The organism is Dysosmobacter segnis (assembly GCF_014297285.1).
GTDB lineage: Bacteria > Bacillota > Clostridia > Oscillospirales > Oscillospiraceae > Oscillibacter > Oscillibacter segnis.
On sequence record NZ_JACOQI010000011.1, the window covers coordinates 1 to 55917 of the forward strand.

The following is a 55917-nucleotide window of genomic DNA, read 5'->3' on the forward strand; positions in this document are numbered from 1 at the left end:
CGAACAGGCTGCCCATGGTGATTTGTGTTAACCAGGTCATATCATCACCCTTTCATTTGATCGCCGCGGCGATGGTTCGGGTGGTGTTGACGGCAGCCTGCGCCGTATAAACGGCGCTCATAATATTGGCCTTTGTTGTGGTGTCCAAGCCGAAGCTGCCGGCGATGCGCGGCACTTCGCCAGCGGAGAGCATGAGCCCCACGCCCATCAGCGCGTGGTCCTTGAACACCATGAGTCCCGCAATGAGGATGGTGGACTGGAGGAAGGCGGTCAGGCACAAGCCGATGACCTGCCGCATCCAGCCCATAAAGCCATCCAGATAGCCGCGCGGGACGCTGAACATATAAAGGCTGCCCACGGCAATTTGAATCAGCAAAATGCCCCCGCGTTTGAGGTTGGCGAAAAACACCTTGATGACCGCGTAACCCATGAGGATCACGCAAAAAAGGAGCATAATGGGGCTGGTGATGATGCCGAGACCGAAGTGGGAACTGTTCACCACATCTGCAAGTGTCTGTATCTCGCTGAGTTCGGTGATGATGTCCTGTCCAACCTCACCGATGCTTCGTCCATAGCCGGTAAGCCCCGCGGAAAAGGTTCCCTGCAGCGACACCGATAAGGCATAGAGCCGGACGGGGACAACGGTGAACAGGCTCACCGCAAGAAAGCCCTTGATGATGTTCATCCCGCACTGCTGGAGATTGCCCCTGCCGGTGGAGTATTCGATACCGCATTCAAAGGCGCAGACCACCACGCTGACGGTAAACAGCGCCCACGCAAGGCGGGAGAAAAAGAGAATGATGGCGCTGACCCATTCCAGCTCGAACAGCTCCACGCCCATATTGCCCATGAGGGCAAAGAAGTTGCCGAGAAAGCCTATGGCCTGCCCATAGACCCAGTCCATGAGCTGATCCAGGACTGTCGCGGCGACAAAATCCCAAATAAATATTGTTCATTCACCTCCGGAGACGCGACAAGGCCGCCGCCCTTTCGGGCGACGGCCTTGACTGCTGTCTTTACTTATTTCATTGTCTGTCCAAAGCTTTGGGTATCTTTGCTTTCCGGTTCATATCCAAGTTTCTGGCAAACAAAGTCTTGAACGAGCCTGCATTCCTTTAACGCGCAGACGGCGTCGGATTCATCCAGTTCTAAATTGGACGGATAGCGAACTTGAACGCCGTATGGCGTCAGTTCAATACAGGAGTCTGCCAGTTGCTCAAATCGCGTGTCTACTTCGCAACACAGCTTACAAAGCTGGATAAGGTCATGCGTTTTGGGCGGCTCTCTGTCGAATTGAACAAGCGTGGCTTTTAGAAATTTTTCGGCAGCCTGTTCACAGTGATAGCAAATAATTTCCACAGGCAGCGGACGCATCGTCAGCAGATGTTCCGCGGCGCTGAGATCCATATAGGCAAAGTCAAGCCATTCGCTGCTCCAGCCGGTGCTCATACAGCAAGACCCCCTCTCTTGCGATTTTCCGCTCCAGAGAAGCGTGTTCCGCTCTCTGATGGAATGCGTTAGAGCGATAAACAATTACATCCAAGGGGACGGACTGCGCTGAAAAGAGCGCACGGCGGATCGCCTTGACCGCGTCTGCCGGACGCATGGAATTTTCCGGGATAATGACGCACAAATCGTAGTCACTATCATCGGTTGGTGTACCATAGGCGTATGAGCCGAAAAGATAGATCTTCTCTGTATCCACAGTTGCGTCAATGATCCGGCAGATATCAGAAAGCTCATTTTTCACAGATTCTGTCATTCGCGCCGCTTCCTTTCCTAATTTTCATTATACCCAGCACACAGAAAATAAGCAACTGATTTTTACCCTTGCACCTCTTAGATGCCGATGATGCTCCAAATGTATTTCGGAGCCGTCAGGGTGAAGATGAGGCAGGCAAAGAGGATAGCGGGACCGGTCCATTCAAATTGACCTCGCTGGCGAAAATCAAAATACGCGCCGCCAAGCTTTACAAAGAACGCGATGGCGAGGATCATATCCAGCGCCGGGAACACCACCTTCTCCACCACAGCCTTGATCTGTTTGGCTGCCTCCGTCCACGTCTGTTCCACAGCGCCCGCCACATCGCCGCCCGCGGCAAGGGCGGAGGTGCAGCAGAGCACGGTCAGGAGCAGGAGCGTCAACGCCAAAATCATGATTTTTTTGTGTTTCAAGATCTCAACCTCCTTAATTTGGGGATGCCGCCCCTTGCGGAGCGGCATCCGTTGTTGTTAGCTCTTAATAACCGGTGCGGGGCAGGGGCTTGCTGGGAGCATAAACTCTGGTAACCCAGCGGGAGGTCGCCATGATCCACTGCCCATTGTAGACGCCGCCCGCATCCGCCTGATTAACGAACTGCGTACCGCCGGTGAGCTTGGCAAGGGCCTTGCAGTCCACGCGAGGGGCTTCCACCTGCCGGAAGTTGGCGGGGACAATGCCGAACGATGCCATGAACTCCGTCACATACTCGTTGGCGGCAAGTCCCAGCGCCGCGGGGGAAGCATCCAGCACATAGTTCTTGCTGGTGGAAAGGTTATCCGCCAGCGTGCGCCAGGTATTGCCGCTGAGATTTGTGCGGTACACGATCTTATAATTTCCAGGGGTATTCCACGTGCCGGTGTAAATGGTCTGGAGACGAACCGCCTTGGCAGGCAAAGTGTCTCTCCAATAAAAAGATTCCAGCGCCGTGGTGGAATTGTTGGCGATGCCGGTAAAGTTGTAGCGGACGAGCTGCCCCGGCATGACCTCCACATAGCCGGTTTTCTTGATGGAAACGTTGGTAGACAGGCTCTTGTTGGTCATGCTTGCCTTGACGATCTGACCGGCATACTCAATTTCTACCTCAATGGGTGTCTTATCCAGCCCGTAAAATTCCGCCGCCTTGGATTCCACGATCTTGTACCGCGCCAGCGGCAGGGGTTTGCTCACCGCCAAGCCGTTTTTGTCCGTCTTAATGGTATCCACCAGACGGTTGGTGCGGGCGTTGTAGATCTCAAAGACGGTGTTGGGGATGGGCGTCCCGGCAGGCCAGCCATTCATGGAATTATAGTCCGCCGAGGTCTTGACGATCTGGATCTGTCCGGTGATGGGGGTATTCTGCCACTCGATTTCCGTGGTTTCGCCGGACTTTACATACACGGTCTTTTTCTGCGTGTCGGGGATATAGCCCTCATTCTCCAGTTCCCGCAGATAGTAGCGGCCATCTTCCAGTCCCTCAAACCGGACATAGCCCCGGTCATCGCTGGCTTCCTGCGCGATGGGGTTGTTGCCGCTGTCATAGAGAATGAAGGAAACGCCGGGGATACCCTCGCCGGTGGCCGAATCGACCTTGTGGATCAGGATGCCGGAGATGGCCTTGTTGGTGATCTCCAGCGTGGCGGTCTGCCCATCCCTGACCTCGACCCGATGGGGCGTGTCATCCAGACGGTAGCCCTCGGCAGCTTTCAGCTCCGTCACGGTGTACCAGCCGTTTTCCGCTTCGGGGAGATAGATCACGCCGTTTTCATCGGTGGTGAAGGTGCCGACGATCTCGCCATCCATTTTCCGGATCTCAAACTGGACGCCGGGGATGCGCTCTCCGGTTTTTTCGTCCTTCTTAATGACGGTAAGCCCGCCCGCGCGGACGTTATAAAAGCGAAGGGTCTGTACCTCACCCGCCTTGATGAGAATGGATTTCGGGGAACTATCCAGCACAAAGTCCTCCACGGTCTTGACCTCCCGCACCGTAACGGTGGTGCCGGGGATCAGATCATTGATAACGACGCGGCCATTCTCATCGGTGATGAACTCTCCATTGGAGTTGCCCACCACCGCGCCGCTGCTGTCGGTGACAAGGAAGGTCACGCCCTTCAGCGGCGTCGTGGTGCCCTCGATATACTTTTCAATCACAAGGGTGGTGCTGGGCGTGTTGGTGAAGTGCAGCGTCTGGGTGTCATTGGGGTTGACTACCACCGTCTGGGTGCGGCTGGCCTCGTCGATGGTGTAACCAGGAATGGTGGCCGTTTCCGTCACCACCAGCGTCCCCACCACGCCATGGATGGTGATTTTTCCGTCCTTATCGGTGAAGTACAGGCCGTTGCTGCTGATCTGTCCGTTTTCAGCGGGTACAAACGCGCCGGTAGAGGTCGTCACCTTGAAGGTCACGCCCTGCAAGGGCTTCCCGGTGAGGGAATCCCGCTTGTCGATCACCAGGGTTCCGGCCTTGGAGTTTTTCACGATGACAGTCTGTGTATCGCCGTTTTTGCCGATGACCACGTTTGTGGACGCACGATCCATCACATACCCTGTCGGGGCCTTGATCTCGTTGATGACATAAGCACCGGGGGCCAGATTGGTGATTTTGATCTCGCCCTGACCGTCGGTGGTAAAAATGCCGTTTTGCGTCAGGGTGCTGGTGCCGATCACGCCATCCAGCCCCACCTCACAGCCAGCGGCAGTGGTCACCCGGAACTCCGCGCCGGGAAGTGGCTGACCGGTGGCGCTGTCCCGCTTCTGGATGATGAGCTTGCCCTTGGGCTGGTTCTTGAAGGTCAGGCTGACCGTGCGGCCTTCCTTGATCTGAACGGTCTGGCTCTGGGTGTCGATCAGATAGCCGTCTGGAGCCTTCGTTTCCGTCACAATAACGCTCTTGCCGGGCTTCAGGCCGGGGACGCGGATCTCGCCGTGTTCGTCCGTCCGGAAGATGCCGTTGCTGTCCCCGATCAGCGTACCGTCCGCATAGGTGATCTTGAATTCCGCGTTGGCGAGGGTCACGCTGGGGTTCACGGAACAGACCTTGCGGATCAGGAGGATGCCGTCCGGGGCGTTGTCAAAGCGGACGGTGACTACACTCTGCTCACCGCTGTCCGCCAGATAGATCGTTTCGGAGGCGTTGATGATGGAGTACCCATCGGCAGGGTCAACCTCCTCCACGATATAGGTGCCGCTTTTCAGGCCCGTCCAGATGGCGGTGCCGTTCTTGCCGGTGACCTTCTGCCCGATGGTCGTGCCGCCGGTGCCGCTGGTGCCGCCCAAAAACCGCAGCTGGAAGGTGCAGCCGGGGAGCGCTTCATGGGTCACGCTGTCATACTTCTCAACAACAATGGCATTCAGCGGAGTATTCTGGAAGGTCAGGGTCTTGCTCTCGCTGCCGTGGAGGATGATCTTCTGGGTGGAGGGTTCCTTCATCTGGAAACCGGGAGCGGGTTCCACCTCGGTCACGGTGTACTCGCCGGGATAGAGCCGCTTGCCCTGCTCATGGAGCCGGATCTCGCCCTTGGCGTCTGTGAGGATCGTTCCGTAGTCGATGGTGGCAGGGGCTTCGGCGGATTCGCCGCTGCTGGTGTAAGTGATGTGGAACTTGGCTCCCTCGATGGGCGCGCCAGCCACGCTGTCCTCCTTGTAGATGGTGAGCTGGGGCATTTTCCGATTTTTGAAAGTGACATGCACCTCGCCACCGGCGTTCAGGCTGACGGTCTGCTCCCGGTCGGCGTTTTTGCTGGGCAGGTAGTACGGTGCGGGAACAGACTTTTCAATGATCTTGTAGCTGCCGGGGGCCACGCGGTCCGTCACCGTGCCGTCCTCGCCGGTGACCCAATCGGCGGAGAAATCACTGTCGATGCCCTCTACGGTGAACACGGTGCCGGGGATGGGCTTGGAATCCTCCGCGTCGATTTTGGTGACGGTCAGCCGGGGCATTTTCAGGTTTTCAAATACGAGGTTTTGATCGTCACCGGGGCCGAGGTAAATGGTCTGGATCGTCTCGCCGCCCACTACATAGGGGGCAGGGACGGATGTTTCCTTTACTTCATAGCTGTCAACAGGGATCGCGGTGAGAACCGCCTTGCCATCCGGCCCGGTGGTGACATCCTGATGATAGCCGTAATGGATGCCCTTGATCTCAAAGACCGTGCCGGGGATGGGCTGCTTGGTCTGCTTATCCAGCTTCTGGATGGTCAGATCAGGGAGCTTCTGGTCCTTCGCCGTTACGGTCACGGTGCCGCCGCCAGCGACAGTGGCCTGATCTACATGGGCGCAGACGGGGGCGGTCAGCTTGGCGTAGGGGGCGGGAGCGCTGACCTCCACAAAGGCGTACATCCCCTCCGTCACATGGGGGACTGTGATCCTGCCGGACGCGTCTGTGACCTCCGTGCCGATCAGCTGGCCGTCCCGGAGGATGTGGAATACCGCACCGGGGAGGGGCGCATTGGCGTCGGTCAGCTTGATGAGCTGGATCTTTACCTTCGCGTCATTCTCAAAAACGAGAGATACGTCCGTTTTGCCGTCCCAATAGAATTCCTGACGGACTTTACCGGCGTCCTTGCTCAGAGAGTAGCCGTTGGGCGGCGTCACTTCTTCCGCCACATAGCTGCCGATGGGCATGGTATCCCAAGGCACATCCGTGAGCGCACCGCCCGCTCCGGTGGTATAGGTGCCGGTGAAATTGTTATCCACGCCGGTGATCTTGATGACCGCGCCCGCGAGACCTCTGGTGGGATCGTCCGCGTCCACCTTGCGGATCTTACCGGTGGCGGTGACGGTGGGGGTATCCGTAAAGGTGATCGTCACGGTGCTGCTGCCATTATTCGGCAGGACTACATATTCGGGCCCCGCGTTGTCGATCTCGTAGCCGTTCGGAGCCGCCGTTTCTGTTACAGCGTAGGTTCCGGCGTCCAAGGGAGAGAAGGTATAGGTGCCGTCCGTGCCGGTGACGATGTCCCTGGAAAAGGAGCCGTTGGTGGATTCCACGTGGAACCGCGCTCCGGCAAGGCCCTTGGTGGGGTTGGTGGCGTCTACCTTCTTGACCACCAGCGTGTACTGCTCGTTTGTGACGGTAAGACTGCCGATCATAACGCTCTGGACGGTGCTGGCGGGGTGGGCGGCAGAGCCAGCGCCGGTGAAGGAATACTCTTTTACGTCGCAATCGCCCCAAACAGCCTGCTTGCCAAGATCCAGGATATATTTCGTCCGGTCCCGGAATGTGGCGCCGTCGCAGGTCTGGTCGATGCTGGTATAGCTCGCACCCTTCAGCGAGTTCCAGACGTACATCAATTCCTCCGCACAGGCGGTGGCGGGATCACCCAGGGAGCCGTCCTTATACCGCCACACGATGGCCTGTACCCAGGCGTTCATGTACCAGCTATAACCGGAATCCCAGATGTCATCCACGCCCAGGGCGTGGGCCTTGTCCGTGAAGATGCCGAGGGAGTGGGCGTAGTAATAGGCCATCATCATTTTGACGGTGGGATCGGTGACGGGCTTCGGATTGCCCCAGGTCTGACCGATCAGAGAGGTGCCCATGCCGCCGCCCTTCGTCCCGCAGAAGCCCACGGAGGTCTTTCCGGCCACGCCGTAATACATCTGGTGCATTGTGCATCTGCCAAGGCTGGCAGACTGATAGGAAACACCGCTCATGCCGAACCGCTCTAACTTGATGGTGTCGGCTCCCGCTGCCAGCGCGGCAGTGGGGAGCAGGCCGAGGACGCAGATCAGGGCCAGCAGCATCGCGGTCACGCGATTTTTCAATGAATGCCATGTCTTTTTCATCGTTATTTGACCTTTCTTTTTAGATTTGCTCATAAGAAATGGCCTTCCGGCGATGAAGCTGGAAGGCCATGTGAGCATATTGAGTTGCGGATAGGTTATGCGTAGGGATTGTGCGCGTTGGGATCACCGACGAACAGGAAGCAGATCGTTCCGCCCTCATCAGCTGAGATCCCGACGCCGATGGTGTCGCAATCAGGGTTTATCATCGTCTGGAAGTGGCCGGGAGAATTCCGCCAATTCTCCACTGCCCGCCCCGCGATCTCGGATGCGGGCACATTCGTGAATGCGGTGATGTTCGATCCAAATCCATGGGGATACCCAGAGACCGCTACCGCCTCGCACTCCACCTTATTCTGGTGGTATGCGACACGCAGGGACGCGCAATGCTGCGCCGCGTCCATCAGAGCCGCGTTGACCGTCAGCTCCGGCACACCGTTTTCCCGGCGCACCTGATTGACCAGCCGGACGATCTCATGCCGTGCCGCGTCTGTCTGACTGGCGTCGGATTCCGGAATGCTCGCACCTTGCTTGCCGTCAACTACCGTCAGCGTTAAAGTGGCGGTCTGGCCATGCTGATTGGTCACGACCACGTCGGATGTGCCGCTGCTGACCGCGATAGCGGTCCAGAAGCCGGAGGCATTCTCAACGCGGATGACATTGGGCTGCGTGGAGACCACACTTTTTATATCCGCACTGGGACTGATATTCAAGCCGCTGCGGTCTCCGGGGCGGAGGGTGCTGCCTTTGTAGCTGCTGACGCGGATGCCGGATGCGGCAGGGGCGATCCCCGTGTATGGATGCCCGGTGTCGATTTGGACTCCGGCGTTCCAATAAACATTGAAACCGACCTGCTTGCCCATGTCCCGCAGTTGCACATAGTTGTGCCCCGCAATGTTGTAGGCTTGCATTTCCACCTGTTGACCATCCACAAAGATGGGCTGCCAGGTGGGTTCCGCCGTGATCCCGGCTGCGACCGCGATAGAGCCGCCGGTCAGCGCCGCGCCGATCACCATGCCGGTGAACATCATACTGACATTCTTTCTCACGTTTTTGCTCTCGTTCATCTTCCTGCCTCCATTCTAACTGTGTATGTGTGAAATTCTTCTTCGCAGCTTCACCATATCACAAGTGAGGGGCAGAAGTCGAACAGAACCGATTCGGCAAAAGGGAGAAAGATTCAGACCTCCGCTGCGGTGACGCACCAGCGCTGGTCCCGCTGGTTGCGGACGCAGGTGTAGAGCGTCAGCATATTTTCGCCGGAGTCCGCAAGACCACTGCGATCCGTTTCGCTGACCTTGCTGACATCCGTCACCTTGTAGGTACGGGTGCCCAGCTTGGTGGTCAGGGTAATTTTGTCCCCGATGTCCAGCGTGTGGATCTGGCCGAAGTAGCTGTTGGCGCCCCGGTTATGGGCGGCGAGGCAGACGTTGCCGTTCCAGATGGAGGTGTCCTCAAAGTGCCCGATCCCCTTGGCAAGCGTCTTGATGTCCGTCCCCTGATAGATGCGGACGCTCAGATCCAGCGTGGGGATCTCCAGCCTGCCGAGGGAGCTGTTTTTGTAGTAGAGGTCGCCCGTCACCTCTGTGAACAGCACGGCGGGCTGATAGCCGCTGCCTCCATTCACCGTGCTGCCTGGGGTGACAACAGTGGCGGCGCTGCCGCCAATGACCGCGCCGGACGCGGGAATACCACCGGGGGCAAGGTTTGGCGTGAGGTACTCGCCGGTATGGAGGGCGTTCATACTCTCCGAGCCAAATGCAGGCGGAATAAGCGCGGCGTTCTTGCTCATGTCGGCGTTTTTCATAGCGCCGCCATCCGCCGTGTGAATCACTTCAATGGAGGTGTCCTTACCGAAATCGTAATCGTCCGGCGCGTCAATGCTGTATTCCAGCGCATACGTCGGAGCCGCCAGAGCCGCTGTCATGCAAAGGCTCAGACAAAGGGTAATGATCTTTTTCATTCTGTATCCTCCTCATCCGCGTTTTCTTTTCTGTGCTTCACCAGCAGCGCACCACCGACGCCCGCGCCTGCCGCGGCCACGATCCCAATGGGGATGAGCACATAAGACCAGCGGAACGCGGACGCCGTGGCGGGTGTCTCCGCAGGCTCCGTGGGCTGGATGGGCGTTCCCTCAAAGATAGCCACATAGCGGACACGGTTCAAGGCGATCCGGCTGACGGTCCCGGCGTAGTCCGCCGTGACGGTATAGCCTTTCACATAGCTGCTGGTGGCGCTGCCGGAATAGGTGGCAACGGCCGTGTAGCGATCTGCCACAGCGTAGCCGTCCAGATTGGCGGTGTTGTCCGTCTGCCACTGGATGTCCGTGAGCGTCAGGGTCCTGCCGTTTTCCGTAATGGTTTTGGGAAGATACTGCGTATCCTGCTCGGCAAGGTTAGGATAGCTGCGCTTGGTGGTGATTTCCCTGGTGGAGCTGCCATAGCCGGACGGCTCCACCTGCACGGTATCAAGTCGGAGCGTCAGGGTCCCCATGAGGCCGTCATCCGTGATGAATTCCCGCTCCTGCGGCAGCAGCGCCAATACAGATTCCATGTCTTTTTTGGCGCTCTCGACGGAAACGTGTTCCGTGTGCTGGCGGCTCTCATTTTCCGGAAGCTCCTGCTTCAGAAGGTCCGTCAGGGTGTAGTGAAAGCCGTCCTGCCGGAAGTCCGAGCGGGGAATACCGGCAGGATCATCTTCGGGGCTCAGATCATAGATTTTTTTCAGTTCCGTACCATCGTCACTGCGAACGATGGCGGTGGGGTAGCAAACCTTGGCGTTCGGTACCGCAGGCTCAAAGTCCGCCGCCAGCGCGGTGGGCGTCAGCGCCAGGGTCAGGCACAGCGCCGCGGCGCAAAGGGAAAGCATTCGTTTCATGTTGTCATCCTCCTTAATGTTTCTTCATTTTATAGTGATCTCTTGTCTGCTCCAGCAGGAGGTCATATTCCCAAGGCTCCACTTCTAAGGAGAGGTAGGCGCCGTCCTTCGTCATGCCGTCCACCCGATAGCGCAACACCAGAGGAAGCTGCCTCTGCTTTTTCACATCCTGGGGTGAGAGCCAGCCAGCGCCTTCTACAAAAACAGCGCGAATAGCGGAATCATAGTTTTCTTCATAGCCCTGCCAGAGAAGGGCCTCCCGCAGTTCTTTCCGCAGCTTCTTGCACTGGGGGACGGGGATCAGGCGCTCCGGCTCCAGCAGAAAACGGGGGCGCAGGCTTTCCAAGCAAATATCCAGCGCGTCTTTCAGGGCAGCGTTCTTTTTCGTCATGCCGCCGCGCCAGTGATCTGCCGCCAGAACATCCTCGCCCTGGGCATCGCCGGGGAAAAGACGCACACAGCGGATGAGCTCATAGGCGTGGGCATCATCCGCCATGCCGAGGACGCGGGCCCCATCCATAGGGAGAGACCGGTAATGGGAGATCGCGTCATTCAACGCGGAAAAACGTTTCACACCCCAGCCGGATCTTCCGGGCCGAAGATCGTCCACGGTATAATAGGTCACGCTCATGCAAGTATCCTCCTCACTTCATTTTCATACCGCCCATTGTGGGGGCGTCCGTCTGTTCCTGTGTCATCATCTCCTCCAGCTTTTCACGTGCCCAGTCGGGCAGAAACTTGTCATCCAGTACGCCAATGAAATCCTCCCGGTTCCATCTGGCTGTTTCACCGTCCGAGAGGCAGGTGGCGAAAACCGCTCGACCACTGGAATGCGGCTCGCAGCCAAAACCGCTCCGAGCATACCAGAGCTGGTTTTTCTGCCCCCAATACTGCTCCCGCAGCGCCTCCGGCGACAGCACTAGCACCTTGCCGGTGAAGTCCTGCTCCGCGCGGTCACCAACGCAATGCTCCGCGCCAAAGAGATTTAACGCCTGCACTGCCTTACGGTAGAAAGTGACGAAGCCATCCAGCACAGCCGGATGGCTTCGGACAACAAAGTCGCTGTTGTGGTTGATGTCTTTGGGAATGCAGGCGCGCTCCGCCCACTGCTTGTTGGCATGACCGAAGCGCCCGTCCCACTTGAGTTCGTGCAAGGTGTTGGCAAGCACCCACGCGGTGCGTTTGTAGCCGTATTCCTCCAGCACCGGCGTGATACAGTTCTTGTCCAGATGCATTCCGTCGAAGCTCTGACGGATGGTGTCCTCGATGGCGTTGCGGCAGGCGATGTTCGCCTTGTGGCTCTCCCGCCAGAGGGAAAGCTCGTTCCGATCTCTCGCCTCGGCAGAGGAATAGGGGTAGAGATAGGTGTCATTCGTCATGATCCAGTTCCTCCTTCAAAAGCAGGAAGAGCCCGGACAACGAAACGCCCGCGCTTTTCAGCAGATCGCGGAAGTCATCATCCAGACTCTTCATCATTTCATATACATTTGTATCAGTGCCGGACCGCAGTACCAGCGTACCGTCCTTCACCGCGCATTCGAAATCGCCTTCCTCCGGGTCAATGCCGGCCTCTGCCAGCATACACAGCGGCAGGACGTCCTGAAAACACTCTTTTTCCCAATGGCATCCATCGCAAGCGTCATTTTCGGCGCCGTGGGCCAGAGCGCTGCTTTTTCCCAGTCGGAACAGGAGCTCTGCGTTGATCGCCGTCAGCAGTTGGAAGGTTTTCAGTGTTTGCGCGACAGACAATTTGTCCGGCAGCAGCAGAACGCAGCCGTTTTCGGTATGGATCGTCAGATCGCTGGTTTCGGCAAGGCCGGAGAGCTGCAAAGCGGCGCGGGGGATGGTAAGGGTCTTGTTCGCGGGGTCATGGTTCAAATGGAATTTCATCTTGTTTGCCTCCTATTGTAATAAGTTTTGGTTGGAAGCCCGACATCCGGCTGGGCTTTCTTTCCGTCTTGGTGGATGATTTGGAATGTGGACCAGCTTCAGTTCCCACTCGCCCAGAGATTCGTCAAAGAGGTTCAGTTGCCGGGTCATATAAGGGCGGGGGTCATAGTTGGTGAGGATGAGCTCGCCAAAGGACGCGCCCTTTTTCTGAGACAGCGGGTTGCCGCGCTGGAAGGATAAAATGTACCAGTCTCTATAGAGTTTGCGGATGAAGGAGCAGTCATTGTAGGAGAGGACGACATAGCCCTTGCAGGCAGACAGCACCTGCCACAGCCGGACATGGAATTTACGAAAATGTCTGGTTTTTCCTACGATCCGATAGATCCGCTCCGTTTTGACATAGGGTGGATCGGCATAGATGAGACCGTCCTCTCGGTCCCGCTCCCGAATGAGCTGCAAGGCGTTTTTGTTCTCCAGCGGCACGTCCTTCAGCCGTGCGGACACAGGTGGAAACAGTTTCAAAAGGTTTTCAACATCCATGCCCTTGACGCCGAAGGAGGTGACCGTCGCGCTGAAGCTGCCCCGGATGGCGAGGTAATACGCCGCCGCCCGTTTTACATCGAACAGTGCCAGCCGCTCCTGAAAAATGGGGAGCAGCTCCCCGGCCTGTTCCTCCGTAAAACAGGAGCGGTCGCCCAGACACGCGATCTCTGCCTGCACATTTTGATAGTAGACCTCCTTGTGGGCGACAAAGTCACGGTAATACTCGAAAAGCCTGCGGCTGTGGATGGGCAGGAATTTCAGCTCCCGCAGCAGAACGTTGGAGCACTCCTTGATGCAGGAATACAGGTTCACCAGCTCGGCGTCCAAGTCATTATAGATGTCCAAGCGGCTTGGGTCCTGGGGCAGCGCCAGCAGCACCGCGCCGCTGCCGCCGAAGGGCTCCACATACTGCGCCAGCTTCGCAGGGAAGGTTTGCAGGATGTAGGGCGCGATCTTCTCCTTGCCGCCGATCCACGGAAAGGGCGGCTTAGCCATGTCCGGCCTCCCCATGCTCCCGGAAGCGTTCCATAGACCGTTCCAGACCGCTGATGGCCGCCTCCAGTCCGGATACCATCTGCTTTAGCTGGCGGATGGTGTCATAGACCTCGTCGGCATTGGTGGCATAGAAGTAGCCGCTGCGGTCACTGGCAATGGGGTGCTCCTTGCACCGCAGCCGGTTGACCTGCTTTCGCAGGCAAGTCCCACTGATATGGAGGGTCCGCTCCAGCTCCGTTCCGCTGGCGCGGTTCGCTTTTCCGAAACAGGAGCCTTCGAGATATGCAAGAATTTTTTCGTTTTGCATTGTGATTTCCTTTCCGGGACTGTACTCCCGGAGGAAGGGACAATGCGCAAAAAAGAAGGGGCCGCTTTCCCCCTCCGGGAATACGGCCCCTAAAATGATTCTGATCCGCGTTCGCGGGTCAAGGCGGTGTTATTTCATCTTCATCTCCATTTTCTGTGTTTCCTGCATTGGTGACAGCATGGGCTGATAGTCCGCACGGTGCAGCAGGCCGTAGGGTGAAAGCACTGCATTGTCCTCCTTGATGATGTCGCAGCCGTAGGCGTAGAGGTTCACATGGGAGAGCAACAGCTCCGCCGGGTGGTCATCCGTCATGAAGTGAAGCTGGTCGATGGCAGTTTCCTGCGGTGAACTGATCTTCGGCGTGAGGACGTAGTCCGCCAGATGCTCCGTCAAGCCCATGGCGGTTTCGATGTCCCGTACCTCGAACTGCTCCAGCAGAGCCTTCAGCTTTGGCACCTCGGATCTCGGAATGTCCCGTGCGGCCTTGGTGAAGGCGTTAAATTCCTCCAGCTCCATGGGCAGATCGGTGAAGTCCGCCGCATAGGGGATGATCCCGTCATAATCAATGACCGTGACGCCCTCCCAGCCCTCCACACCGAGCTGTTCCTGCGCGTCCAGCAGCTCCGCCTCTGCTGCGGGAAGATCCAGTGTCACCGTGCGCGCATCGCCAATGTCGGGATGCAGTCCGAGCGTGAGCCGGAAGAGGTATCCCGGCTTTCCCGGCAGCGTTTTTTGGACGGGCGGCGCGGTGGTCAATTCGCCATCCCGCAGTACATACAGACTGTCCACAAAAACGCCGTTTTCACTGCACCGCATCATTCTTCCGATGCCGGCGAAGTCCAGCATCTCGAACACCTCGTTGGATACGCCGTCCAGTTCGGGGACAAAGTCGTTTTCCGCGTAGAAGCGGCCAAGCTGGGCGTCATCTGCGGCATCCACTACATGATAACAGTCGGTCTTTGCGCTGACAGCCAGATCTCTCATATCCTGCATTGTGATGATACCGCCGTTGGTGTTTACTTTTTTCTGCACCTCCATGGAGAACAGTCCCTCAAAGGCGATCCCCTGTACCTCATCCAACGTCGCAAGCCTTGCGGCAAGGTCGTTGAGCTCGTTGAGACTGATATCCAGCTCCTCTAAATGCGGGGCAAGATATTCGAAAGCATAGTAATCGTCGATCTCCATGTACAGTGCTTCGCCATCCTTCAGCCGCACCTTTTCCATCGCGTCCCACAGCTCCCACGGGGAGGCGGGCAGTTCCAGCTTGGCATACGCCTCGTTGTTGGGTACGTCTTCTTTCGCAAGATATACCTCGAATATCTTCTTACCCAAGAGTCATCCCTCCCATTTTCATCCCATTCTGCTCACGGAGTTTGGGGGCGAACAATTCCTGTTCCGTCTGGATACTCCACTCGTCCGAATTCCAAAAGTGGACATACAATTCACCGCCGTCATCCACGGAAATCTCCCGCTGCTCAAAACCCTCGCACCAGCCGTCCGAAGCCTGTCCGGTGATAAACTCTTTCAAAGTATCCATTTCGGTGTCCGACAATTCCCCGGCGACACGGCATTCCGCCACACCCCAGAGCTGCCGGTCACGTTCCTCTACGGTGAAGACGGCGGAGCGCACCTTGTGGTCAACGCTGTCGGCTTCATCATACCAATGCATGAGACCTCGCTCGGTTTCCTCCGGCATCCGGTTTTTCACCAGCGCCGCCGTGATCTGATCCTGATAGCCCCGCAGCTCACTGCCCTCCAGCAATGTGCTGCTATCGTCAAAGTCACCATACTCGTTCCGCTCGTAGAGATCGGCGGTCAGGGGCATATACAGCTTGAGCGTGGTCAGCTTGGGCGGCAGCACCGTGAAGCTGTCCTCGCCGGGGGCGAGCGGCAGCGTGCGGCCATTGTCCCACTTCATAAAAATTTGCCCCTTATCGTCCACGAAGTCCACTTCGCCCTCCGTGCCGGGAAGAATGGGATGATAAGGGTCCTCCATCGAATTAAGCCGGATGCGGGTGCCGGGGGGATACTGCTCCTTGATAAAATTCACCATTTTTCTGTCCATCATTTTATTCCTCCCATTGTCATGCCCTGATCGGGCATTTTTTGATATTCCTCCAACTGACGGGGATTTTCCTCGCCATAAAGGTCAAAAACGATATCGTCCACTGCCTTGCGGACGGCGGGATCATCGGTCACCACTTCATAGCGCAGACCTGTGGTCGGACGATACGGAAGTTCTTCCCGCACACACTTGAGAAAGGCTTCGGCATCGGTAAACTCCTGTGTATCGCCGTTGGCATAGGACACGCGGCCCACCAGGGGCTTGTCCCGCGCCGTGTTCTGCCGCTGGACGGCCAAATCGTATACCGCGAGGTAGCCGTTATAATCGCCCGGAGAGGGGTTGCAGCGCAGACAGTATCGGTAGCGCTCCGTTTCCACGATGTAGCCATAGTTCTGTACATAGCCACCGTCGATTTTTCCGCCGTGGTCATAGCAGAAACGCTCCATCGCGAAGCGGTTTTTCAGCACATCTTCACGGAGCTTACCAACGATCTGCTGCAACTCCGCTTTGAACGCGGGGCTGTTCAGTTCCTCCGGGCCACGAGGCCACCATGTATGCCAAAATTCGTTTCCGCTGCGCCCGAAGTCCATGCGGACACAGCCGACAGCGCCAAGACGCTTATTTTCTTCGGGGTGCTGGGCATAAAATAAGCCCGCCTCCTCCGGGCGGGCAGGACGGATATGAAATTGTGTTGCATCTTTCAAGGTTAAGATCTCCTTTCGGTGTAGAATTTGGCTTTACACATTTTTGGGGGTGTGCTATGATGTGGCAAACAAAAGTGAGTTTATAGGACGGAGAAACTTATGGAAGAATTGATACAAAGATGTTCATGGGCAACTACCGACTTATATAAAGAGTATCATGATAATGAATGGGGAAAGCCCGTTCATGATGAGAATAAATTATTTGAGATGTTAATACTTGAAGGTATGCAGGCAGGACTATCGTGGCTGACAATACTAAACAAAAGAGAGGCATTTAGAATTGCTTTTGATAACTTTGACTGCAAAAAAGTAGCGCTGTACGATGATGCAAAAATAGAAGAGCTAATGCAAAATAGCAGCATTGTTCGTAATCGGTTAAAAATCAAATCAGCAATAACAAATGCTCAACAGTTTATAAAAATCCAAGAATCGTATGGCAGTTTTGATTCGTTTATATGGTCTTATGTTGATGGTAAGCCAATTCTCAATCAGTTCCAAACTGAAACTGATATACCCGCAAGGACTGCACTCTCAGATCAAATTAGTAAAGACTTAAAAGAGCTTGGCTTTAAGTTTGTTGGTAGTACAATTATATATGCCTATATGCAGGCAATAGGGATTGTCAATGACCATGTAAAAGGTTGCCATTTATATGCCAACAAATAGCATTTCACTTTCGATTGATAGAACAGCAGCTCAGCAGGCTTGTTAAGGGCTTTCTACATCACAATTTCAAGTTTGTCTGCTTATTAAGCGGCTCGTTCCAAATGGATCGAGCCGCTTTTACTTACATCATCCTCTGCCCCTGCGTCTGCTCCGGGAAGGGCGGCTCCAAACGCCGCAGCAGGCCGAACTCCGTTTCCATCACGCAGTCGTTTTCCATGCAGTCCTGACCGTATTTCTCAAAATCCATACAGCCACGGCGCAGGTGTCTGCCTCGCACCCGGTCTGCTTACATTTCAGTTCCGCCCGAATGATCATCGTGAAAGCCCTCTCATCTCCATGTGGCTGCTCTGGCTTCCGTTCATCACTTCTTCCAAGCGAAAAAAGCCCTTGTAGGCGATATAGCCCCGGTCAGTGAACATCCCGTCCTCATCATTCATGCGCTCCGTGCCGTACTTCTCATAGTCATAAAAAGCGTCGAGATTTTCGTCATAGTCGAAATGACCGGACTGGCGGATCATGTACTTGCCGTACTCGGCGGGAGAGTGTGCGCCGGGGGCAAAGTCAAAGAGGTCAAGACTTTCCGCAAGGTTTTTGATCTGTGCCACGGACTTTGGCTTTGCCAGCATGACCACAGCCCCCAGCTTTTCCATATCCGCATTTGACAACCCATCCGTCGCTTCTGCCAGTTCGTTGAGGTCGGAGAGGGTTTCGTACTCCATATCCAACAGGATATCCACCTCATTGGGGAGCTGGCTGTCCTCCAGCCGCAGGCGGACATCGGCGGGATCTGTGATGTCCCCGCGAAGGAGGGCGCGGTCGATTTCCTCCCGCTCCATGGGGAGGTACAGCCATGTGGCGTGCTCGGTGTCCTCCGGCTCGGTTTTGGAGGTCACCGCAACGGTGATGGCGTTCGGCTCATAGTAATAGCAGGGGAAGAGCCGGCCATCATAGATCTGCTCTAACTTCATGCCGTTGTCGTAGACTACGCCGTAGGGTGTGATCGTGCCGCCGCCGTTTTCAATGAGCCGCCGCGCGGTTTCCTCGCCATCCAGCGCATCCAATTCCTCTGTTTTGGCGCTGCCGCCGTGCAGGTTCATGTAGTGGTCGCGGCCAACAGCGGCGAGGTCGGAAAAGTCGGTAATGACCGTGGCCTGCTGGCAGCAGAAGGTCAGGTTGATGAGATCTTTCAGCTCGAAGAATTCCAGCTTGTGGGCCATGGCCTGAAACTGCGCGGCCTCGCCGGTATCGAAGCTTTCCAGCCGTTTGGCGAGGTAGTTCAGCTCCTCCACATTGACCGCGAGCATTTCCGCTCGTTTCAGGACAGTGTAGAAACTGTCGATCTTCTCCACCTTACAGTCCGCCTTGACCGCGTCGCCGATCTCCAGTGCCTCCAACAGCTCCATGCAGTGTGCGTACTGGTCGCGGGGGATGGGGAACGGGATGGTCGCCACGCCGTATTCCGGGTGGTTGGGATTACCGAGAACCGCTTGAATCATCATTTGTGTTTTCCTCCAATCCGTTGATTTTGTTCATTCTGGTCCGCAGACAGGTCCCGTCCGCACCCCAGCAGAGAAAGCCATGGCGGGGGTAAGGGCAGCCGTCACATTCCGGGGAGCGGCTGCAAACAGGCGCTGGCAGCGGCTCCTGCTGAAAGCCGGGGAAGTGCGGAAGAATGAGTTTGAAGTGGATCGTGCCGTAAATTTCCATCATCTTTTCCTCCTCGTAAAATAAAAAGGCCGAGCAAAAATGCTCGGCCTGCGTGGATACTTATTTCATTGTCATGCCGCTCTGTTCCGGTGCGTCCCGCTGCCGCGGAGCATCCGCAGGCAGCAGTCCGTCGACCTGTTCCATCAGCTCCGCCAGCTCCTGATCCCGTCCGCACGAAAGGGTTTCGTCTTGCTCGCGGACGAACGCCAGCGCACGGTAGATCTCCGCAAGCTGCTCCGGCTCGAAAAGGGCGCCTTTTTGAACAAGCCCGCCGCGCACGGTGAAGTCCCGCTTGGCGGCATCGTAGTCGTCCTGGAAATAGTGCCCGTGATGGACGCCCTCTCGGTCATAGTCCCACTCCCAAGTCACAAACTGGACGCCGTGCTCGGTGGGGTGGCCCGCCAGCACCGCGTCACCGAAGTCCGCGAGGATACGGTAGTCGCCATCCAGTCCGCTGGCTTTGAGCCGCGGCGCGGTTTCCAGAATCGCCATGTATTCCGAAGTCATTTTGGCGGTGTCGATCACGGTTTGCAGCGCATCCTGCGCCCGAATACTGTCCACGTTCTCTTGCCGGTACAACACGCTGCCCTTGCCGGATACGCGGCAGAGACGCCCTTTTTCCCAGCAGACGGGCAGGTGGTGATCCTCAATCGGCTCCACCGTGAAACCATTCTGTCGCAGCCGGATGGCGGTTTCTTCAAGGAAACGGAGCTGCGCGGTTTCATTCTGATTGTTCATTTTGGAGTCCTCCTCGTAAGCAAAAAAATAAGCCGGAGCATCCTGAAATGCTCCGGCCGGTTGACGGATTAAGTTGTGAAATGAAAAAGGGCGCCTTTTTGATGGCTTCGACGAAACCAACAAACAGACGCCCGAAAGATCGTATAAAATTTTGAGGAAAGATCGCTCTATTTTGCGCCCGCAAAAAGGGCGCTTCTCAGGATTTTGCCTTTGAATCTGTGAAAAGGGGAGTTCAAATCTCCCCGGTTACCAAAATAACGCGAAAATATCTTTTTTTCTGAGCGCAGAATTTGAAATAAAAAAAGGTGGCAACCCTTTGGTATTCTAAGCGTTGCGCTTAAAATATCCGAATTGTTGCCACCTTATGGCGCGGAAGGAGGGATTTGAACCCTCGCGCCGGTTTTATCCAGCCTACTCCCTTAGCAGGGGAGCCCCTTCGGCCTCTTGGGTACTTCCGCAGGTCGATGGTGTTTTATGAAATTGGCGGAGAGAGTGGGATTCGAACCCACGGAGACTTGCGCCTCGCCGGTTTTCAAGACCGGTTCCTTAAACCACTCGGACATCTCTCCATCGGCAGAGGAGTTCTCCGGCTCTCAAACGCTTGATTAGTTTACCATAGATTGGGGCGGTTTGTCAACCGAAAACGGAGAATCTTTTTATAAAAATTTATCAGGCGGAAAACGTTCACAATTTAAAGATGACTTTTCCGCAGGGAACGGTTATAATAATGCTATCTGTCCGGTGGGTCTGGACCGCCGGGATACCTGAACGAATGACAGGAGGACCCGTTTTGAAGAAACTGAACCAATGGATCGACCGGTTTGCGTACAGCCATCCTCGTTTCGGCATACCGAACCTGATGCTCTACATTGTTATCGCCAATGCGGTGACGTACATCCTGACGCTGTTCGCCGGGGCAGCGGCCCTGAGCTTTTTGAAATTTGACCTCTACCATGTGCTTCATGGCGAGGTGTGGCGGTTGGTGACCTTTGTGCTGCTGCCCTTTACCTATCGCCCCATATCGCTGTTCATCATGCTGTCTTTCTGCTACTTCGTGGGCGGGACGCTGGAGCGGGAGTGGGGCACCGCCAAGTTTACCCTGTACTATCTCAGCGGTATGCTGTTCAGCGTGCTGTCCACGGTGATCCTCTCGCTGGCTACGAGGTATTACGGCTGGAGCCTGTCCGACGCCTATTACATCAACCTGACGATGTTCCTGGCCTTCGCAGTGATGTATCCCGACGCGCAGGTCTGGTTTTATGGGGTGATCCCTCTGAAGGCCAAGTGGCTGGCATGGGCGGACATCGCTTTGATGGCGTGGAACATCGCTCGGTCCGTGCGGTACGGTGCCTACGCCAGTGCTCTGGCCGCTGTGGTGGCAATTTTGAACTTTGTGATCTTCTTCTGGGAGGATATCAAGAGCATTTTGGGGATCCAGAGCCGTCAGCGGTCCAGACAGACCATTCAATTCAAGTCCGCCGTCCGGCAGCAGAAGAAGGCGGAGACGGAGCGAGGCTACCGCCACAAGTGCGAGGTCTGCGGCCGCACGGACGCTGACCACCCGGAGCTGGAATTCCGCTACTGTTCCAAATGCCAGGGCTATCACTGCTTCTGCTCAGACCACATTTTTGACCACCAGCACTTCACAAAATAAAGCAATCCCGGCGCGGTTTGACCGTGCCGGGATTTTTTGCCCTTACCGCTCCAAGGCGGCAGCGTACAGCTCGTTTTTGGAAAGGCCGGTGTGCTCCGCCACCTCCTTGGCGGCGTCCTTCAGTCGCATCCCCTGTTCCTTCAGAGCGAGGACCTGCGCCACGCCGTCCTCCAGCGTCACCACGGCGCCGGTTTTGGGAGCGGCTCCGGCCACCACAAGGACGTATTCGCCCTTGGGGGCGTTCTCCTCGTAATAGGCCACGGCCTCGGCCAGGGTGAAACGCAGGACCTCCTCGTGGAGCTTGGTCAGCTCCCGGCACAGGGAGATCCGGCGGTCCGGGCCGAAGGCCTCCATCAGGTCATTCAGTGTGGTGCGGAGCTTGTGAGGGGCTTCGTGGAAGATCATGGTCCGGGTCTCGTCCTTTAAGGAATTCAGGTGCTCCCGGCGGCTTTTTTTATTGACAGTGAGGAACCCTTCAAAGGTGAAGCGTCCGGTGGGCAGACCGCTGACAGCTAAGGCGTTGACGGCGGCGCAGCAGCCGGGAATGGCCCGGACCTCCACGCCGTTTTCCGCGCACAGCCGCACCAGATCCTCACCGGGGTCAGAGATGGCGGGGGTGCCGGCGTCCGTCATCAGAGCGCAGGATTCCCCGGCCAGCAGTCGATTCAGAACGCTCTGCCCGGCGGTGACGTGATTGTGTTCGTGATAGCTGATCAAAGGCTTTTTCACGCCGAAATGGTTCAAAAGCTTCATGGACACACGGGTGTCCTCCGCAGCGATGAAGTCCGCGTTTTCCAGCGTTTCCACCGCACGGGGGGTGAAGTCCCCCAGATTGCCGATGGGCGTAGCTACCAGATATAAAATGCCTGCCATGGTCAGACCTCCTGATCTCGAAAGTAAATGGCGTTCAGCTCCCAGGAGGGAGCGCCGGTATCCGTTTGCAAAAGAAGGGGCGGTTGAATGTCCACCCCCGGCTTACCGCCCCGGCAGCCCTCTATCAAAAAGAGGGAAGGGGCTGTGTCCGGTCGGTTCTGGACGAAGCGCAGCCGCTTGGGTTCCATGCCCGCCTCCCGCAGAGCGCAGGCTGTGTCCGTCAGCCGTTCTGGCTTGTGGACCAGACAGAATTTTCCGCCCCACCGCAGCAGATAGGACGCGGCGGTGCAGATATCCGTCAGACTCGCCTCCGTTTCGGAGCGGGCAGTGCGGCGGGCGCTGTCCCCGGAGACTTTTCCGCTGGCAGGCGGATAGTAGGGCGGGTTGCAGACCACCAGATCAAAGGAGCCGGTGGAAAAATGCTGCCGCACCTGCCGGAGGTCGATACACCGAAACGTGAGCCGGTCCGTCAGGCGGTTTTCGGCGGCGGCCCGCTCTGCCAGCGCCACAGCCGCCGGTTGAATATCGATCCCGGTGACGGTCAGTTCCGACTGCCTTTGCAGGAGCAGCAGCCCCACTAGGCCGGTGCCGCAGCCCAGATCGCAGACCCGCAGTCCGGCGGAGAGCTTCGGCAGGGAGGACAGCAGAAAGGAGTCCGTGCCGGGGCGGAACAGCGTATCATCCCAGACGAACCGCAGCCCGTCCGGTTTCAGGTATTCCCAATGCTCCACGCCGTCACCTCCCGTTGAACGTTTCTATTATTATATAGGGGAACCGCTTTCTTCGCAAGTCCCGGCGGCAAACAAAAAAACCGTCTCAGGATCGGGCCTGAGACGGTTTTATGTATCCCTTTAAGAATTATTCCTCGGGGACGATGGCGCCGTTGGGGCAGGTGTCGCTGCAAGAACCGCAGTCCAGGCAAGCGGCAGAATCGATCACGTACTGATCGTCGCCCTGGCTGATAGCGCCGGCGGGGCAAACGTCTGCGCAGGAACCGCAGCTGACGCAAGCAGAAGTAATCTTATAAGCCATGTGTACACACCTCCATTAGAATGTGCCTTCATTGTATCATACAATTTCTAAAAAGCAAGGGCGATTTGTTAAATTCTTACCAAGGAAAAAGAAAACTGTGAAAATGTCACAAAAATCGGAAAAACATTGGAAAAAGCAGGGCCTTTCGGCGGTTAGAGATATTGAACTGCATATGCGAACTATGGGGGAAATGAGCGTTCACAAACTGTTTACACAAATGGTCAAAGAAAGTCAAAAATAGCTATTGACATTGGAAAAGATCGTGCTATACTACAATCAAACAAAGGTTAAAGATAGTCAAAGTCAAAAGACAGAGACGAGAAAGGAGATGTCCCCATGGGGATTTCAGATTTGATCGCCAGCTTTTTGCAGGATAGCTTGGATACGGCGGAGAACGGTGTGCTGGAGGTCCAGCGCAGCGAGTTGGCCCAGCGGTTCAACTGTGTACCCAGCCAGATCAACTATGTGATGTCCACCCGGTTTTCACCGGAGCGGGGCTACATCGTAGAGAGCCGGCGCGGCGGCAACGGATATATCCGCATCACCCGGGTGCAGGTGGACCGGCAGACGCTGATGATGCACGTCATCAACAGTCTGGGCAGCAGCGTGGATCTGGCTTCGGCCAGAGCCATCCTCAGCAATCTGGTGCAGTCCGGCGCGTTGGAGCGGGACATGGGTCAGACGATCCTCACCGCCGTGGGCGATAAGGCCCTGAGCCGGGTACCCCGGGAGAGCCGGGACGCCGTCCGGGCGGATATCCTGCGACAGGTGCTGATCCTTCAGGTTTGAACGCCTGAAGAAGGGCACGCAACACAGTTAAGAAAAAATTTATATACAGTTTATGGAGGAATGCATTATGAAATGTGAGAATTGCGGAAAGAATGAAGTCAGCTTTGTATATCGCAGCAGCATCAACGGAAGAACAGAAGAACACCATCTCTGCCAGGCCTGCGCGGAAAAACTGGGGTATACCCAGAAGCTCTTTAACCGGCGGCCGTCCATGCGGGACAGCTTCTTTGGCAATGATGATTTCTTCGGAGATTTCTTCAGCCCCATGCCCTCTCTGCTGGGTCGGATGAACCGGATGCTGGAAAGCCCCTTCGATGATTTCTTCGACGCCATGCCCGCCATCGGCGCAGCGCCGGTGCAGGAGGTCAAGGAGGAAAAGAAGGATGACCTCATGAGCCATGAGGAACAGATCCGGTTCTCCTATCTGCGTCAGCTGAATGCGTTGAAGCTGGAGCAGAAGAAGGCTATCCACGAGGAGAACTTCGAGCGGGCCGCCCAGTTGCGGGACGAGATCCACAAGCTGGAGGAGGCCCACAAGGAGGCCAAGGAGTCCCACAAGGACGGCAAGGAAAGCGCTTAACAGGCGCGTTCAAACAAAACGCACACCCCAGAATAAAAGAGGTATTGAATTATGAATGAAAATAAATTTACTCCCACTGCGGAGGAAGCCCTGCGGCTGGCACAAGAGGCCGCAGGCGAATTGGGTCACGGCTATGTGGGAACGGAACACCTGCTGCTGGGCCTGATGCGTGAGGACGAGGGCATGGCCCACACCGTCCTGACGGAGGCGGGCCTGACCGACGACCTGCTGACGGAAATGGTTCGGAAAAGCGTCGGCGCCGGTCTTCCCGGCGGCAATCCCGCTCAGGGTCTGACCCCTCGCGCCAAGCACGTTGTGGAGATCGCCATGGAGGATTCCATCCGGGGCGGCTACGCCTACATCGGCACCGAGCATCTGCTGGCCGGTATCCTGCGGGAGGGCAACAACATGGCAGTCCGTATTCTGCGGTCCGCCGGCGTGGACGCCCGTCAGCTCTATACCGCGCTGATGAAGAAGCTCACCGCCGCGCCCAGAGCAGCCCAGAGCGGCGACAGCCGTACTCCGGCAGCCGGCTCCGCCAAGGAGGACGGCAAGGGCAGCAAGACGCTGGCAGAGTTCACCCGTGACTTGACGGCAGATGCCCGGACCGGCAAGCTGGACCCTGTCATCGGCCGTGATGACGAGATCCAGCGGGTCATCCAGATCCTGTCCCGCCGCACCAAGAACAACCCCTGCCTGATCGGTGAGCCCGGCGTGGGCAAGACTGCCATCGCCGAGGGCCTGGCCCGGAAGATCGCCATGGGCGATGTGCCGGAGAACCTGCTGGATAAGAAGCTCCTGTCTCTGGACCTTTCCGGCATGGTGGCCGGCACCAAGTACCGGGGCGAATTTGAGGAGCGTATCAAGAAGGTGATGCAGGAGGTTCAGAAGAACGGCAACATCATCCTCTTCATCGATGAGCTGCACACCATCGTGGGCGCAGGCTCCGCCGAGGGCGCTGTGGACGCCGCCAACATCATCAAGCCCGCTCTGGGCCGCGGTGAGATCCAGATCATCGGCGCCACCACCCTGAACGAATATCGCAAGTATATCGAAAAGGACGCCGCTCTGGAGCGCCGGTTCCAGCCAGTGACGGTGGGCGAGCCCAGTCAGGAGGCTACGCTGGAGATCCTGAAGGGCCTGCGGGAGAAGTATGAGCAGCACCACAAGCTGCACATCACCGACGAGGCGCTGAAGGCCGCTGTGGAACTGTCCACCCGGTATATCAATGACCGGTTCCTGCCCGACAAGGCCATCGACCTGATGGACGAGGCCGCCAGCCGGGTGCGGATGGAGCAGGAGGAACCCTCCGAGGAACTCAAGAGCCTGGAGGAGAAGATCAATGCCCTGTCCAAGGACAAGGACGCCGCCATCAACGCCCAGGACTTTGAGAAGGCCGCCCAGCTGCGGGACATCGAGAAGGACTACAAGGAGCAGGTGGAGATCGAGCGTGACAAGCGCCGCAAGAATGATCAGGAGCACCGGGACGTCAACGCGGAGGACATCGCCGCTGTGGTGTCTGGTTGGACCGGTATCCCAGTGACCCGTCTGACAGAGGACGAGGGCCAGCGCTTGCTGCACATGGAGGATATCCTTCATAAGCGTGTGGTGGGTCAGGACGAGGCTGTGAAGGCCGTGGCCCGGGCCATCCGCCGTGGCCGTGTGGGTCTGAAGGACCCCAAGCGTCCCATCGGCAGCTTCCTGTTCCTGGGCCCCACCGGCGTGGGCAAGACGGAACTGTGTAAGTCTCTGGCAGAGGCCATGTTCGGTGACGAGAACGCCATGATCCGGATCGATATGTCCGAATACATGGAGCGGCATACAGTATCCCGCCTCATCGGTTCCCCTCCCGGCTATGTGGGCCATGATGAGGGCGGCCAGTTGACGGAGAAGGTGCGCCGTAAGCCCTACTCCGTGGTGCTGTTCGATGAGATCGAAAAGGCCCACGAGGACGTCTGGAACATCATGCTTCAGATTTTGGACGATGGCCGGATCACCGACTCTCAGGGCCGCACCGTAGACTTCAAGAACACTGTCATCGTCATGACCAGCAACATCGGCGCCAAGGCGCTGACCGCTGCCGGCGCCAAGCTGGGCTTCGACGCGGACGATAAGAAGGCCGAGGCGGATGCCGACGCGGCCTATGCACAGGCCAAGGAGACCGTTCTGGCGGAGCTGCGCCAGACCTTCCGTCCGGAGTTCCTGAACCGGATCGACGATATCATCGTGTTCCGCGCTCTCACTGAGCAGAATATTGAGGAGGTTGCCCGCCGGATGCTCAAGACCGTGGCGGACCGTATGGAGACCATGGACATCCATTTGGACGCTTCCGACGAGGCGGTGAAGGAACTGGCCAAGGAGGGCTTCGACCCCAAGTACGGTGCCCGTCCCCTGCGCCGGGCCATCCAGAGCAAGGTGGAGGACGCTGTGGCCGAGAAGATGCTGGACGGCACCCTCAAGACCGGCGACACCGCCAAGCTGGCTGTGGAGGACGACAAGCTGGTCGTCACCAAGTAACGGCCCTTCCAATAAAATCAAGGTCCCTCTGCCGCGTTCGGCGGCAGAGGGACCTTTTGGCCCAACGTCGGCGGGCGGCCTTGATTTGTTCATACTTTTCCGGTATGATAAATTTGTATCAGTTTTGATAACTTTTGGAAAGGAAGGCAAACCCTATGCCCTTTACCTTCAATTTCGGCGGCTTCAACCCCGGAGATTTCGGACAGGGGGGCGAGCGCCCTCAGCGGGAGCGTAAGCCCCGGAAGCCCATCGGCACTCCCGTGACCCGCACCCTCATCAACATCGCCGTGACGGCGCTGGTGGGGCTGGTGTACTTCTATGTGGAGCTGCCCGCCCTGAACCCCCATGCGGAGGAATTTTACTTCTTTGTGTTCCTGCTGTGCGCCGTGTACTGCGGCTGCGCTGTCCTGACCTCCGGATTTCAGGGCACCGGTGCGAGAGGGTATCTCGGCTTTGTGAAAAAGCAGTGCACCATACCCTTCTTCGTGGTGATCGCCATGATCGCAGCCATCGCCATTGGCTCCCTTTCCTCTTGGGTGGTGCTGCGGGCTGGGGCATACAGCAAGCTGCTGCCCTTGACCACCGGTGACTTCGTCACGGAGGTGGAGGAGATCCGCTATGACCAGATCCCCATGCTGGACAGCGACTCCGCCGCCCGGTTGGGCAGCCGGAAGCTGGGTGAGCTGGCGGATATGGTGTCTCAGTTTGAGATCCTGCCCAACTACACCCAGATCAACTATAAGGGCCGCCCCGTGCGGGTCACGAGCCTTGCCTACGGAGACCTCATCAAGTGGTTCACCAACCGCTCCAACGGCCTGCCTGCCTATATCGTCATCGACATGGTGACCCAGGAGGCGGAGGTGGTCCGGCTGGACGAGGGCATGAAGTATACCACGGCGGAGCACTTCTCCCGGAACCTCTACCGCCACCTGCGGTTCCAGTATCCCACCATGATGTTCGACGAGCCGGTGTTTGAGATCGACGAGGAGGGCACCCCCTACTGGGTCTGCTCCCGGATCGTCAAGCGCATCGGGCTTTTCGGCGGTACGGACGTGAAGGGCGCCGTGCTGGTGAACGCCGTCAGCGGCGAGAGCCAGTATTACGAGGATGTGCCCACCTGGGTGGACCGGCTGTACTCCTCCGACATCATCATGGATCAGTATGACTACTACGGCCAGTTCCACAACGGCTTTCTGAACGCCTACTTCGGCCAGCGGGACGTGACGCTGACCACAGCGGGCTGGAACTATATCGCCATCAATGACGATGTGTATATGTACACCGGCGTGACCTCCGTTACCAGCGACCAGTCCAACATCGGCTTCATCCTCACCAATCAGCGCACCAAGGAGACCCGGTTCTACCCCTGCGCCGGTGCGACGGAGACCTCTGCCCAAAGCTCCGCTCAGAGCCAGGTCCAGCAGATGCGCTATTCCGCCACCTTCCCGCTGCTGCTGAATATCGCCGACCAGCCCACCTACTTCATGGCTTTGAAGGGCGAGGACGGTCTGGTGAAGATGTATGCCATGGTGAACGTCCAGCAGTACAATATTGTGGAGACGGGGCAGACCGTGGCCCAGTGTGAGGAAAATTACCGGAAAACGCTGCTGAATAACGGCATCATCGACCGGGCCGACGCGGAGGTGCCTGCGGAGGATCAGACGCTTCAGGAGACAAAGGGCACCATCGCCGAGATCCGCAGTGCCGTGATCGAGGGGACCAGCGTCTATTACCTTCGGTTTGAAGGAGAGAGCGGCTTCTCCGTGTATGTCAGCGCCGCGCAGGTGCCGGAGGCCCCGCTGCTGAACGTGGGAGATACCGTCACCGTCTATTGGAATGATGGCGCGCAGTGGATCACCGCACGGAAGATCGCAGTGGAGAACCGGGCTGTGTCCACGCCGCCGGAGACACCGGCTGAGGAGCCTGCGGAGCCGGAAACGGACCTCCTGCCAGACACCGGAACGGAGGAAGGAGCCGGCGGCTGGCAGCAGACGGTCATTTACGGAAAAGCGTGACTTTTCAAGGGAAACCGATCAAAACGAAGAGAACCCGCGGCGGGCAAAATGCCCGCCGCGGGTTTCTTGTGGGAACTGTCAAAATCCAAACGGAAATTTTGGCTGGCGCAAGGACCGCTTTTCATTGTAAACGTTCACGCAGTATGGTATCTTTGTAACAACAACACAGGAGGGGGACTGCGTATGCTGGCTCTGGATTTTATCAACATAGGCAACGGAGACTGTATTCTCATTCGGGAGATGGAGGGGACGCGGCAGAAGTTTGCCTTGATGGTGGATTTTGGCCATGACTGTCTGATACGGGACGATCATCCGGGAGAACTGGATCCCAGGTCTCAGCGGATCTATGCGGGAGATTTCCTTCGGGAATTGGGCGTGACCCATCTGGATGTGGCTCTGGCCACGCATTTCCACCGGGATCACATCGGCGGTCTTGGCCGGGTGCTGGATGCCGTGACCATCGACCGGTTTTATACCACCTACCTGCCCCCGGAAAATGCCCCGGAGCTGGACCCCTTCCATCCGGATAACAACTTGCCCAAGGCTGCGAGAAACGCCCTTCTCTGCCTCCAGATCTATACCGAGGCACTGCAAAGCCACCCCGACCGTATCAAGCAGTTTGAATTGGTGCAGGGGACGGAAACGATTTCCCTCCAGCTGACGCCGGACCTGAAAATGGATATCCTCTGCGGCGAACCGGCCCTGTACCGGCGGCAGAAGGAGATCTATGACGCGGCCTTCAACGGAGAGCGGAACGGATATGAACTGGTGCGCTGGGCCAAATCCATAAACGTGTGCTCTTTGCGCCAGCGGCTGTATTACCACGGCAAGGAGATCGTTCTGGGCGGCGACGCCTACGCCCATGTGTGGGAGACCGTGAACCTGACCCCCTGTGACATTCTGAAGGTGCCCCACCATGCCTCCTTCGATTCCACCTCCCGGAAGCTGCTGGAAAAGCTCCAACCCAAAACGGCGGTGGTGACGGTGGCGGCCCGGCGGCCTGACGAGCGGCCCCATCCCTATGTGGTGTCCCTGCTGCAGGAGTACGTCGAGAATCTGTATTTTACCGACGCGGTGGAGCTCCCCGGTTTGGTGGAGCCTCAGTTCCATAAGTCCGTTCACTTAGAAGTGGAGTGAGGAAGCTGTTTGAACGCTGAACCGCGTTTGTATCGAAAAAGCAAAAGCGCCGGAGAAAACTCCGGCACTTGCGAAAAAGCATAAAACACGGAGCCCGACCATTGGCCAGGCTCCGTGTTTTATATTGGATGGGGTGAGATTACTTGTACATCTCGGGCTTTTCCATGGTCTCCACCTTCATGAACTGAGAGGTGCCGCGGGAGGCGTTCAGAGCGTCGCCAGCCACGCAGGCCACATAGCCGTCCCAAGAGGAGGGGCCGGTGAGCTTGCCGGCGTGGACAGACTCCACCCACTTGCAGAATTCGATATCATAGGCCTCAATGAAGCGCTCCTTCCAGTCGGTCATGATGGGCATGGACTCGGCGGGCTGGACGCTGTCCCAACCGGCGGGACGAGAGCGGCGGACCACAGCGTAGGGATCGGGCAGCTTCACGGTGCCGTTCTCGCAGACGACCTCGCACTGGATGTCATAGCCGTAGCCGTCAGCAACCTGAACCTCCACGTCGATGAAGCAGCCGTTCTTGGTGCGCATCAGCATGACCTGGGGGTTGTCATAGCCCTTGTTGGAGTTGGAGCTCTGACGGACCTTGACGCACTGCACATCCTCATACTCATCGCCCAGCAGCCAGCGGCAGATGTCCAGCTCGTGGATGGCCACGTTGGTGACGCCGTTCTCGGTCTTGAAGCCCGGGCCCTGAGCAACGTTGCGGTGGCAGCACTTGATCAGCAGGGGCTTGCCGATCTCACCGGAGTCGATGATGCGCTTCATCTCGGCATAGCCGCGGTCATAGTGACGCATGAAGCCCACCTGCACCAGACGCTTGCCGATCTCCTGCTCGCGCTTGATGATGTCCTCGCAGTCAGCGGCGTTCTGGCTCAGGGGCTTCTCGCAGAAGCACCACTTCTCCTCAGCCAGAGTCTTCATGACATAGTCATGATGGGTGGGGTCGATGGAGGTGATGACCACGGCCTCAACCTCGGGATCCTTGATCATGCCGTCGCAGTCATTGCCGTAGGACTTGATGCCGTACTTGGCGGCGGTGTCGTCAGCGGCGGCGGCCACATAGTCGGACACGGCCACAACGGTAGCACCGGGGACGGTCTCAATGATGCGGCGGCAGTGATCCTTGCCGATAGCGCCGCAGCCGATAATGCCGATCTTCAATACCTTTTCCATGTTAGTAACCTTCCTTTTTTATAGTTTGGATGGGTTTTCGTAAGCAAAAATGATCTTAGTACTTCCGGACTTCCTTCAGGTGAGCCTGCAGGTCGGCATAAGCCGCCAGGTTCTCCTTGCGTTCGGACACCTCGGTGTCACCCACGCGCCACCAGGAGGAATAGCCGTCGGTCATGGTCTTGGGCAGGACCTTGATGTCGAAGAGGACGGGGATGTTCTTTACCTTCTTGGCATCCTCGAAGGCGGCCACCAGCTCTTCCATGGTGCGGACGGTGTAGCTCTTGCAGCCGTAAGCCTCCGCCACCTTGGCGTAGTCGATGTTCATGAAGTTGCCGAACAGACCATCCTTATTGCGATAGCGCAGCTCGGTGCACAGCGTAACGTTGCCGTGGCCAACCTGCAGGTTGTTGATGCAGCCGAAAGAGGCGTTGTCGAACAGGCAGATGTTGATCTTCTTGTGCTCCTGGCAGGCGGTGATCAGCTCACCGTGGAGCATATTGAAGCTGCCATCACCGCAGAAGGAATAGACCTCGTGCTTGTCGCCAATGGCCAGCTTCACGCCCAGAGCGCCGGCCACCTCGTAGCCCATGGTGGAATAGCCGTACTCCATGTTGTAGGTGTCAACGCCGGTGGGACGCCACATCCGCTGCATATCGCCGGGCAGAGAGCCGGCGGCGCCAATGGCAACGTCGCCCTCGCTCATCATGGCGTTGATGGCGCCCAGAGCAGAGGTCTGGGTCAGCTGGGCATTGACGTCCTGCGCGAAGCGCTTGGCGGAATCGGCGTTGGCGTCATTGATCTCCGGCTTCCAGCTCTTCTTGTCGGAGAAGGTGATGTGATCCAGACGGTTCAGCTCATCGATCCACTTCTCCTTGGCGACCTTGACCTCATCCTTATAGGCGGTCTGATAGCCCTCCAGCAGCTTTTCCAGACGGGGCAGGGCTTCCTTGGCGTCAGCCACCACGGGGACAGCCTCCATCTTCAGGCTCTGGAACTCAGAGACATTGATGTTGACGAATTTGCAGGTATCCTTGAACAGCCACTTGGAAGCGGTGGTGAAGTCGGTGTAGCGGGTGCCCACGCCGATGACCAGATCGGCCTTCCGGGCGATCTCGTTGGCTGCGGAGCAGCCGGTGGTGCCCACGCCGCCCAAGTTCAGGGGGTGCAGCCAGTCGGTGGCGGACTTGCCCGCCTGGGTCTCGCCGTAGGGGATGCCGAAGGCCTCGGCAAAGTGCAGAAACTCAGCGTGCGCCTCGGAATAGCGGACGCCGCCGCCGCAGATCATCATGGGGCGCTTGGCCTTGCGGATGGCCTCGGCAGCGTCAGCCAGAGCGGCCTCGGTGGCGGGGCGGCGCTCCAGACGCCAGACGCGCTTGGCGAAGAAGCTCACGGGATAATCATAGGCCTCACCCTCAACGTCCTGGGGCATGGCAACGCAGACCGCACCGGTGTTTGCGGGATCGGTCAGCACCCGGAAGGCGTTGATCATAGCGCTCATCAGCTGCTCGGGGCGGACAACGCGGTCCCAGTAGCGGCACACGGCCTTGAAAGCGTCATTGGTGGTGGTGGCCAGGGAGTTGGTGTGCTCCACCTGCTGCAGAACGGGGTCGGGCTGACGGCAGGCGTAGGTGTCGCCGGGCAGCACCAGCAGGGGGATGTTGTTGGCGGTGGCGGTGCCGCAGGCGGTGACCATGTTGGCGGCGCCGGGGCCCACGGAGGAGGTAGCAACGCAGATCTGCTTACGCTTCATCTGCTTGGCGAAGGCCACGGCGGCCTGGGCCATGCCCTGCTCGTTCTTGCCCTGATAGATCTCCAGGTGCTTGGCCTCCTGGCTCAGCGCCTGACCGAGACCTACCACGTTGCCGTGGCCGGGAATGATGAACACGCCGCGGACGAAGCGGTGCTGGGCACCGTCAACCTCCATGTACTGATTTTCCAGAAAACGGACCAAAGCCTGCGCCATGGTCAAACGGACAGTTTTCATGCTTTTGTTACCTCCGATCAATGATTGGGATAGATGTGGTCATTGGCATCGGGCTTCCACAGCCACTCGTGCTCCTTGTCGTCGATGCGGGTCTTCAGCCAGGGATCGCCCTCCAGATGCCGGATACCCCAGGCGTAGCACATGGCATAGCCGGGAGCCACCACCTGAGAGTGGAAGCCGTGGTTGATGACGGCGCAGCCGTTCTGCTCGGTCTTGTAAACATCGCCGTTGGCAAAACCGGCGCCGAAGCCGTGAGGATAGTCGAAACGGTAGAAATAGACCTCCGGCTGGGGATGATGATGAGGAGGATAGGAGGACCACTTGCCGGGACGGTTCAGCACCTCACCCAGCACCATGTTGGAGAAGGGGGCGTTGTCATAGTCGAAGAAGGTCTTGATCTCACGCTCCATAGCACCCATCAGCTCGCCCTTGGAACCGGCGTGCTGGGTCTGGACGGTCTCCGGGGTGTACATGACCGGCTCATAATCCTTCTCGTTCAGGGTGTCCTGCATGTAAAGCTCGCTGTGGCTGTGAGCCGTCAGGGTGATCTTGGTGCCCTTGGGAGCCAGCAGGCAGTAGGCTTCGTGATGGAAGCAGTTGGGGCGGTCGGCCTCAACGGTCTTGCCGGCGTATTCATAGGTGACCTTGCCCTCGAAAAGCAGGATGGCAACCTCGCGGTCGGCGCTTTCGTAGGTATAGGTGTCGCCGTCCTCCATCACCAGCAGGCCCACGTTCATCAGGGTACCCATGTAGTTGGTGGATTCGTCGATATAGGCGTTGTAGCCCCGCTTGAGTTCCTTGTTCTTATTGAAATAAGTCATTGGAAACATCTCCTGTTTGATGTCAAAAAGTGGTATGGAAACGCGGTGGGGAGGACCGGGGTCCTCCCATCGCGCGATTTACAGACCGGTGTGCTCCCGGATGTAGGTACGGCCCTTGATAGCGTACTCCAGAGGATTGGCCTTGGCGGGATCCTGCTCAGCCTCCACCAGCAGCCAGCCCTGATAGCCGGCGTCGGAGAGCACCTTGAACACGGGATCGAAGTCCACGTTGCCGTCACCGGGGACGGTGAACGCGCCGTTGCGGACGGACTGCAGGAAGGACCAGTTGTTCTTGCGGGCTTCCTCCACCACGGGCAGACGCATATCCTTCAGATGGACGTGGCCCACGCGGTCCACATACTTCTTCAGCATGGCCAGGGGATCCTCGCCGGCGAAGGTGAAGTGGCCGGTATCATAGCAGAGGAACACATACCGGGGATCGGTGTTGGACATCATGCGGTCGGTCTCCTCGCTGGTCTGGACCACGGTGCCCATGTGATGATGGAAGCACAGCTTGAAGCCATGCTCGGAAGCGATCTGGCCCAGACGGTTCAGACCCTTGCAGAAGCGATCCCACTCCTCATCGTTCATGACATGCTTGTGGCCGCCGGTGAGGATGGGCACGTCCACCTTGCCCTGAATGGAGTAGCTCTGCTCGGAGACGTTGATGTGATTTGCGCCGACAGCCTCCAGGAAGTCCAGGTTGGCGATGAAGTCCTTCTCCTCTTCCTCCATGGAACGGGTCAGGATGAAGGAAGAATACCAGCGGCTGGCGATGCGCATACCGCGCAGGTCCAGAGCCTTCTTCAGCTCAGCGGGGTCGGTGGGATACTTGTTGCCGATTTCGCAGCCGGTGAAGCCGGCCAGAGCCATCTCGCTGACGGTCTGCTGGAAGGTGTTCTCGGCACCCAGCTCCGGCATATCGTCATTGCACCAGCCGATGGGAGCAATACCCAGGGAAACAGTTTTCGGATCAAACATAAAACGTCCTCCTTATGAATATTTAGGATCATTATTTGGATAAGCGTACAAATAGAAAATGGTTTGCGGGGAAAAGGTTGGCGAAAGCGCAAACGGATTTTTCTGTGTCCGTTAACAGACATGCGGAAACTACATCCGCAAGAAAACGATTTCGCTTGTTATCAAGATAGCACGGTTCCCAAAAAAAATCAACGCTTTCCCACGGCAAAACCAGATTTTTTCCGAAAGTGCCAAAGGTGGGCTGTTTTTTTTATTGCTTTTAGAGAATGGCGGGGGACCGTGTGCTGTTCCGGCGCATAGAATGGAACGCGCAGACGCGCGAATCTGAGCGATTTTAAGGAGGCTTGTTTTATGCCCACATCCTTTCAGAATATGGCGACCCTCACCTATACCGGCGGCACCGTCAATTCCAATATTGTCACCGGAGAGCTGAGGGAGGTCCTGACCGCCGCAAAAACGGCGGTGCGGGAGAATTACGAGCCGGGCGGGACGGTCACGTATGTGGTCAGCCTTACCAACAGCGGCGTCACGCCCCTGACGGGCCTGACCATTTCCGACAACCTGGGCGGCTACACCTTTGGCGGAGCGACCCTATATCCTCTGGCCTATTTGCCGGGCAGCGTTCGGTACTATGTGAACGGCGCACTGCAAGCCGCTCCGGTTGTTAACGCCGGACCGCCCATGACCGTCACCGGCATCACGGTCCCTGCCGGGGGCAGCACCCTTGTGATCTATGAGACGGAGGTGACCCGCTACGCGCCGCTGGCAGCGGAGTCCAGCGTTGTCAACACCGTCACCGTGACCGGCGGCGGGCTGGCCGCACCTGTGACGGCGGAGGAGACAGTTGGCGTGGTGAGCAGCCCGAGACTGTCCATCACCAAGGGGCTGAATCCCACGGTGGTAGCGGAGAACGGCCGGATCACCTACACCTTTACCATCCAGAACACCGGCAATACCCCCGTCACCGCGACGGACGATGTGATCCTCCGGGATACCTTTGATCCGGTTCTCAACGGTCTCACGGTGACCTACAACGGCGCACCCTGGACTGCCGGTACGCAGTACACCTATGACGGGACCACAGGTCTGTTCGCTACAACAGCGGGGCAGATCACCGTCCCCGCGGCCACGTATACCCAGGACCCGGTAACCGGGGCGTGGGCCGTGACCCCCGGCGTCAGCGAGCTGATCGTCACCGGCACGGTATAAGAGGCAGCCAAGGACAAAAGGAAGGGCGCAGGCCCTCCTTTTTGCACCGTGTTCGACAGAAAAATGATTGACAAGCGCGGACGCACATGGTACGATCGATGCTGATTTGTTGAATCAGGTCTTTTTTGAATACAAAATGAGCAAAGGCGTTCATTTTCAGCGGGAGCATGGCTCCCGTTGGAAGTGGACGCCTTTTTTGTTGCAGAACGGGCTGGCGGTTGGAAAAGAATCGCCGCAGAGCGCAAAACAGGACAGGAGATCAGACCGGCAGCAGCCTCCAATGTGTGAGCATGACGGAGAATAAGTCTCGGAAAACCATGATTTTTTCTGTTTTACATATTGTAAATTCATGAAAAGGTGTGCTATAACAGTTGCATCAAAAAATGAGGGGGCCTGGATCGCCGGGCATGCATACGGAAACCATAACGGAAAGGCGGAGACAATATGCAGTATTCGGTTGAGGAGATCAAGCAGTATGCGGCGGAGGAGGACGTGAAGTTCATCCGCATGGCCTTCTGCGACGCGGCGGGCCGCCAGAAAAATATCGCCATTATGCCGGAGGAACTGGACCGGGCCTTCCAGTACGGTATCGCCATCGACGGCTCCGCCATTCCCGGCTTCGGCGGGGAGGTCCACTCTGATCTGCTGCTGCGCCCGGACCCGTCCACCCTCTGTGTGCTGCCCTGGCGGCCGGAGCATGGACGGGTGGTGCGGATGTTCTGCGCCGTGACCCAGCCGGACGGCACCGTCATCGGCGCGGACGCCCGGAGCCTGTTGAAAAAAACGGTAGAGGACGCCAAAAAGGCCGGATTGACCTTTGCCTTCGGAACAGAGATGGAATTCTATCTGTTCCGGCTGGACGAGGACGGCGAGCCCACCAAAATTCCCTATGACCGTGCCGGTTACATGGACATTGCCCCGGCAGACAAGGGGGAGAATGTCCGCCGGGAGGCCTGCCTGACGCTGGAGCGCATGGGCATCCGGCCGGAAAGCTCTCACCATGAGGAGGGCCCCGGCCAGAACGAAATTGATTTCCGCTATGCAGACCCGGTCACTGCGGCGGATAACGCCGTGACCTTCCGGGCGGCTGTGGATACGGTGGCGGCCCGGAACGGGCTGTATGCCGATTTCGGACCCAAGCCTCTGGCAGACAAGGCGGGCAACGGAATGCACATCAACTTCTCCGCTGTCAGCGAGGATAAGCGGGACGTGATGCCCCAGGTCCTTGCCGGGGTGCTGGCCCATGTGGAGGCCATGACGGCGTTCCTGAACCCCACGGAGGAATCCTACCGCCGCTTTGGAAGCTGGAAGGCACCCGGCTATCTTTCCTGGTCCGCTGAGAACCGCTCTCAGCTCATCCGGGTCCCGGCGGCGGTGGGGGAATACCGGCGGGCGGAACTGCGGTCTCCGGACCCGCTGTGCAACCCGTATCTGGCCTTTGTCCTGCTGATTCGGGCGGGAATGGAGGGCGTTGCTCACAACATGCAGCTGCCGCCTGCGGCGGATCTGAACCTCTACACGGCGCCGGAGGAGATCCGGGCCCGGTACCGCAGACTGCCGGAGACCTGGGCGGAGGCCAAGGCAGCGGCCGCCGCCAGTGATTTTATCAAAGAACATCTTCCTGCAGCGATCATCCAATACTATACCTGACCGCTCAGAAAGCACGCGGTAAAAAGCATAGAAAAGGAGGGGGACAACGATGGAGCTTGGCCATGCGTACAGCGTTCTGGTGGTGTCCGCCTCCGCAAAATTCAATGAATCCGTCCGGGGCCTTCTGCCGGAGCGGTTCTATTGGCCGGTCACGGTGCTGACGGACGCCGCCGGTGCCCGCCGGGAGCTGCTGGAAAACAGCTACGATCTGGTGGTGATCAACACGCCGCTGCCGGATGAGTTCGGCACCCGACTGGCGCAGGATATCTGCCAGCACAGCGCCGCCGGGGTACTGCTGCTGGTGAAGGCAGAGCATTTTCCGGATATTGACGGACGGCTGACGCCACAGGGCGTTCTGGTGCTGTCCAAGCCTATGTCGACCCAGCTGTTTACCCAATCCCTGCGGCTGCTGTGCGGTACCCGGGAGCGTTTGCGGGGGCTGGAAAAGAAGAATGCCACCATTGAGGAAAAAATGGAGGAGATCCGCCTTGTGAACCGGGCCAAGTGGCTGCTGATCGAGGAACTGAATATGACGGAGCAGGAGGCCCACCGATACATCGAAAAGCAGGCGATGGACCGCTGCGTGACGAAGCGGGCCGTGGCGGAGCAGATCTTGTCGACTTATAAATAAAAACTGCCAAAGCGGGACTGCGTAGACAGAACGTGAAATTTTCGGAGGAGGACGTATGACGAAATACATTTTTGTGACCGGCGGCGTGGTATCCGGGTTGGGTAAGGGCATTACTGCGGCGTCTCTGGGCCGCCTTTTAAAGACAAGAGGGCTGAAGGTGGCCGCTCAGAAGCTGGACCCCTACATCAATGTGGACCCCGGCACCATGAGCCCCTATCAGCACGGCGAGGTCTACGTCACCGAGGACGGCGCGGAAACGGATCTGGATCTGGGTCACTATGAGCGGTTCATCGACGAGGATCTGAACAAATATTCCAACCTCACCACCGGCAAGGTGTACTGGAACGTTCTGAACAAGGAGCGCCGGGGGGAGTATTTGGGCTCCACCGTGCAGGTGATCCCCCACATCACCAATGAGATCAAGGAATTTGTCTATCGGGTGGGTAAGCAGACGGACGCCGACGTGGTCATCACCGAGATCGGCGGCACCATCGGCGATATTGAGTCCCAGCCCTTTCTGGAGGCTGTCCGGCAGATCTCTCTGGAGGTGGGCCGGGAGAACAGCCTCTTTATCCATGTGACGTTGGTGCCCTTCCTCCGGGGCTCCGATGAGCACAAGTCCAAGCCCACCCAGCATTCCGTCAAGGAGCTTCAGGGCATGGGGATCAATCCCAACCTCATCGTCCTCCGGTGCGACGAGCCGCTGGAGCCTTCTATTTTCCAGAAAATTTCCATGTTCTGCAATGTAAAGCCCGACTGCGTTATTGAGAACATCACGCTTCCCTGCTTGTATGAGGCACCGCTGATGCTGGAGCAGTCCCACTTTTCCTCTGTGGTATGCCGGGAGTTGGGCATCGACGCCCCGGCCCCGGAGCTGACAGAGTGGGAACACATGGTGGAGCGGATCAAACATGCGGACAGACGTGTGACCATCGGTCTGGTGGGCAAATACGTTCAGCTTCATGACGCCTATCTCTCCGTGGCAGAGGCACTGCGCCATGCGGGCTATGCTCTGGGGGCTGAGGTGGACATCCGCTGGATCGACTCCGAGACCATTACGGAAAGCGATGCGGAGGCGGTTTTGGGCGCGTTGGACGGCATCATCGTCCCCGGCGGCTTTGGCCAGCGGGGGATCAACGGCATGATCCTGACGGCGAAATACGCCCGGGAGCATCGGGTACCCTATTTCGGCATCTGCCTGGGAATGCAGATCGCTGTGATCGAATATGCACGCCACGCCGCTGGGATCGCCGACGCGGATTCCGGCGAGTTCAACGAACTGTGCGAAAACAAGGTCATCGACTTCATGCCGGGACAGAGCGACGAGATCGATAAGGGCGGCACGCTGCGGCTGGGGGCCTATCCCTGCGTGATCCGGCCCGGCACCACCATGGAGCGGTGCTACGGCACGCTGGAGATCTCTGAGCGTCACCGCCACCGCTACGAATTCAACAACGACTACCGGGAGGCCCTCACCTCCGCGGGACTGGTCCTCTCCGGGCTGTCCCCTGATGGGCGGCTGGTGGAGACGGTGGAGCTGACGGACCAGCCGTTCTTTGTGGGCGTTCAGTATCACCCGGAATTCAAATCCCGCCCCAACCATGCCCATCCGCTGTTCAAGGGCTTTGTCCAGGCGGCGCTGGAGCGTGAAAACGCATAAAGGCGCAATATCTGAATTTATTTTTCAGGAGGTCTCTATGGCATCACAAACCGTTTTAGTTCTCGATTTCGGAGGTCAGTATAATCAGCTTATCGCCCGGCGGGTCCGGGAATGCAGTGTATACTGCGAGGTCAGGCCTTACACCACCCCGGTGGCGGAGATCAAGGCGATGGCCCCCATCGGCATTATCTTTACCGGCGGGCCCAACAGTGTGTACGATCCTGCATCCCCGCAGGCGGACCCGGAGATCTTCAAGCTGGGGATCCCCATTCTGGGCATTTGCTACGGCTGTCAGCTCATCGCTCACAATCTGGGCGGCCGGGTGACGGCGGCTACGGCGGATTCCGCCCGGGAGTACGGCAAGACGGAGACCTATTTCCGCACCGACTGCAAGCTGTTCAAGGGCCTGCCTGCCGAGAGCGTTACCTGGATGAGCCACGGCGACTATATGGAGAAGGTGCCGGAGGGTTTTGAACTGGTGGCTCATTCCGACGCCTGTCCCAATGTGGCCATCTGTGACGAGCGCCGGGGCTTTTACGGCGTCCAGTTCCACCCGGAGGTGAATCACACCGTCTACGGCACCGCCATGCTCCGCAACTTCCTCTATGAGGTCTGCGGCGCAAAGGGGCAGTGGACCATGGGAGATTATAAGGATGTTGCCATCCGTCAGATCCGGGAAAAGGTGGGGGACGGCAAGGTGCTGCTGGCCCTCTCTGGCGGCGTGGATTCCTCTGTGGCGGCGGCGCTGATAGCGGAGGCCGTAGGCAATCAACTGACATGCGTATTTGTGGACCACGGCCTCATGCGTCTCAACGAGGGAGACGAGGTAGAGGAGGCCTTCAGAAAGTGGGACATCAACTTCGTCCGGGTCAACGCGGAGAAGCTGTTTTTGAGCAAGCTGGCCGGCGTCAGTGAGCCGGAGCGCAAACGGAAGATCATCGGCGAGGAATTCATCCGGGTCTTTGAGGCGGAAGCAAAAAAAATCGGCCAGGTGGATTACCTGGCTCAGGGTACGATTTACCCGGATGTGATCGAGTCCGGCGCCGGTGACGCTGCTGTGATCAAGAGCCATCACAATGTGGGCGGTCTGCCGGATTATGTGGATTTTAAGGAGATCATCGAGCCTCTGCGGATGCTCTTTAAGGACGAGGTGCGGCAGCTGGGCCGTGAGTTGGGTCTGCCGGAGTATCTGGTGATGCGTCAGCCCTTCCCCGGCCCCGGCCTTGCCATCCGCTGTCTGGGGGATGTGACGAAGGAAAAACTGGATATTCTGCGTCTGGCGGATTTCATCTTCCGGGACGAGGTTGCCAAGGCGCATCTGGAGAGCGCCATGAGTCAGTATTTCGCAGTGCTGACCAATATGCGCTCCGTAGGTGTGCAGGGCGATGGCCGGACCTATGATTATACTCTGGCCCTCCGCAGTGTCACCACCACGGACTTCATGACCGCCGACTGGACCCGGATCCCCTACGATGTGCTGGACCGGGTCTCCGTCCGTATCGTCAACGAGGTGCCCCACATCAACCGCATCGTCTACGATATTACCTCCAAGCCCCCTGCGACTATTGAGTGGGAATGATTGCAATAACCCGCCGGTTCGCTGCAACGCAGCGGACCGACGGGTTTTCCATGATATACTGTCAGTTTGCTGCCAAAACGTTTTGACTGTGAAAAAGCCATGTGGTAAAATTAATTCAAGAATGAAAGCGAATTGGGTCACGAACATCTAATTTCTCACTTTTGACGCTTTGAAATCCGGCGAAAGGGGGGCCAACGGAATGGGAAGCATCGTCGAAGCTGCCCTATATGACATTGTCGGGAAGTTTTTCCTGCTTTTCGTGATCGTGCCTGCGGGGGTCATCTTTTTGGGATATGTGATCTACATGATCGCGAAAATCCTTCAGGAACTGCGAAAAAAGTAGAACTTATATATGGAAAGAGCCTGCTTTCTAATTTAGAAAGCAGGCTCTTTTTAAAGCGGTTCACCGGAGGGGAAGGGACACCGCCACGGTGGTGCCTGCCTCCGAGCTGTTCTCCACGCACACGGTACCGCCGTGGAGCTTGACGATCTCCCACACCAGCGAAAGCCCCAAGCCCACGCCGCCGTATTCTCGGCTGCGGGATTTGTCCACCCGGAAAAAGGGCTGGAATACGCTCCGCTGAAAGTGTTCCGGGATGCCCCGGCCCGTGTCGGCCACCCGAATCAACAGTTTTTCAGGCTCCGGCGTCACGGAAAGGCGCACGGAGCCGCCAGGGCGGTTATACTTGATGGCGTTCTCCGTCAGGTTGAACAGCAGGCGGTAGATCAGCGTGTCGCTGCCGGTCATGGTGCCGTCTCCCTCCCGCTCTAACATGACGTTATTTTTCTCTGCCAGCGGAGCGAGATCCGCGAAAATTTCATCGATCATAGGGCCGAGCTCGATGTGATCCGTACAGGGCACCGCCTGCAAGCCGCACATTTCCAGAAGGGTCCTTGTCATCTGGGTCATCCGCTCCGTCTGCTCCCGCAGAAGGCGGAGGAAATCTGCGGTTTCCGGCAATACGTCCGGGTGCTCGGCGGAGAAAAGCTCCACCTGCGCCTGCATCAGCGCCAGCGGTGTGCGCAGCTCATGGGCGGCGTTTCCGGTGAATTGCCGTTGGGCTGTGAAGCCCTCGTCCAGCCGCTCCAACATCTGGTTGAAGGAGTCGCTGAACTGCCGGAATTCCGGCAGCACCTCTTCCGTGATCTTCATGTCCGCCAGATTGTTGGGCTGTACCTTTTCCACCTGCGCCACGAAGGTCCGCAGAGGTCTCAGTGCCCGGCCGCTGACGAAATAGGCCAGAATGCCCCCCAACAGCGTCACCGCCGCCGTGATATACCAGTTAGTTGCTGTGAAAGAGGTTTGCGCTCCGTAGATCACGATGGTCAGGTTGGGGTCAAGCCCCTCCCGGCTGGGGTCGAAGTATTCCACCGCCCCCTCCGAGGGATCGATGGCGGTGGAGAGGTTGGCACCAATGGAGTCCATATAGTGCCGGCCGGAGCAGCCAATCAGCCAGTTCATCGCCATGCAGGTGGAGCAGATGAGCAGAGCCGTCATCAGGGTGATCCGCCATTGCAAAGACAGCTTTTTCATGCCTGCTCCTCCTCAATCAAATATCCCTCGCCGATGCGGTTGCGGACGGGGTCATAGCCCAGTGCCGTCCGCAGTTTTTTCCGCAGAGCGGAAATGTGTACCCGGATGGAGTTGCTGAAATTGTCCACGCTGTTGTCCCAGACGTGCTCCAAAAGCTCCTCCTGACTGACGGGCCGCCCCTGGTGGAGCAGCAGGTATTCCAGAATGCCGGTCTCCTTTCGCGTCAGGGCCAACGGCTGACCGGCGGCGGTGGCGGCGCGGGAGCGGGTGTCGAAGGACAGGGGCCCGCAGTGGAGCACCACATCGTTCTGGGTGAACTGCCGGAGGGTCAGGCTGCGGATGCGGGCCTCCAGTTCCTCTAAATGAAAGGGCTTTGCCAGATAGTCGTTGGCCCCGGCGTCCAGACCTTCCACCTTGTCAGCGACCTCGCTGCGGGCGGAGAGGATCAGCACCCGCGTCTCCCGGTCGGTCTGGCGAAGGGTACGGAGCACCGTCATGCCGTCCGCTCCCGGCAGGTTCAGATCCAGCAGCACCAGATCGTACCGCTCCGAGCCAAGCAGGTCGATGGCGGTGTCACCGTCATAACAGGGATCCACACTGTAAGCAAGGCGGCGGAGACTGCGGACGATGGTCTCACAAAGGGCACGTTCATCTTCAACTACAAGAATACGCATAAAAACCTCCGGCATAATAATCTGAGACTGTCAATAAAGTGGTAAATTCTCCGCGACGGTAAGGTAGGGCAGCCGTTAGCGGCTGTGCCGCTTTACGGATGCTGCATACCCCTTGCGGGTGAAGGGTGTGCGCGGGAAACCCAAGAAGGGGAAACAGGCGAAGTGCCGCCGGTGGCGGATAAAACGAGCCTGTTTCGAGGAAGGCCCCGGTTTCTGGGTGCAAAGCGCACGGAAACCGGCTGGGCCGACGGTGTATTCCTGCTCCACGCGTGGCGAAAAGGCTTTTTCAACACGCTGAGTGAACCATTTGTGTTCATTATAGCACAGGCAGATAAGATTTCTGTTAACTTTCTGTTCTTAACGAAAATCTTACATCTCCTGTGGTACAATAAGGCAGCAATGAAGGGAGTGAGCAAATTGCCGCAATCGAAAAAGACGATGGCACAGGTCGGTTTGCTGTTGGCCGGGGCTGCCATGGTGTGCGTCGGCGTACTGCGGGGCGAAACGGCCACGGTGCTGAGCAAGGCCATTAAAGTATGTCTGGAGTGTGTGGGTATTGGATAAAAAGCATCAAACAATTTCCCATCTCCTTGCCCGCTGGCGGGGATGGATCCAGGCGGGGGCGGCACTGCTGACCAATCTTCACCTGCCGAACTTCTTTAAGGGAAGTCTTTATCAGGGGGCGGGAAAAACCGTCTGCGTGCCGGGGCTGAACTGCTATTCCTGTCCCGCGGCGTCCGGGGCCTGTCCTATCGGGGCGTTTCAGGCGGTGGTGGGCTCATCGAAGTTCCGTTTCTCCTATTATATCACAGGCTTTCTCATCCTGTTAGGGGTTTTGCTGGGACGCTTCATCTGCGGCTTTCTCTGCCCCTTCGGATGGTTTCAGGAGCTGCTGCATAAAATCCCCACGAAAAAGCTCTCCACAAAGAAACTGAAGCCCCTGACCTATCTCAAATACGCCGTTTTGCTGGTGATGGTCGTTTTACTGCCGGCGTTTTTGGTGAACGACGTGGGTATGGGGGACCCCTTTTTCTGCAAGTACCTCTGTCCGCAGGGCGTGCTGGAGGGGGCGATCCCGCTGTCCCTTGCCAATTCCGGCATCCGGGCAGCGCTGGGCAAGCTGTTTACATGGAAGCTCGGCATTTTACTGGCGGTGGTTGCGCTGAGTGTGGTGTTCTACCGGCCGTTTTGCAAATGGCTCTGCCCGCTGGGGGCGTTCTACGCCCTGTTCAACAGAGTGTCCCTATTCCAGATGAAGGTGGACGAAAATAAGTGCGTTTCCTGCGGGAAATGCGCCAGAGCCTGCAAGATGGATGTGGACGTGACGAAAACGCCCAACCATACCGAGTGTATCCGCTGCGGGATGTGCGTCAGCGCTTGTCCCACCGGGGCCGTGAGCTTCCGCTATGGCTTTGGAGACGGAAAACAAAATATCAACATTGAAGAAAACACGGAGGAATCAACATGAAGATGAAGAAATTGACCGCGCTGCTGCTGGCAACGCTGATGGTGCTGTCCCTGGCCGCCTGCGGCGCGAAGGGTGACAGCAAGACCGAAAACAGCGGCGACACGGCCCAGACGGAGGAGGCCGCCGCCACCCACAAGTCCCTGATGGATCGGGAGAATGAGATCCTGTCGGAGAACACGGAGCTTTGGGAAAAGGTCTTTCTGGCGGCGGACAAGGGCATGGCCATGATCGAGGACGGCAAGAATTACGGCGATTTCCTGCTGGACACCATCGAATCCGCCAAGGACCAGTTCAGCGATGAGGAATACGCGCTGCTGAAGAAGTCCGCGCAGGAGATCAGCGAGATCGAGAATAAGCTGACCGAGCTGGAAAAGCAGCATCCCGAAATTCTGAATGAGGAGACCGACGCCAACGGCGATGTGCAGAAGTTCCCCTCCTTTGAGGGCAAGGATCTGGACGGCAACGAGGTCAAGAGCGACGAGCTGTTCTCCGCCAACGCCGTCACCGTGGTGAATTTCTGGTTTACCACCTGCAGCCCCTGCGTGGGTGAGCTTGGCGAGCTGGACGCGCTGAACAAGGAGCTGGCGGACAAGGGCGGCGCGCTCATCGGCGTCAACGCCTTTACGCTGGACGGCGACGAGACGGCCATCGCCGACGCGAAGGACGTGTTGGCCAAGAAGGGCGCCACCTATCAGAACGTGTATTTCGATTCCAGCAGCCCGGCGGGAGCCTTTACCGCCAACATCTTCGCCTTCCCCACCACCTATGTAGTGGATCGGAACGGCAACATCGTGGGTGAGCCCATCGTAGGTGCCATCACCGAGAAGAATCAGGCGGAGACGCTGCAATCCCTCATCGATCAGGCCATCGCCGCCGACGCGGGCTGAGAAAAGTCCAAATGACATTCGCTTGTACCCCAAAAAGAGCTGACTGCAATGCAGTCAGCTCTTTTATATTACCGGCGGAGGGAGGTGGAGAGGCGGTCAATGCGCCAGACCAGCAGAATCAGTCCAAGGGCGATGGCCCCGGCCTCGCTCCATTTGTAGTGGTTCATGGCGAAGATCAAAGGCGCGCCGATGCCGCCCGCGCCCACCAGTCCCAGAACCGACGCTTCCCGGATGTTCACGTCGAAGCGGTACAGCACCGCCGAGGCCAACGCCGGGAGCAGCTGGGGGAGCACGGCGTACCGGATGCGGAGCAGGAGGGGGACGCCCATGGCCTCTAAGGCGTGATAAGCCCGAAAGTCCAGCGCTTCAATGGCCTCCGTGAACCGTTTGCTCAAAAGACCAACGCTGCAAACGCCCAGAGTGAGCACGCCGGTAAAGGGGCCGGGACCGGCCACCCGAATAAAGATCAGACCGTAGATCAGGAAAGGAACAGAGCGGATCGCCATGATGACCACCCGGAACAGCAGTGCCGGGAGCTTTGGCATCAGGCAGGGGGTAGAGAGGAAAGACAGGGGCACTGCGATAACTGTTCCGGCGCAGGTGCCCACCAGAGCGATGCACACGGTCTCCAGCAGCAGGTACCCCAAGCCACTGGTATCCGTCTCAAAGAAGAAAGCCCAGTCGGGGTGGAACAGGCCGGAAATCATGGCCTGCACCGCCCGGGGGCTGATATGGGAGAAGTCCGGGGGCTGGAGAGACAGCGTACAGACCAAAGCCAGCAGAACGGCAGCGCCGGTGAGGAGCCGCTTCCCAAGGGGAGACAGGCTCCGTTCCTCCCGGATGATCTGGGACAGCAGGCCGCTGATCCCCTCGATGACGCAGACGGTGAGGAACAGGAAAAACAGGATCATGCCCACCTTGCCGTATTCCAGCCATGAAATTTTTTCGTTCAGCAGCAGACCGATGCCTCCGGCCCCTACATAGCCCAGAATGGAACTGTGGCGCACGTTGGTCTCCAACAGGTACAGGACATTGGAGAAATAGGATGGGGCGATCCCCGGCACAACGGCCCGCCAGTAGACTTTGGCAGGCACCGCGCCCATGGCGCACAGAGCGTGGTAGGGGGCCAGTTCCGCCGATTCGATGTCCTCATAGGTCAGCCGGGTCAAAATGGCAAAGGTGTAGACCGTAATGGCCACGGTACCGGAGAAGGTGCCCAAGCCAAACAAGAACGTAGCCAGCAGCGCTAAAATCAGCGTAGGGAAGGAGCGGAGCACCTGCACCAGCAGCCGCAGCGTCCACCGGAGCGGCTTGGGGGCATGGAGATTTTCTGCGCACAGGGGGGCCAGCAGCAGCGCCAGAAACGATCCCAGCGCCGTGCCGGTGACGGACATCTGCACCGTAGCCAGCAGCGGGGACAGGATTCGGGGGGCATACCCCCAATCCGGCGGGAGCATGGCGGAGATCAGGTCCGTCAGATGGCTCCGCCGCGCCCAGAACAGGGCGAGGGAGCAGTTGGTGAACCGCGCCGCAGCCAGCAGCAGAAGGAAAAGTGCCAGCGTCCGCAGCCAGCGCTTTCCGGAGGAACGGGTCATGGCTGATCCTCCTGACGGTGGTAGACGGCGGCGAGGATCTCCTTCGCCGGGGTGTCCGCCGGGGCGTCCAGCACCACGGTTCCTTGGTTCAGGCCGATGAGACGGCTGGAAAATTCTTGTGACAGCTCCAGATTGTGGCTGTTCATGAGAACGGTCAGCTTTTGATCCTGCTGAATGTCCCGGAGCAATTCTAAAATCTGCCGTCCGGTGACGGGGTCCAAGGACGCTACCGGCTCGTCCGCCAGCAGCAGCGCGGGATGCCGCATCAGCGCCCGGGCGATGGCTACCCGCTGCTTTTGACCGCCGGAGAGGTTCTTCACCGGCTCGTGGACCTTGTCGGCAAGGCCCACCCGCTCCAGCAGGGCGTCCGCCTCGGCGACGCGCTCCTTTCCGAAAAAGCCGCAGACCGCCGGGAGGAACGCCATGTCCGGCAGACAGGCGTTCAACACGTTCTGGCGGCAGGTGGCATTTTCCACCAGTGCGAAATCCTGATAGATGGTGCCGATGGTGGTCTGAATGGCCCGGCGGGTCCTGCGGTCGGCAGACTCAAAGTGAACGCCGTTTACCAGAATGGCACCGCCGTCACAGCGGAGAGAACCGTTGAGGATGCGGAACAGGGTGGTTTTGCCCGCACCGGAGGGACCGATCACAGATACAAAATCCCCCTGACTGACGGAAAAGCTGGCGTCGGTCAGGGCGAGGGTGCGGTTTTGAAATTCTTTACGGACATGTTGGACTTCCAGCAGCATAAATAGCCTTTCAGCCCCGCGGCTCCTGAGAAGCCGCGGGGCAAGTGTTTTTTAAAGGGGGGACTTAGCCTTCCAGAGACTTCAGCAGCTCCTGCGCGGCCCGCTCGCCGTCATAATCGGAATCCTGACCCCAGGTGTAGCCCACCTGACTGAACACACTGATGATCTCCCGGCCCTCGTCGGTGTCGGCGATCTCGATGAAGCTTTCGCCCAGCGCCTTGCGGAAATCCTCATCCGCCATGGTATCGGAGTTCTTGCTGTAAGCGATCATATCGTTGTAGATGCCCTCGGTGACGCCGATAACGCCGGTCTGCTCCACCATGGGAGCGGTGCCGCCCAGCTCGCTCTCCCACTTGGGGGCGTTCTTGATGCGGATGTGGCCGAAGGAAACCATCACGTCCACCTGACCGGCGGCCAGACGGGCCACGGAAGTGGTGTGAGAGTCAGACTGGACCACGTGCTCCAGATCGCTGATGCCCTTGCCGTAGTGATCCTGGAGCCACAGGCAGGGATAGATGTAGCCGGAGGCGGAGGTGGGGCTGAGGACGGACCAGGTGGCGCTGTTGAGATCATCCCAGGTCAGTTCTTCACCGGCATTGACCTTGGCCTGCAGTTCCTGACCCTTTTCGCTGGGACCGGCCAGAATGATGCAGCGGTAATAGGTGCTCATATCCTTGGTGTTTTCCTCGATGGTGCCGTCATTCCAGTCAGCAGGGTTCTCGGAATCCTTGTTGATGGCATAGCGCAGAGCGGTGAGCAGCACATCGCAATCGTCGGAGAAGAGGACGTAGTTGCCGCCGGAGATGAAGCCGATGTCGGCGCTGCCGGCGCTGAGGGCCTCGCCCACGGCGGTGTAGCTGGTGCCCACGGTCATGTCGATGTCCTTCACGTCATAGCCCTTTTCCAGAAGCTTTGCCTGAAGCAGCTGCTCCAGAGGCTCCGTGGCGGTGGTGATCTGGTCCGCGTCGGCGTAGGGGGAGAAAGCGATCTTCAGAGAGGGGATCTCCTTCACACCGGTCTCACCGGCGCTTTCCGTGTCATTCTCCGCCGGGATCTGCTTGCCGGCGCAGCCGGTGGCGAGCCCCAGGCACAGGGCCAGGGTCAGAATACTTGCAAGAAACTTTTTCATGGGATTTACCTCCAGATTTGATTTTCTGCTCAAAGCGCAAAAAAATATGTGCCTTGCAGCACATACCGAATTTGACTTCAAGCAGATGCTGACAGCTCCCCCGGCGTCACCGGGGGAAACAGGGGCGGTCGATCCTTACTGGGATCCTCTCAACCCGGAACACGGGTTCCCTCGCAATCTGGTTTCGTCATCAATCTGAGCGCGGCGCCAAGGCGCTCCCCTTTTCACCGCATTCCGTAACCGTGGATTACCTTACCACACTCTTCCGCAAAATACAAGCGCAAATCCGCAAATAACCGACAAAAACGGGACATTGTGTTCCTATGACTGGTTTTGGGAGACAGCTTTACAAATTTGCCGCAGCTCGCCGGGGAGACAACGAACCCCGGCAGGCCATCATAAGCGTGGCGGCCTGCCGGGGATTCAAAGTCAGTCATTATTCTGATGGGAAGGCAATTACTTGCCCTGACGCATTTCCTCGTCGATATCAATGAGATCCTGGAAATCCGGGCCCCAGAGACGGAAGTTTCCAGACTCGATCATTGCCTTATATTGGAAGGAGTCCCGGACCCGCTCCGGCAGGATGACGCCCGCACGGGCCTCATCACCGTCCTGATGGGTGTCAGATCCGGCCAGACGGAAATAGTTGGGATGGCGGCGGCACAGCTCCACGCCCCGGTCGCTGTGATTTTCGTGGCGGGGGTTGCCGTTGATGATCTCCGTGCCGTCCACAGCGTCCTCAAACACGGTGGTGTTGCCGTCCCGGTAGGGGTGGGCGTGGATGATGAGGACCTCATTGTGGAATTTCTCGTAGAATTCCCGGGCACTGGTGCAGCACATATAGGGGTTGGAGCGAAGCCAGTCCTCGTCGATGCCGTACACCAGATAGTCATTGTCATTCTGGGGGAAGCGCAGCTCGGCGCCCAAAATCACATCGAAGCCCAGCTCGTCACCCCGCTTTTTGGAGGCCTTGTAGCCGGAGAGATAGTGGTCCATGGCCTTCTGCCAGTCATGCTCCGTGTCGATGCGGGAGAGGTACTCCGGATGCAGATGGTCTGTGACCACCAGACCGGAAAAGCCGTGCTTCACATAGCGCTCCACAACGTCGGCGGCAGGCAGATGGCCGCATTTGCTGGTTTCCGCAGTATGGGTATGAGGATCGTAAAGATAACCTTGCATGGTTGGATGTTCCTTTCTACCAGGGGCGGCAGGCCGTCCCGAATTTACAGTGAGATCACTTGGAGGGATCCAGCTTCCGGCAGGTGCCCCGCTGGATCAGCGTCGGCAGCAGGATCTGGTGGACATAGCCCTGAGTGCCGTTTTCAATTTTGTCCCGGAGCATATCCACCGCCTGCACCGCCATGTCCCGCTTGGGCTGGTCAACGGTGGTCAGGTCGATGCGGGAGAGGGCCGTGGCGCTGATGTTATCGAAGCCGATGAGGCTCAGATGCCCCGGAATATCAATGCCCATTTCATCTGCCGCCGTCAGAATACCCAAGGCATTGGAGTCCGTGGCGGCAAAGACTGCGGTGCAGTCCAGAGGCTTCCGGAACAGCTCCTTGGCCAGCTGATATCCGCCCTGAATGGAAGAGCGGGAATATTCGCTGTTGAAAAAATGAGGCGTGAGGTCAAATTCATGACAGGCCTTCATATATCCGTCCGCTCGGAGCTGATGAGTCGTGGAACCGGGACGCTGGCCGAAATAGAGAATGTCCTGGTGGCCCAGCTCATAGAGGTATTGGGTACCCAGATAGGTGCCCCGGCTGTTGTCAACGGCCACATAGCTCTGGGGCTGGCTCCGCAGGTTTTCACTGAGGAACACCGTGGGGACCTGGTCCAGATAAGACTTGAGGTTATCGTAGGATTTAGAGCTCTGAGGGACGATGAGGATCCCGTCCACCTGCCGGCCCAGCAGCAGCTTGAACACGGTCTTTTCCTGCTTCAGGTCCGGACCGGAATCACAGAGCATGATATTATAACCGTGGGCACGGGCGCTGACTTCCGCGTGGTAGGCAAGCTCCGACATGAACTGGTTGTCCACAGAGGGGACCACAAGTCCGATGAGGTTGGTGCGCTTGGTCACCATGGACCTGGCCACAAAGTTGGTGGTGTAGCCCATCTCATCGCACAGCTTCAGAACCCGTTCCCGGGTCTCGCTGCCGATCTGGGAGCTGCCGGAAAGGGCACGGGATACGGTAGCATAGGAGACGCCTGCTGCTTTGGCGACATCCTTTAATGTTACATTTTTCATAAAGTTGACTCCCTTGCGAAGGTTGTGTTTGTGCAAACGTTTCCGACTTTTTAGGAAAATTGGCAGAAAAAACTGCCAAGGTACTTCAGACGAATCAAGAATAGCCGATTTTTGATCTTCTGTCAATATCAACCTAAATTTTTAAGGCATTTTGGACAATCCAGCAAAAAAAGTGTCTGAGCTTTGACATTTGGGATATTGACAAAAAGGGGCGAACTCCTATAAAATAAAAACAGAAATCGCAAACGTTTGCGATTCTCGGGGGCGTCACACCTCCGAGGATCGCCGTGCTTTCCCGCAGTTGGGCCGCGACCCTGAATTTCAAAGGAGGAACTGCCATGACCGCCAATATCCAAACCATTTTCTTCGATGTAGGAAACACCCTGCGCATTGTCCTGCCGGATCAGGAGTTTATTGACCGGGCGGAAGCCGGTCTCATGGAACTGATCGGCACCACGGAGAGCCACGACGCCCTGTTTGCCAAGCTGGAGGAGCGCTGGAAGGCATACCGCAAGCAGTCCAAGACCACCCTGCTGGATGCTTCCGAGGGAGAACTGTGGACCCAGTACATGCTGCCGGAATATGATCCGAATATGATTTTTGCCAACGCCCCCAAGCTGACCCGCCTGTGGCGCGACCATGACGGCCGCCGGGTGGCCCGGCCGGACGCCGTAGCCACCATCAAGGAGCTGCACCGCCGGGGCTATACCCTTGGCATCATCGCCAACACCGTGACGGAGACGGAGATCCCCGATTGGATGGCCGCTGACGGCGTGGCCCAGTGCTTCAAAACCACGATCCTCTCCTCCAAGGTGCGCCTGCGCAAGCCGGACCCGGACATCTATCACCTGGCCTGCCGCTGCATCGGCACGCCGGAAGCCAACTGCGCCTATGTGGGCGATAACCCGGTGCGGGACGTGGAGGGCACTCAGGCTGCCGGCTTCGGTATGATGATCCGGATCGATGAGCCGGATACGCTGAACAAGGAAAAGGCCACCGGCAAGGAGTTTACCCCGGATCATGTCATCACCAGCCTTTCTGAATTGCTGGACATCTTCCCTGAGCGGGCTTAAAGGAGGACCTATGGAAAAACAGTATAAAGCCGTCTTTTTCGACTTGGGCGGCACTCTGCGCATTGCTTTCCTGGAGGAGGCCTATATGCGCCACGCCCGTCGGAAAATGGCGGAGATCGCAGGCACGGATATGCCTTATGAGGAATTCTATCAGATGATCGAGGAGCGCTACGAGCCGTACCGCAAGTGGGCTTTGGGCGAGTTCAAGGAATCCGGAGATGAAGAACTGTGGTGCAAATGGCTGCTGCCGGACTATGACCCGGCCCGGATCCGTCAGGTGTGCCATGAGCTGAGCTTCCAGTACCGGCAGTGCAAGGGGCGCCGCGAGGTGGTAGACGGCGGCGTGGAGGTCATCAAGGGCCTGCATGAGCGCGGCTACAAGCTGGGGATCATCTCCAACCTCATCGGTGAGAACGAGGTGCCCGACTGGCTGGAGGAGGACGGTCTGGATTCCTATTTTGACACAGTGATCCTCTCCTCCGTGTGCCACATGCGCAAGCCCTGCTCTGAGATCTACGATCTGGCCTGCCAGCAGATCGGCGTGAAGCCGGAGGAGTGCGTGTCCGTTGCGGACAACATCAAGCGCGACATTGCCGGGGCCAAGAAGGCCGGTATCGGCTGCAATATTATTTTCCGGTCTCCGGAGAAGAAGCATCCCGTGGAATTTACGGAGGAAAACCGCCCGGACTATGTCATTGAAGATTTCCGGGAGATCCTGAACATTCTGCCCTGATGCGTTCCGGGCCAGCGGCCCGGTGAAAAGGAGGAAGCAAGCCATGAATACGGACATCCGTTATATTTTTCTGGATCTGGGCGGTACCTTCCGGGTCATTGACAAGGACCCGGCTTATCTGGCTACCGCCCGGGCGAAAATCGCAGAGCTGTGCGGCGTGAAGACGGAAGATCCTACCCGGTGGTTCGAGGATGTGATCGACAAGCGGTACGATGTATACCGGGAATGGGCCCTGAAATATATGTGCGAGGCCCCGGAAGAGGTGCTGTGGCGGCGCTGGCTGGCCTATGACTGTGATCCGGAGCTGATCCGGCGCAATGCCTCGGAGCTTTGCTACCAGTACCGGCAGACCAAGGGCCGCCGCACGGTGGTAGAGGGCGGCGCAGATACAGTGAAGGAGCTGTGCCGCCGGGGCTACACTCTGGGCATCATCTCGGATCTGGTGGGCAGACGGGAAGTGGACGAGTGGCTGGATCAGGATGGCCTGCGCCCCTATTTCCAGACAGTCCAGCAGTCCTCGGTCACCTATATCCGCAAGCCCGGCCCCGCGATCTACTATTACGCCATGGAGGAAGTGGGAGCCGAACCGGAAAACTGCTGCTATGTGGGCGACAATCTGAACCGGGACATCATCGGCGCCAAGGCCGTCGATTTCGGTATGACCGTCACGGTGCAGTACCAGAAGGATAAGCCCCTGAAGCTGACGGCGGAAAACCGCCCGGATGCCAAGGTCTATCGGTTCCCGGACCTGCTGGATATTTTCCCCAAGCGGGGGCAGGTGGCCGTGGAAAAGCTGATCCCGCCGGAGGATGGACAATAAGTTCGCCCCGGTCGGATAAAAAAATGCGCAGTGGCGCGGGAAAGAACCGTTTCACGCACCGCTCGACTCATAAGGAGGTACTTTTTATGTCTGAATCCAAGCGCGGCGGCGCACAACTGGCGCGGGCCGTGGAAAAAGCGTATCAGGCGGGGCAGGATGACTACCATCTGGAACCCATGGTCCTGGTGGAGAACGGCAAGCCTGTAGGCAAGATCGGAGATGGCGATGCCGCCGTGTTCTGTTGCCGCCGCGGTGAGCGGGAGATCGAGCTGACGGAGCTGTTCACCGATCCGGACTTCAACAAGGTGCAGCGGAACCAGCTGAAGGATCTGGATTTCGTCATCATGACCATGTATCATGACAAATTCAAGGATCTGCCCATCGCCTTTGCGCCGTCTCATGTGGTGAAGCCTCTGGCTCAGGTCCTCAGCGAGGCGGGGAAGAATCAGTTCCACTGCGCGGAGAGCGAGAAGTATGCCCATGTGACCTTTTTCTTCAACGGCGGCGAGAACGCGCCCTTCCCCGGCGAGGATGACGTGTGCGTGCCGTCCCCCAAGGGCATTGACTTTGACCAGCAGCCGGAGCTGAGCCTGCCTGCCGTGGCTGATCAGGTCATGGGTGCTTTGGGTAAATACGATTTCGTGGTGACCAACTTCGCCAACGGCGACGTGATCGGCCACACCCTGAATACCGCCGCCAAGCTGGAAGCCTGCAAGCATGTCAGCCACTATCTGGATGTGGTGGTCCATGACGCGCTGGCCAAGGGCTATGTGGTGGCCGTCACCGCGGATCACGGCAACATTGAAAAGCTGTACACCGCCGCAGGCAAGCCCGACGGCGCCCACACCACCAATCTGGTGCCTTTCATTCTGATGGACCCCGCCCACAGCGGCCCCATTGCCCTGCGGGACGGCTGTCTGGGTGACGTGGCGCCTACGGTGCTGAACGTCATGGGCATCCCCCAGCCTGCGGAGATGACCGGCAAATCTCTGGCGGAGGGACACGATTTCGGCAAGGACCGGAAGATGCTGCTCATCATCTGCGATGGTTGGGGTCTCGGCTCCGGCGATGACGGCGACGCGATCCATCTGGCGGATACCCCCTACTGGGATTCCCTGCTGGCGGAGCAGTCCTGGAGCAAACTCCACGCCTCCGGCGAGCATGTTGGCCTGGGAAGCGGAAAGGCCGGCAACTCCGAGGC

The 55917-nt window shown here is 58.0% G+C and carries 54 protein-coding genes and 2 tRNA genes (1 of these 56 only partly in view); 20 read left to right on the forward strand and 36 right to left on the reverse strand.

The features are described 5' to 3' along the window. Window positions 1-52: 52 nt before the first annotated feature. The 16 genes from H8Z83_RS11415 to H8Z83_RS11490 all read right to left on the reverse strand — a co-directional run bounded on the left by H8Z83_RS11415 (window position 53) and on the right by H8Z83_RS11490 (window position 16403). Complete coding sequence (locus H8Z83_RS11415; protein WP_187015245.1) at window positions 53-949, reverse strand: conjugal transfer protein TrbL family protein; 897 nt, start codon at window positions 947-949, stop codon at window positions 53-55. 71 nt (window positions 950-1020) lie between these two features. Further along, a complete protein-coding gene (locus H8Z83_RS11420) occupies window positions 1021-1449 on the reverse strand; it encodes a HEPN domain-containing protein (RefSeq protein WP_187015152.1) in 429 nt (142 codons plus the stop codon). Next, the gene (locus H8Z83_RS11425) at window positions 1418-1762 is read right to left on the reverse strand and encodes a nucleotidyltransferase domain-containing protein (protein ID WP_187015153.1); all 345 of its coding nucleotides are present in this window, start codon (window positions 1760-1762) and stop codon (window positions 1418-1420) included. The genes H8Z83_RS11420 and H8Z83_RS11425 overlap by 32 nt, the downstream gene beginning before the upstream one ends. 77 nt (window positions 1763-1839) lie before the next feature. Further along, window positions 1840-2175, reverse strand: coding sequence for a DUF3852 domain-containing protein (locus tag H8Z83_RS11430; RefSeq protein ID WP_187015154.1), 336 nt, complete (start codon window positions 2173-2175; stop codon window positions 1840-1842). A 64-nt stretch (window positions 2176-2239) separates the two neighbouring features. Beyond that, the gene (locus tag H8Z83_RS11435; RefSeq protein ID WP_187015155.1) at window positions 2240-7525 is read right to left on the reverse strand and encodes an MSCRAMM family protein; all 5286 of its coding nucleotides are present in this window, start codon (window positions 7523-7525) and stop codon (window positions 2240-2242) included. 95 nt (window positions 7526-7620) lie between these two features. After that, window positions 7621-8589, reverse strand: coding sequence for a CAP domain-containing protein (locus tag H8Z83_RS11440; protein ID WP_187015156.1), 969 nt, complete (start codon window positions 8587-8589; stop codon window positions 7621-7623). 113 nt (window positions 8590-8702) lie between these two features. Further along, on the reverse strand, window positions 8703-9485 hold the full coding sequence (locus H8Z83_RS11445; RefSeq protein ID WP_187015157.1) for a class D sortase: 783 nt from the start codon (window positions 9483-9485) through the stop codon (window positions 8703-8705). After that, window positions 9482-10399, reverse strand: a complete 918-nt coding sequence (locus H8Z83_RS11450; protein ID WP_187015158.1) for a cell wall anchor protein — start codon at window positions 10397-10399, stop codon at window positions 9482-9484. Before H8Z83_RS11450 ends, H8Z83_RS11445 begins: the two co-directional genes overlap by 4 nt. Before the next feature lie 13 nt (window positions 10400-10412). Beyond that, a complete protein-coding gene (locus tag H8Z83_RS11455; RefSeq protein WP_187015159.1) occupies window positions 10413-11030 on the reverse strand; it encodes a hypothetical protein in 618 nt (205 codons plus the stop codon). A 13-nt stretch (window positions 11031-11043) separates the two neighbouring features. Then, window positions 11044-11778 (reverse strand): DUF3849 domain-containing protein, encoded by a 735-nt coding sequence (locus H8Z83_RS11460; protein WP_187015160.1) that lies wholly within the window; start codon window positions 11776-11778, stop codon window positions 11044-11046. Then, window positions 11768-12289: a hypothetical protein gene (locus H8Z83_RS11465; protein ID WP_187015161.1), complete on the reverse strand. Its 522-nt coding sequence runs from the start codon at window positions 12287-12289 to the stop codon at window positions 11768-11770. Before H8Z83_RS11465 ends, H8Z83_RS11460 begins: the two co-directional genes overlap by 11 nt. Window positions 12290-12301: 12 nt before the next feature. Next, window positions 12302-13327 (reverse strand): DNA adenine methylase, encoded by a 1026-nt coding sequence (locus H8Z83_RS11470; protein WP_243184955.1) that lies wholly within the window; start codon window positions 13325-13327, stop codon window positions 12302-12304. Continuing rightward, window positions 13320-13634, reverse strand: a complete 315-nt coding sequence (locus H8Z83_RS11475) for a hypothetical protein (RefSeq protein WP_187015163.1) — start codon at window positions 13632-13634, stop codon at window positions 13320-13322. Before H8Z83_RS11475 ends, H8Z83_RS11470 begins: the two co-directional genes overlap by 8 nt. Window positions 13635-13763: 129 nt before the next feature. Then, window positions 13764-14966: an antirestriction protein ArdA gene (locus H8Z83_RS11480; RefSeq protein ID WP_187015164.1), complete on the reverse strand. Its 1203-nt coding sequence runs from the start codon at window positions 14964-14966 to the stop codon at window positions 13764-13766. Next, on the reverse strand, window positions 14959-15702 hold the full coding sequence (locus H8Z83_RS11485) for a DUF4314 domain-containing protein (protein ID WP_187015165.1): 744 nt from the start codon (window positions 15700-15702) through the stop codon (window positions 14959-14961). The genes H8Z83_RS11480 and H8Z83_RS11485 overlap by 8 nt, the downstream gene beginning before the upstream one ends. After that, entirely contained in the window at window positions 15699-16403 is a 705-nt protein-coding gene (locus H8Z83_RS11490) for a hypothetical protein (RefSeq protein WP_187015166.1), read from the reverse strand. The genes H8Z83_RS11485 and H8Z83_RS11490 overlap by 4 nt, the downstream gene beginning before the upstream one ends. A gap of 99 nt (window positions 16404-16502) precedes the next feature. On the opposite strand from H8Z83_RS11490, the gene H8Z83_RS11495 reads away from it, so the two are divergent. After that, window positions 16503-17069 carry a DNA-3-methyladenine glycosylase I gene (locus H8Z83_RS11495; protein ID WP_118758347.1) on the forward strand — a complete coding sequence of 189 codons (567 nt, stop codon included), beginning with the start codon at window positions 16503-16505 and terminating at the stop codon, window positions 17067-17069. Window positions 17070-17190: 121 nt separating this feature from the next. Here H8Z83_RS11495 and H8Z83_RS19895 read toward each other — a convergent pair whose 3' ends face one another. From H8Z83_RS19895 to H8Z83_RS11520, 6 genes are all read right to left on the reverse strand, one after another. Then, window positions 17191-17316 carry a hypothetical protein gene (locus tag H8Z83_RS19895; protein ID WP_256435335.1) on the reverse strand — a complete coding sequence of 42 codons (126 nt, stop codon included), beginning with the start codon at window positions 17314-17316 and terminating at the stop codon, window positions 17191-17193. A 64-nt stretch (window positions 17317-17380) separates the two neighbouring features. After that, window positions 17381-18568, reverse strand: coding sequence for an antirestriction protein ArdA (locus tag H8Z83_RS11500; RefSeq protein WP_187015167.1), 1188 nt, complete (start codon window positions 18566-18568; stop codon window positions 17381-17383). Continuing rightward, window positions 18543-18779 carry a hypothetical protein gene (locus tag H8Z83_RS11505; protein ID WP_187015168.1) on the reverse strand — a complete coding sequence of 79 codons (237 nt, stop codon included), beginning with the start codon at window positions 18777-18779 and terminating at the stop codon, window positions 18543-18545. Before H8Z83_RS11505 ends, H8Z83_RS11500 begins: the two co-directional genes overlap by 26 nt. Before the next feature lie 57 nt (window positions 18780-18836). Next, complete coding sequence (locus tag H8Z83_RS11510; protein WP_187015169.1) at window positions 18837-19514, reverse strand: hypothetical protein; 678 nt, start codon at window positions 19512-19514, stop codon at window positions 18837-18839. A 365-nt stretch (window positions 19515-19879) separates the two neighbouring features. Beyond that, window positions 19880-19972: transfer RNA gene (locus H8Z83_RS11515), tRNA-Ser, on the reverse strand. Between the two features lie 23 nt (window positions 19973-19995). Beyond that, window positions 19996-20083 (reverse strand) — tRNA-Ser (locus tag H8Z83_RS11520). Between the two features lie 221 nt (window positions 20084-20304). Between H8Z83_RS11520 and H8Z83_RS11525 the strand changes: the two genes are divergently transcribed. Continuing rightward, a complete protein-coding gene (locus tag H8Z83_RS11525) occupies window positions 20305-21168 on the forward strand; it encodes a DUF1751 domain-containing protein (protein WP_187015170.1) in 864 nt (287 codons plus the stop codon). Window positions 21169-21210: 42 nt separating this feature from the next. Here the strand turns inward: H8Z83_RS11525 and rsmI are convergent, their stop codons facing one another. From rsmI to fdxA, 3 genes are all read right to left on the reverse strand, one after another. Next, entirely contained in the window at window positions 21211-22041 is an 831-nt protein-coding gene (gene rsmI, locus H8Z83_RS11530) for a 16S rRNA (cytidine(1402)-2'-O)-methyltransferase (RefSeq protein WP_187015171.1), read from the reverse strand. Between the two features lie 2 nt (window positions 22042-22043). Further along, window positions 22044-22772 (reverse strand): tRNA1(Val) (adenine(37)-N6)-methyltransferase, encoded by a 729-nt coding sequence (locus H8Z83_RS11535; protein ID WP_187015172.1) that lies wholly within the window; start codon window positions 22770-22772, stop codon window positions 22044-22046. 127 nt (window positions 22773-22899) lie between these two features. Beyond that, the gene (fdxA, locus tag H8Z83_RS11540) at window positions 22900-23073 is read right to left on the reverse strand and encodes a 4Fe-4S ferredoxin (RefSeq protein ID WP_187015173.1); all 174 of its coding nucleotides are present in this window, start codon (window positions 23071-23073) and stop codon (window positions 22900-22902) included. A 336-nt stretch (window positions 23074-23409) separates the two neighbouring features. On the opposite strand from fdxA, the gene H8Z83_RS11545 reads away from it, so the two are divergent. The 5 genes from H8Z83_RS11545 (at window position 23410) to H8Z83_RS11565 (ending at window position 30111) form a co-directional block, all read left to right on the forward strand. Then, entirely contained in the window at window positions 23410-23862 is a 453-nt protein-coding gene (locus H8Z83_RS11545; RefSeq protein WP_187015174.1) for a CtsR family transcriptional regulator, read from the forward strand. Window positions 23863-23929: 67 nt separating this feature from the next. Further along, window positions 23930-24442, forward strand: coding sequence for a UvrB/UvrC motif-containing protein (locus H8Z83_RS11550; protein ID WP_187015175.1), 513 nt, complete (start codon window positions 23930-23932; stop codon window positions 24440-24442). Between the two features lie 51 nt (window positions 24443-24493). Continuing rightward, the gene (locus H8Z83_RS11555; protein WP_187015176.1) at window positions 24494-26959 is read left to right on the forward strand and encodes an ATP-dependent Clp protease ATP-binding subunit; all 2466 of its coding nucleotides are present in this window, start codon (window positions 24494-24496) and stop codon (window positions 26957-26959) included. 155 nt (window positions 26960-27114) lie between these two features. Then, window positions 27115-28974: a CvpA family protein gene (locus H8Z83_RS11560; RefSeq protein ID WP_243184958.1), complete on the forward strand. Its 1860-nt coding sequence runs from the start codon at window positions 27115-27117 to the stop codon at window positions 28972-28974. A gap of 183 nt (window positions 28975-29157) precedes the next feature. Continuing rightward, complete coding sequence (locus H8Z83_RS11565) at window positions 29158-30111, forward strand: ComEC/Rec2 family competence protein (RefSeq protein WP_187015177.1); 954 nt, start codon at window positions 29158-29160, stop codon at window positions 30109-30111. A 139-nt stretch (window positions 30112-30250) separates the two neighbouring features. On the opposite strand, the gene H8Z83_RS11570 is transcribed toward H8Z83_RS11565, so the two are convergent. The 4 genes from H8Z83_RS11570 to iolE form a co-directional block, all read right to left on the reverse strand. Further along, entirely contained in the window at window positions 30251-31288 is a 1038-nt protein-coding gene (locus H8Z83_RS11570) for a Gfo/Idh/MocA family protein (RefSeq protein WP_187015178.1), read from the reverse strand. 55 nt (window positions 31289-31343) lie between these two features. Beyond that, window positions 31344-33272 (reverse strand): 3D-(3,5/4)-trihydroxycyclohexane-1,2-dione acylhydrolase (decyclizing), encoded by a 1929-nt coding sequence (gene iolD, locus H8Z83_RS11575; protein WP_187015179.1) that lies wholly within the window; start codon window positions 33270-33272, stop codon window positions 31344-31346. A 17-nt stretch (window positions 33273-33289) separates the two neighbouring features. Continuing rightward, window positions 33290-34093 (reverse strand): 5-deoxy-glucuronate isomerase, encoded by an 804-nt coding sequence (locus H8Z83_RS11580; protein ID WP_187015180.1) that lies wholly within the window; start codon window positions 34091-34093, stop codon window positions 33290-33292. Window positions 34094-34171: 78 nt separating this feature from the next. Further along, on the reverse strand, window positions 34172-35074 hold the full coding sequence (gene iolE / locus H8Z83_RS11585; protein WP_187015181.1) for a myo-inosose-2 dehydratase: 903 nt from the start codon (window positions 35072-35074) through the stop codon (window positions 34172-34174). Between the two features lie 351 nt (window positions 35075-35425). Here iolE and H8Z83_RS11590 point away from each other — a divergent pair, with 351 nt between their 5' ends. The 6 genes from H8Z83_RS11590 to H8Z83_RS11615 all read left to right on the forward strand — a co-directional run bounded on the left by H8Z83_RS11590 (window position 35426) and on the right by H8Z83_RS11615 (window position 42146). After that, window positions 35426-36283: a DUF11 domain-containing protein gene (locus H8Z83_RS11590; RefSeq protein WP_187015182.1), complete on the forward strand. Its 858-nt coding sequence runs from the start codon at window positions 35426-35428 to the stop codon at window positions 36281-36283. Window positions 36284-36727: 444 nt separating this feature from the next. Then, window positions 36728-37933, forward strand: coding sequence for a glutamine synthetase family protein (locus H8Z83_RS11595; RefSeq protein ID WP_187015183.1), 1206 nt, complete (start codon window positions 36728-36730; stop codon window positions 37931-37933). A 49-nt stretch (window positions 37934-37982) separates the two neighbouring features. Next, on the forward strand, window positions 37983-38564 hold the full coding sequence (locus H8Z83_RS11600) for an ANTAR domain-containing response regulator (protein WP_187015184.1): 582 nt from the start codon (window positions 37983-37985) through the stop codon (window positions 38562-38564). A 55-nt stretch (window positions 38565-38619) separates the two neighbouring features. Further along, window positions 38620-40224, forward strand: a complete 1605-nt coding sequence (gene pyrG / locus H8Z83_RS11605; protein WP_187015185.1) for a CTP synthase — start codon at window positions 38620-38622, stop codon at window positions 40222-40224. Window positions 40225-40261: 37 nt separating this feature from the next. Continuing rightward, complete coding sequence (guaA, locus tag H8Z83_RS11610; RefSeq protein WP_187015186.1) at window positions 40262-41803, forward strand: glutamine-hydrolyzing GMP synthase; 1542 nt, start codon at window positions 40262-40264, stop codon at window positions 41801-41803. A gap of 199 nt (window positions 41804-42002) precedes the next feature. Continuing rightward, a complete protein-coding gene (locus H8Z83_RS11615; RefSeq protein ID WP_187015187.1) occupies window positions 42003-42146 on the forward strand; it encodes a hypothetical protein in 144 nt (47 codons plus the stop codon). Window positions 42147-42206: 60 nt separating this feature from the next. On the opposite strand, the gene H8Z83_RS11620 is transcribed toward H8Z83_RS11615, so the two are convergent. Both H8Z83_RS11620 and H8Z83_RS11625 read right to left on the reverse strand, forming a co-directional pair. Further along, entirely contained in the window at window positions 42207-43337 is a 1131-nt protein-coding gene (locus H8Z83_RS11620) for a HAMP domain-containing sensor histidine kinase (RefSeq protein ID WP_187015188.1), read from the reverse strand. Then, a complete protein-coding gene (locus H8Z83_RS11625) occupies window positions 43334-44011 on the reverse strand; it encodes a response regulator transcription factor (RefSeq protein WP_187015189.1) in 678 nt (225 codons plus the stop codon). Before H8Z83_RS11625 ends, H8Z83_RS11620 begins: the two co-directional genes overlap by 4 nt. 438 nt (window positions 44012-44449) lie before the next feature. On the opposite strand from H8Z83_RS11625, the gene H8Z83_RS11630 reads away from it, so the two are divergent. From H8Z83_RS11630 to H8Z83_RS11640, 3 genes are read left to right on the forward strand one after another with little or no spacing between them, the layout of a single operon-like run. Then, window positions 44450-44575, forward strand: a complete 126-nt coding sequence (locus tag H8Z83_RS11630) for a CD1871A family CXXC motif-containing protein (RefSeq protein WP_302643998.1) — start codon at window positions 44450-44452, stop codon at window positions 44573-44575. After that, window positions 44568-45479 (forward strand): 4Fe-4S binding protein, encoded by a 912-nt coding sequence (locus H8Z83_RS11635; protein WP_187015190.1) that lies wholly within the window; start codon window positions 44568-44570, stop codon window positions 45477-45479. Before H8Z83_RS11630 ends, H8Z83_RS11635 begins: the two co-directional genes overlap by 8 nt. Continuing rightward, entirely contained in the window at window positions 45476-46366 is an 891-nt protein-coding gene (locus H8Z83_RS11640) for a TlpA disulfide reductase family protein (RefSeq protein WP_187015191.1), read from the forward strand. Before H8Z83_RS11635 ends, H8Z83_RS11640 begins: the two co-directional genes overlap by 4 nt. Window positions 46367-46434: 68 nt before the next feature. Here H8Z83_RS11640 and phnE read toward each other — a convergent pair whose 3' ends face one another. The 5 genes from phnE to H8Z83_RS11665 all read right to left on the reverse strand — a co-directional run bounded on the left by phnE (window position 46435) and on the right by H8Z83_RS11665 (window position 52090). Continuing rightward, window positions 46435-47961: a phosphonate ABC transporter, permease protein PhnE gene (gene phnE / locus H8Z83_RS11645; RefSeq protein WP_187015192.1), complete on the reverse strand. Its 1527-nt coding sequence runs from the start codon at window positions 47959-47961 to the stop codon at window positions 46435-46437. Further along, complete coding sequence (locus tag H8Z83_RS11650; RefSeq protein WP_187015193.1) at window positions 47958-48710, reverse strand: phosphonate ABC transporter ATP-binding protein; 753 nt, start codon at window positions 48708-48710, stop codon at window positions 47958-47960. Before H8Z83_RS11650 ends, phnE begins: the two co-directional genes overlap by 4 nt. A 64-nt stretch (window positions 48711-48774) precedes the next feature. Beyond that, entirely contained in the window at window positions 48775-49839 is a 1065-nt protein-coding gene (locus H8Z83_RS11655) for a phosphate/phosphite/phosphonate ABC transporter substrate-binding protein (RefSeq protein ID WP_187015194.1), read from the reverse strand. Window positions 49840-50295: 456 nt separating this feature from the next. Beyond that, a complete protein-coding gene (locus H8Z83_RS11660) occupies window positions 50296-51018 on the reverse strand; it encodes a PHP domain-containing protein (RefSeq protein WP_187015195.1) in 723 nt (240 codons plus the stop codon). 55 nt (window positions 51019-51073) lie between these two features. Next, entirely contained in the window at window positions 51074-52090 is a 1017-nt protein-coding gene (locus tag H8Z83_RS11665) for a LacI family DNA-binding transcriptional regulator (RefSeq protein WP_187015196.1), read from the reverse strand. A 338-nt stretch (window positions 52091-52428) separates the two neighbouring features. Between H8Z83_RS11665 and H8Z83_RS11670 the strand changes: the two genes are divergently transcribed. The 4 genes from H8Z83_RS11670 to H8Z83_RS11685 all read left to right on the forward strand — a co-directional run. Further along, window positions 52429-53163: an HAD family hydrolase gene (locus H8Z83_RS11670; protein ID WP_187015197.1), complete on the forward strand. Its 735-nt coding sequence runs from the start codon at window positions 52429-52431 to the stop codon at window positions 53161-53163. 10 nt (window positions 53164-53173) lie between these two features. Next, window positions 53174-53896, forward strand: coding sequence for an HAD family hydrolase (locus H8Z83_RS11675; RefSeq protein WP_187015198.1), 723 nt, complete (start codon window positions 53174-53176; stop codon window positions 53894-53896). Window positions 53897-53939: 43 nt separating this feature from the next. Beyond that, on the forward strand, window positions 53940-54716 hold the full coding sequence (locus H8Z83_RS11680) for an HAD family hydrolase (RefSeq protein WP_187015199.1): 777 nt from the start codon (window positions 53940-53942) through the stop codon (window positions 54714-54716). A gap of 86 nt (window positions 54717-54802) precedes the next feature. After that, a protein-coding gene (locus H8Z83_RS11685; RefSeq protein WP_187015200.1) for an alkaline phosphatase family protein crosses the window boundary here: on the forward strand, window positions 54803-55917 show its 5' portion. It continues 454 nt past the right edge of the window; the window shows 1115 of its 1569 coding nt (coding positions 1-1115); the start codon lies at window positions 54803-54805; its stop codon lies beyond the right edge, outside the window.

What these genes read in the sequence shown, in the direction of transcription:
- H8Z83_RS11630 (WP_302643998.1), top strand. Translation starts at nt 44,450, where the DNA reads ATGGCACAGGTCGGTTTGCTGTTGGCCGGGGCTGCCATGGTGTGCGTC.
- H8Z83_RS11590 (WP_187015182.1), top strand. Translation starts at nt 35,426, where the DNA reads ATGCCCACATCCTTTCAGAATATGGCGACCCTCACCTATACCGGCGGC.
- rsmI (WP_187015171.1), bottom strand. Translation starts at nt 22,041, where the DNA reads ATGGCAGGCATTTTATATCTGGTAGCTACGCCCATCGGCAATCTGGGG.
- H8Z83_RS19895 (WP_256435335.1), bottom strand. Translation starts at nt 17,316, where the DNA reads ATGGATTTTGAGAAATACGGTCAGGACTGCATGGAAAACGACTGCGTG.
- H8Z83_RS11495 (WP_118758347.1), top strand. Translation starts at nt 16,503, where the DNA reads ATGGAAGAATTGATACAAAGATGTTCATGGGCAACTACCGACTTATAT.
- H8Z83_RS11580 (WP_187015180.1), bottom strand. Translation starts at nt 34,093, where the DNA reads ATGACTTATTTCAATAAGAACAAGGAACTCAAGCGGGGCTACAACGCC.
- H8Z83_RS11455 (WP_187015159.1), bottom strand. Translation starts at nt 11,030, where the DNA reads ATGAGCGTGACCTATTATACCGTGGACGATCTTCGGCCCGGAAGATCC.
- H8Z83_RS11450 (WP_187015158.1), bottom strand. Translation starts at nt 10,399, where the DNA reads ATGAAACGAATGCTTTCCCTTTGCGCCGCGGCGCTGTGCCTGACCCTG.
- pyrG (WP_187015185.1), top strand. Translation starts at nt 38,620, where the DNA reads ATGACGAAATACATTTTTGTGACCGGCGGCGTGGTATCCGGGTTGGGT.
- phnE (WP_187015192.1), bottom strand. Translation starts at nt 47,961, where the DNA reads ATGACCCGTTCCTCCGGAAAGCGCTGGCTGCGGACGCTGGCACTTTTC.
- H8Z83_RS11440 (WP_187015156.1), bottom strand. Translation starts at nt 8,589, where the DNA reads ATGAACGAGAGCAAAAACGTGAGAAAGAATGTCAGTATGATGTTCACC.
- H8Z83_RS11655 (WP_187015194.1), bottom strand. Translation starts at nt 49,839, where the DNA reads ATGAAAAAGTTTCTTGCAAGTATTCTGACCCTGGCCCTGTGCCTGGGG.
- H8Z83_RS11420 (WP_187015152.1), bottom strand. Translation starts at nt 1,449, where the DNA reads ATGAGCACCGGCTGGAGCAGCGAATGGCTTGACTTTGCCTATATGGAT.
- H8Z83_RS11485 (WP_187015165.1), bottom strand. Translation starts at nt 15,702, where the DNA reads ATGATGGACAGAAAAATGGTGAATTTTATCAAGGAGCAGTATCCCCCC.
- H8Z83_RS11625 (WP_187015189.1), bottom strand. Translation starts at nt 44,011, where the DNA reads ATGCGTATTCTTGTAGTTGAAGATGAACGTGCCCTTTGTGAGACCATC.
- H8Z83_RS11425 (WP_187015153.1), bottom strand. Translation starts at nt 1,762, where the DNA reads ATGACAGAATCTGTGAAAAATGAGCTTTCTGATATCTGCCGGATCATT.
- H8Z83_RS11640 (WP_187015191.1), top strand. Translation starts at nt 45,476, where the DNA reads ATGAAGATGAAGAAATTGACCGCGCTGCTGCTGGCAACGCTGATGGTG.
- H8Z83_RS11600 (WP_187015184.1), top strand. Translation starts at nt 37,983, where the DNA reads ATGGAGCTTGGCCATGCGTACAGCGTTCTGGTGGTGTCCGCCTCCGCA.
- H8Z83_RS11500 (WP_187015167.1), bottom strand. Translation starts at nt 18,568, where the DNA reads ATGATGATTCAAGCGGTTCTCGGTAATCCCAACCACCCGGAATACGGC.
- H8Z83_RS11660 (WP_187015195.1), bottom strand. Translation starts at nt 51,018, where the DNA reads ATGCAAGGTTATCTTTACGATCCTCATACCCATACTGCGGAAACCAGC.
- H8Z83_RS11665 (WP_187015196.1), bottom strand. Translation starts at nt 52,090, where the DNA reads ATGAAAAATGTAACATTAAAGGATGTCGCCAAAGCAGCAGGCGTCTCC.
- H8Z83_RS11680 (WP_187015199.1), top strand. Translation starts at nt 53,940, where the DNA reads ATGAATACGGACATCCGTTATATTTTTCTGGATCTGGGCGGTACCTTC.
- H8Z83_RS11555 (WP_187015176.1), top strand. Translation starts at nt 24,494, where the DNA reads ATGAATGAAAATAAATTTACTCCCACTGCGGAGGAAGCCCTGCGGCTG.
- H8Z83_RS11510 (WP_187015169.1), bottom strand. Translation starts at nt 19,514, where the DNA reads ATGAACAATCAGAATGAAACCGCGCAGCTCCGTTTCCTTGAAGAAACC.
- H8Z83_RS11595 (WP_187015183.1), top strand. Translation starts at nt 36,728, where the DNA reads ATGCAGTATTCGGTTGAGGAGATCAAGCAGTATGCGGCGGAGGAGGAC.
- H8Z83_RS11465 (WP_187015161.1), bottom strand. Translation starts at nt 12,289, where the DNA reads ATGAAATTCCATTTGAACCATGACCCCGCGAACAAGACCCTTACCATC.
- H8Z83_RS11460 (WP_187015160.1), bottom strand. Translation starts at nt 11,778, where the DNA reads ATGACGAATGACACCTATCTCTACCCCTATTCCTCTGCCGAGGCGAGA.
- H8Z83_RS11505 (WP_187015168.1), bottom strand. Translation starts at nt 18,779, where the DNA reads ATGATGGAAATTTACGGCACGATCCACTTCAAACTCATTCTTCCGCAC.
- iolD (WP_187015179.1), bottom strand. Translation starts at nt 33,272, where the DNA reads ATGAAAACTGTCCGTTTGACCATGGCGCAGGCTTTGGTCCGTTTTCTG.
- guaA (WP_187015186.1), top strand. Translation starts at nt 40,262, where the DNA reads ATGGCATCACAAACCGTTTTAGTTCTCGATTTCGGAGGTCAGTATAAT.
- H8Z83_RS11475 (WP_187015163.1), bottom strand. Translation starts at nt 13,634, where the DNA reads ATGCAAAACGAAAAAATTCTTGCATATCTCGAAGGCTCCTGTTTCGGA.
- H8Z83_RS11675 (WP_187015198.1), top strand. Translation starts at nt 53,174, where the DNA reads ATGGAAAAACAGTATAAAGCCGTCTTTTTCGACTTGGGCGGCACTCTG.
- H8Z83_RS11550 (WP_187015175.1), top strand. Translation starts at nt 23,930, where the DNA reads ATGAAATGTGAGAATTGCGGAAAGAATGAAGTCAGCTTTGTATATCGC.
- fdxA (WP_187015173.1), bottom strand. Translation starts at nt 23,073, where the DNA reads ATGGCTTATAAGATTACTTCTGCTTGCGTCAGCTGCGGTTCCTGCGCA.
- iolE (WP_187015181.1), bottom strand. Translation starts at nt 35,074, where the DNA reads ATGTTTGATCCGAAAACTGTTTCCCTGGGTATTGCTCCCATCGGCTGG.
- H8Z83_RS11670 (WP_187015197.1), top strand. Translation starts at nt 52,429, where the DNA reads ATGACCGCCAATATCCAAACCATTTTCTTCGATGTAGGAAACACCCTG.
- H8Z83_RS11570 (WP_187015178.1), bottom strand. Translation starts at nt 31,288, where the DNA reads ATGGAAAAGGTATTGAAGATCGGCATTATCGGCTGCGGCGCTATCGGC.
- H8Z83_RS11620 (WP_187015188.1), bottom strand. Translation starts at nt 43,337, where the DNA reads ATGAAAAAGCTGTCTTTGCAATGGCGGATCACCCTGATGACGGCTCTG.
- H8Z83_RS11615 (WP_187015187.1), top strand. Translation starts at nt 42,003, where the DNA reads ATGGGAAGCATCGTCGAAGCTGCCCTATATGACATTGTCGGGAAGTTT.
- H8Z83_RS11545 (WP_187015174.1), top strand. Translation starts at nt 23,410, where the DNA reads ATGGGGATTTCAGATTTGATCGCCAGCTTTTTGCAGGATAGCTTGGAT.
- H8Z83_RS11445 (WP_187015157.1), bottom strand. Translation starts at nt 9,485, where the DNA reads ATGAAAAAGATCATTACCCTTTGTCTGAGCCTTTGCATGACAGCGGCT.
- H8Z83_RS11650 (WP_187015193.1), bottom strand. Translation starts at nt 48,710, where the DNA reads ATGCTGCTGGAAGTCCAACATGTCCGTAAAGAATTTCAAAACCGCACC.
- H8Z83_RS11560 (WP_243184958.1), top strand. Translation starts at nt 27,115, where the DNA reads ATGCCCTTTACCTTCAATTTCGGCGGCTTCAACCCCGGAGATTTCGGA.
- H8Z83_RS11565 (WP_187015177.1), top strand. Translation starts at nt 29,158, where the DNA reads ATGCTGGCTCTGGATTTTATCAACATAGGCAACGGAGACTGTATTCTC.
- H8Z83_RS11435 (WP_187015155.1), bottom strand. Translation starts at nt 7,525, where the DNA reads ATGAAAAAGACATGGCATTCATTGAAAAATCGCGTGACCGCGATGCTG.
- H8Z83_RS11470 (WP_243184955.1), bottom strand. Translation starts at nt 13,327, where the DNA reads ATGGCTAAGCCGCCCTTTCCGTGGATCGGCGGCAAGGAGAAGATCGCG.